Below are 57671 nucleotides of genomic sequence, written 5' to 3'. Positions count from 1 at the left end.
CCTTGTAGGAATACAGATGATCGATGCGTGCCGCTACGCGGCATGCATCGCCAATTCGCAAAGCAATTACAGCGCACGATCGTTCATACGCATTGCGCATCGGAATGCGGGTTTTCGGCCGCTGAAATCCTCCTTTGACCGGATAGCTTTATCGCGGCATCTATGCCAGATTAGATTTCACGCATTTCGAGCGCAGCGCAGGGGTCGCGAAGCGATGCGCCATGATTCCACGGGGGACAGCATGCACGTTGACTTATCTCCCCTTCATGCCGTCACGCACATCATGTACGCGAGAGTGCATTCGCGAGCGCACGCGTCATGAATGCCGCCAGCATCGTCGTGCTCGGCGCGGGGCCGGCGGGCGCAGCTGTTGCGCGCTCGCTCGCGGGCCTCGGTTATCGCGTGCAGGTGGTGAGCGACTGGCGCCGCTTCGACGCTGCCGAAGCCTTATCGGCACGCGCGATCGAAGCGCTGCGACGCGCGGGCTTGCATCGCGCAGCCAGTTGCGGCGAAGGGCCGTGCGTGCGCACCACGCTCTGGAACGGCGCGCTGCAAACGCTCGACGCGGAATTTCTCGTCGACCGGCGCGTGTTCGATGCGGCCCTGCGCGAGGACCTGTGCAGCGCGGGCGTGGACATGATCGAGGCGAACGTGCGCTCGCTGCATTCCTCATCCGCGGGTCACGATCTCATGATCGAAACCGCTGATGGACCGCTCACGTTACGCGCGGACTTTCTGGTCGAAGCACGCGGGCGCCTCGCGCCGCTGCTGCGCGACGCCACGCGCGGCCCGCAAACCGTGAGCCTGCTGAACGTGTGGAAGGGCCGCGCGGGCGCAGCAGCCACTGCGGTGGAAAGCCTGCCTGGCGGATGGGCATGGATGGCGCGTCTGGGCGACGGCCGCTGCTACTGGCAATTGACGCTGGACGTCACGAACCCCGAACTGCCGCAGCGCGATGAACTACTCGCGTTTTGCGAGCGCACGCGGCATTCGCCGCTTGCCAGCGACTTCTTCGCGGGCGACGCCGCGAACGATGCACGCCTCTATGCGCGCAGCAGCACCGCAACGCTGTGCGGGCGTACCGGCGGCCACAACTGGTTGCGCGTGGGCGATGCCGCCATGGCCGTCGACCCGCTCGCGGGCAACGGCGTATTCCAGTCGCTCACCTCCGCGTTGCAGGCGCCAGCGGTGATCCACACGCTGCTCGCACTGCCCGAGCGCGCGCCCCTCGCGCTGCGCTTTCACCAGCAGCGCATCGAGCAGTTGTTCATGCGCTTCGCACGCACCGGGCGCGATGTCTATGCGCTCGAACAGCGCTGGACGACGCGGCCATTCTGGCAAACGCGTGTCGCATGGCCCGACGACCGGCCCGCTCACGTTAGCGCCGATTTCAACGAACTGAATGTGGGACGCGCGCCCGTGATCGATGGCGGCATGATTGCCGAAGCGGACGTGGTCGCGAGCCCGGATCAGCCGCTTGGGATATGGCATCTGTGCGATGCCGCGCTTGCGCCTGTGGTTGAAGCGCTGCGGCGCGAGCCCGCTGAGCAGGTGCTCAAGTCGCTCGATGCCGAGCAGGCAAGGATGATTCGGCATTGGCTTGCCATGCAGGATTTTCCTTAGCCTTTTTGTTTCCTTTGGCCAAAGCAGAACGAGAAACCATCGCACTCCTGATCACAATATCACCCAACCGCCTGCGCAACCATCTCAAGCAAAGCCCCGCCGCCGCTGAACCTCGTCCATCTGCGCAACATGACGACGGTGACCGAGGCCCGCGCCGTGGTGTTCGCGCCGGTGCTCGCGCTCGACGCGAAGCCGCCGAGCCTGCCGGACTTGATGATCATTCGGTGAGCCGCGCGCTCGACCGGTTGGGACTCGATACAGAACGCATCGAGGCCTGGCGCGACACGTGAAGCCGTCGCGGCACGCGGCGAAGAATCAGGGAACGAGCATCGCGGTATTAAGTTTCGGCGTAAAATGCGCGTTCGCCGCGCGTCATAAGCGAAATCGTGACGCGTCAGCCGGTTTCGCTGCTTGCCTTCGATCTCGACCACTTCAAGACCATCAACGATCGCTACGGCCACAGGACCGGTGACGAAGTCCTCAAGACGTTCGCGGACGTTGCCCGCAGCGCCATGGGACACGAGGCGATCCTCGCGCGCATAGGCGGTGAAGAGTTCGCCGCCTTGCTGCCAGGCCACGACCGCGTGCGCGCCAAAGCGGTAGGCGAAGCGATCGCAACGCGTTTCGCTCAAACCGCCATGAACAAGGTCGATGGCGTCGTCATACGCGCCACGGTGAGCGTCGGCCTTGCGCAGCATGGTCACGAAGCGTCCACGCTCTCCGACCTGCTGGCCGCCGCGGACGCCGCGCTCTACAGCGCGAAAGCGCTGGGCGGCAACCGGCTGGAAACGCTGGTCCTTTAACGCCTCACGCCACGTCCGGCATTCCCGCCCGTCAGCCATTTGTAGGCTACGCGCATTCTTTTTGCTAGCCCTCTTGGGCCCGCCCTATCCGGTCGCGGGCGCAATCGCGTCAAGCGGTAAGGGGGCACAATGGCAACGATCGACACGCGGATCCGGGCGGCAATTTCCGCCGGACTGATTTTCCTCCTCGTGGCTTGCGGCGGCGGTGGCGGTGGCGGCGGAGGCGGTGGCTCGGGTACCGGCACGAGCACGCCGCCGGGCGGCGTCAAACTGCAGGTCGTCTCGTTCGGCGACAGCCTTTCCGACGTCGGAACCTACGCGCCGCTTGCAAGCGCCGTGGGGGGCGGGCGTTTCACGACGAACCCGGGTCAGGTCTGGTCCCAGGACGTCGCGCAATATTATGGGGACACCCTGAACGCCGCATACACGGTCGGTCTCGATCACAAGCTGAGCGCGCAAGGCGGCTTCGGCTACGCAGAGGGCGGCTCGACGGTCGCCACGCCGGCCAACCAGTACGACTTCCTCTCGGACGTGATCGGCAACATCGAAATGCCGGTCAATCAGCAGGTGTCGAGCTACATCTCCGCTCACGGCACCTTCAACTCCGGTCAGCTCGTGCTGGTCTGGGCAGGCGCAAACGACGTGCTGCGCGCCGGCAACCCGCCAACGGCCAACACGGTCGTGCAGACTGCCGCCACGACGCTCGCACAGGTCGTCGGGCAGATCGTGCAGGCCGGCGCCACTCATGTCGTGGTAATCAACGTGCCGAACATCGGCCTCTCACCCAAGGGCATCACCTCGGCCGACGGCGGCGCGAACCTGACCCAGCTCTCGCAGCTCTTCAACTCGACGTTGAATGGCGCGTTGCAGACGGATGGCCTGCAGGGCAAAGTCATCGAAGTCAACTCCTACACCTGGATCACGCAGCTCGTCGCGAACTTCCAGACCAACGGATTTACCGTGTCGAATACGGCCCAGGCGTGCGACCCTTCGAGAACGCCGGATAACACATCGCTGCTCTGCTCGCCCGCCACCTACATCTCGGCCCATGCCGACCAGACCTATATGTTCGCCGATGACCTCCACCCGACCACGCGCATGCATTCGCTGTTCGCGCAGTACGTCGAGCAGCAGATCGCGGCGAGCGGTCTGGGGCATTGAGTGCTCAATTCAAGCGACCGCGCGGGTATGGGCGCGGTCGCTTGTGAAGTCCTCAAGATTCCTGATGATCCGCGGCGCCCGGGATAGCACTTTCGACGCGCTATAGTTGCTCGACGCGAGCAGCACTTCGTAACCCGCACGCGTTTGGCGGCGCGATCCTGGGGGAACTGCGGAGGGGACAAGAGCGCCCCGCCCCGATTGTCGCGCCCAGTTGAACGCAGCATCGCGTTCCAGCCACTTTATCCACGCACGCGCCGACCGCATACTTCGTGACGTAGCCTCCACCGACCCGTCAACGCCATGCTAAACAGGGACGCCATTCGCTCCGGTGCGTTTCTCGAGAGTTTCAGCCATCTGCCGCCGGAAATTCTCTGGACGCAGGCCCAGATCGCCCAGTCGCTCGCCGATACGATGGCGAAGCGCCCCGCCGGCGAAGAGGTGTGGGTGTTCGGCTACGGTTCGCTCATGTGGAATCCGCTCTCGCATTTCGACCGGCGCGCGTACGCGACGCTGCACGGCTGGCGCCGGAGCTTTTGCATTCGCCTGTTCGGCGGGCGCGGCACGCCGCAGCGCCCCGGCCGCATGCTCGCGCTGGAGCGCGGCGGCCATACGCAAGGCGTGGTGCTGCGGCTCGACGCCGCCACGCTCGACGAAGAACTGCACATTCTCTGGACCCGCGAGATGCTGACGGGCGCCTACACGCCGGCCTGGACCACCGTGACGCTCGCCACGGGCGAGACGCGGCACGCCCTCGCCTTCGTGGCGAACACCTGCCCGCGACAATACGAGGCCGATTCGAGCCCCGCGACTGCCGCGCGTGCGATCGCCCAGGCGCACGGGCCGCTCGGCAGCAACGCGGAATATGTGTTCCAGCTCAGGCAGGCGCTTGCGGACTCCGCGATGACGGACGCCTACATCGAGGAAGTAGCGCAAGCCCTCGAACGCTTCGAAACGACGTCTTAAGCGAGCCTCGCGAGACCGGTCACCATCTGAACGACGCCGAACGCGGCAATCGCAACGGCGGAAAACATGGAGACGCCGCGCGTGAACGCGAGCGGCAGTTTCTTACGCAACGCGGACGTCACGCCGCTCAGGAACAACCACCACACAGCCGAACCCGCGAACACGCCCGTCACCATAGTCGCCATCAGCGCCACCGAAAAGCCTCCCGGCGCGCCGTGCTCGCCTGGCATGGCCGGCAGGGGCCCGAGCGCGGCAAACGCAGCGATGAACGAAAAAATGGTCAGGGGGTTCGAGAGCGTCAGCGCAAACGTCGTGAGGAAATCCCGCGTGACAGGGCTGCGCTGGGTCTCCTGTACGGCGGCCGGCGCGCTGGGCGACTCGCGCGCGATGGTCCACGCCATCCACACCAGAAACGCCCCGCCCGCCGCCTTCAACACCACCGTCAGCATCGGCAGCGCCGTCACGATGCCGGCTACGCCGAGCGCGCCGAGCAAGCCGTAAAACGCATCCGCGCAGGCCGCGCCAATGCCCGTCGCGAAGCCGGAGTAAAAACCGCGGCTCAGGCTGCGCTGGATGCACAGCATGCCGATGGCCCCGACCGGTGCGGCGATGCAAAAGCCCATCGCCACGGCTTTGACGAACAACATGTCCCCTCTCCCCGCAATGCATGTCCTATAGGGGACTATCGTAGACGGCGCAGATTATCCGCAGAAGGTGAGATTTAAGGGAAAATCGGCTTTTCACCTTAAATAATCGCCATGATGGACGACCTGGACTGGAAAGTACTGGCGCTACTGCAGGACAACGGCCGCATGACCTACACCGAGCTTGCGCGCCGGGTGCATCTCTCCGTGCCGGCGGTTACGGAGCGCGTGAGACGTCTCGAAGAGGCAGGCGTGATCGAAGGCTACACGGCGCGCGTGAATCCGGCCGCCGCGGGCTATCCGATCTCGGCCCTGATCGGCATTACGGTGCCCCAATCCGCAAAGGCGAAGTTTCTGAAGCTGCTCGCCACGATTGCCGAAGTGCTCGAATGCCATCACGTGACTGGCGCTGACTCCTATGTCATTCGCCTCGTCGCGACGAGCGTGGCCGACCTGGAGCGCCTGATCCAGCGCATCAACCTCTACGGCGAGACGCGCACGTCCATCGTCATGTCCACGCCGCTCGCCGCACGTGCGCTCGCGCGGCCCCAGGGCAATCCGGTGAGCGCGACCGGGCCGCGCGGCAACGCCTAGCCGCGACGCCCCAGGGTCCTTAGAGCGAACGCTCGATCGCCTGCCCCAGCAGTTCCACGCCGAGGTCGATCTCCTGCTCGCTCACGGTCAGCGGCGGCGCGATGCGGAACACGCCGCCCATGCCCGGCAACTGCACGATGTTCATGCTGAGCCCGAGCTTCATGCACTCGCGCGTGATGTTCGCGCCAAGGCCGTCGGCGGGCTCCTTCGTGCGGCGGTCCTTGACGATCTCGAGACCGAGCAGCAGCCCGCGCCCGCGAATGTCGCCGATGCATTCGAAGCGCTCCATGAGGCCGAGCAGAGCGCGCCGCAAGCGCTCGCCCATGATGTTTGCGCGCGCAACGAGACCGTCGCGCTCCACGACGTCCAGCACCCGCAGGCCGACTGCAGCAGGAAGCGGATCGGACACATGCGTCGTGTAGAACAGGAAGCCCCGTTCGTGCGCGGCTTCCTCGATCCGCGCGGACGTGACCACGGCCGCGAGCGGCAAGCCGGCGCCCAGCGTTTTCGAGAGCGTGATGCAGTCTAGTCGGCGCTCTGGCTTTATAGAATCGAATAGTTCTTATGCAAGCTAGAAGAGAGACTAATATCGTGAGCCGTCCGCTGGAAATCGATCTGCTGCCTTCATTCGCGGTCATCGCCGAGGTGCGTTCGCTAAGCCGTGCCGCCGAACGCGTGGGCCGCACCTAGTCGGCGCTGAGTCAGCAGATCTAGCGGCTCGAGGAGATGGTCGATCAGCCGTTGTTTCAGCGCACCGTCCGCGGCGTTGCGCTGACGAGCCCCGGCGAGCGCCTGCTGGTGCACGCCCAGCGCATTCTGCGCCTGCACGACGAGGCCATGGCCGACCTGTGCGGCACAGGCTTGTCGGTCTATCAAGACTGACCGCGCACTCCGAAGTCACGAAGCGGTACGGGGCGCGCAAGGAAACGTTCGTGATTCGCTGAGGCGTGCGCCTCAAAGCTTGGGATGGCACTCGAAGCGGATGATGGAGGCCTGCTGCTGCAGCGCCTCGAGGCCTTCTGTGTGCTCCATGCCGAGGCTCGTTTGCATGCCGCGGCTCTCGCAGTACTCGTTGGCCTCGCTTACCGCGCGCTTGTGCGCGCGCGCCCACGCGAGGCGCCCGCCCGTGGCGGACGCCGAAACGATGTAGGTGCCCGGATTACCCGCCGTGGTGATGTCGCCAGCCGATGCGCAGCCCGCCAGCACCGCGCAGGCTGCGGCAAGCGATACGGCGAGCTTGTGCGAGGACCGGCTTGCCACGCCCGCAAGCCTGACGGCCCCCTTGAAAATGTGCTCCATGTGAATCCCTCTCACGATCGAGCGTCGCAATACGCTCGCATGAGTGTGGATTGTAGGGTCACCCTATCGAAAGTCTATGCCCATAGGTTGAATTCACTGTTACTGCCAGAAATACAATCGCGGCCAGGTTCAGGCCGGCACGCCCTCGATGTCGCGCCCGGAGCGTCCCCACGCCACCACGACGCCGAGACCGAGCACCGCGAGGCACACGATCGGTACGATCATCGGCCCGAACGCGGTGCCCGTGAGCTTGCCCGCCAGCGGCATGAGGTTCTGGCCGAAGAAGCCGCCGAGATTGCCGATCGAGTTGATCGCCGCGACGCTCGCCGCCGCCCGCGCGCCGGTGAAGTAGCGCGGCGGCATCGACCAGAAGCACGGATACAACAGCGGAATGCACGCGCCGCCGAACACGAGCGCGACGAAACGCAGCGGCGTGGAAGGCAGGAGTAGACTCAGCAGGAAACCCAGCGTGCCGAGCGCCGCGACGATCGCCATCGCACGCAGAATGCTATTCGCGCGGCGCAGCTTCGACGGCAGCCACAGCAGCAGCAGCACTGCCAGCGCCCACGGCAGCATGCTCAACAGCCCGTTCACGCTGCTCGACACGCCAAACGACTTCACGAGCGTGGGCAGCCAGTAGGTCACGCCGTAGAGCGACGTCGACATCAGCATATAGGTCGCCGCGAACAGCATCACGCGCGGATCGAGCAGCGCCTTCCAGGGCTGCGAGTGTTCGGCGTGCTGGGGCTTCTCGCGCTCGTGCGCGGCCGCCACGGTCTGCTTTTCGCGCGCGTTCAGAAAGCGCGCTTCCTGGTACGACGCCGGCAGCAGTCTGAACACGGCGATGCCGACCAGCACGGCAGGCAGGCCAGTGGCGATGAACACCCACTGCCAGCCGGCGAGGCCCCATACGCCATTGAGGCTCAGCAGCCAGCCGCCCACGAGCGAGCCCAGCATATTGGCGAGCGCGCTGCCAAGCGTGAAGATGCCGAGCACACGCGCACGATAGCTTTGCGGAAACCACAGCGTGAGGTAGTAGATCACGCCGGGATAGAAGCCGGCTTCCGCTATGCCCAGCGCGAGGCGCAGGCCGCAGAACACCTGCATCGACGTGGTGAAGCCCATCAGCACCGTGATCACGCCCCAGGTGAGCATGATGCGCGCGAGCCAGACACGCGCGCCGAAGCGGTGCAGCGCGAGCGTGCTGGGCACTTCGAACAGCAGGTAACCGATGAAGAACAGCGACGACGCAAGGCCGAACGCCGTTTCGGTCATGTCGAGGCTGTGCACCATTTGCAGCTTCGCGAAGCCGACGTTTTGCCGGTCGATGAACGAAATCAGAAACATCACGACGAGGATCGGCATGAGGCGGCGCGCGATCTTCGACATGACATCCCGCTCTTCGACGGATTGTTGATCGACGGTTGAGTCTGTATTCACTCTGTTCTCCTACGTTTATTTATGTCTATGCGTATGTCTACGACGGACGGAAATCCCCGAGCATCGCCACGAACATGTCGTTCCATGTACGCGGCTTCGCCTTGATAGTGCCCACCATGTACAGAAAGTCCACGTACTCCATCAACTGCTCGGGCCAGACCGAAAAGCGCGACTCCGGCGCAGAGAGCGTCTGCACTACGTGCTCGCGCGACGCGCCGAAGCCCGACGAATCGACATAGACCTGCGCCGCGGCCGCCTTGTCCTGCGCGATCATCCGGTTCGCCTCGTCGAGCGCGTGAAGGAATGCCTTTGCCAGCGCGGGCTCGGTGTCGACGAGGCGCTTGGGTGCGAACACCACGTCGAGCGTGAGCGGCCCGAGCACGTCGACCGAATTGACCACGCGGTGGATGCCCGGCTGCTGCAATTCGAGCGTCGAAAATGGCGGCGACGCGAAATGCGCGGTGATGCCGCCCTCGCGCCGGATCAGCGACCGCATGGCCTGCGGATGCGGCAGGCCGACGGTGATCGAATCGAGCTGGGCGAAGTGCTGCGGCCCCAGCAGCTTGCTCGCCACCATTTGCAGCACGACGGCCGAAAGCGAGGTGCGAATGCCCGGCACGGCAATGCGGTCGGCGCTCGTGAAGTCACGCAGCGTCGCGATCTGCTGCCGGTTCGTGTTGAGCGAGAGCGCCGTGGCCGAAAGACCGCTGATGCCGATCACCTCGACGTTCGGTATGCCGCGCGCCCGCGCCCACAGTTCGATGAAGCCGGGCGCGCCCACGGCGGCGAAGTCGAGCGTACCGGCCATCATGGCGTCGTCGACGGAATTGCCGCCGTCGAGCCTCACCCATTCCACGCTCACGTCCGCGAGCCCCTGGCGGGCCGCATGACGCTCGAAGAGCCGCGCCTTTTCCATCACGAGCAGCGGCAGATACAGCAGGCCATAGCCCTTCGAAATGCGCACCGTGCGCGGCGTGGCCCGGACCCAGGCAGGGGCGAGCCCCGCGGCAACGGCCGCCGCGCCAAGCCCGGCCGCAACGAGCGCGCGCCGACGCGGTGAAGGCCGCGGCGACTTCACGCGCATCTTGCCGTCTCCGTTGGTTCGTGTCGTAATCACGTCGCTCTACCTTCCATGGTTCGCGAGATTACCGGGCGAGTCTGAGAAAATGCTGAGAAACACACACAGTAGACCTCGGGGAAAACCCGCAATCGCACCCATGAAGATTTCGGCAGGAACGGCATCATGCGCATTCTGGTGGTAGAGGACGACGCCGAAATCGGCGCGGCGGTCCGCAGCCGCCTCACGCGCCTCGGTCACGCGGTGGACCTCGAAGCGAATGGCGCCACGGCGAACAGCCTGCTCGGCGTGGAGCGCTTCGATCTGGTCGTGCTCGACGTGATGCTTCCCGCCATGGACGGCTTCGAGATTCTGCGCCATTTGCGTGCGTCGGGCTCGACCACGCCGGTGCTGCTTCTCACCGCACGCTCGGCCATCGACGACCGCGTGAGCGGCCTCGGCCTCGGCGCCGACGACTACCTCGTCAAGCCGTTCGACTACCGCGAACTCGAAGCGCGCGTGCAGGCGCTCCTGCGCCGCAACAGCGGGCACGCGAACGATGTGGTGAGGCTGGGCGGTCTCGCCATCGACCGCAGCAGCCGGCTTGCCGAACTCGACGGCAAACCGCTTTCGCTCTCGCGCCAGGAATTCGCGCTGCTAGAAATCCTCGCCAGCCGTCCGCAACGCATCTTCCCGAAGGAAGAGCTGCTGAACCAGTTGTTCAGCTACGGCAACGAGCCGAGCGCGAACGCCGTCGAACAATACGTCACGCGCGTACGCAAGAAGCTGCAAGGCAGTTCAGTCGAAATCCGCACGGCGCGCGGCATGGGATATCAAATTGCCGCGCTTTGACTGGTTCCCGAAAACGCTGCTCGGGCGCACGCTGCTCTTCATCGCGCTCGTCGTGGCTTCGGGCGCGGCGGCGCTCGCGGGCATCGCACGCTATTACGCGGGCGTCGCGTCCGAGCGCGCCTACGATCAGCTGCTTGCGGGCGCGACCATCCAGGTCGCTGAAAACCTCTACGTGCAGGGCGGCGTGCTCGCGCTCAATCCGCCGGTGGCCGCGCTCTCCACGCTCTCGCGCTATGACGTCGTCTACTACAAAGTGGTCGACGCGCGCGGCCTGGTCGTCGCGGGCTATGGCGACCTTCCCGGTCCGGCCGATACGAAGAGCGCGATGAGCGCGCGCCAGGGTCCGACGTTCGCGAACGCCCGCTACCAGGGTGAGCGCGTGCGCACGGCGACCATCGGGCGCTACATGCCGGACGCACGGCCGCCCGGCTGGGCCCTCGTCACGGTCGCGCAGACCACGCATGCGCGCCAGCAACTCACGAACGACATGAGCCTCAAGGTCTGGACGCTCATTTTGCTGATGAGCGTGCTCGCCATCGGCGCGAGCGGCCTGGCGATCCGGCGCGGCCTGCGTCCGCTCGCGCAGATCGAGCAGATCATCGCCGCACGCGACCCGGCGGACCTGCGGCCCGTGGCGCACGACACGCCGAGCGAAATCAACGCGCTGATCGGCGCCATCAACGGGCTGATCGGCCGCCTCGCGGAACGCATGACGGCCATGCAGCGCTTTATCGCCGACGCCGCTCATCAGATGCGCACGCCGATCGCGCGGCTCGACGCGCAGATCGAATTGCTGAGCGCCGAGTCCGATCCCGCGCGCCACGCCGCGCGCCTTGAAGCCTTGCGCGCCACCTGCTCGGACGTGGGCCGGCTCACCGGCCAGTTGCTCAATCACGCGATGGTGATTCATCGCACCGAAATGGTCCCGCTGCAGCGCGTGGACCTCGCGAAGCTCGCGAGAGAGGTGCTGGGCCGCACCATTCCGCTCGCCGGCGAACGCGACGTGAGAGTGGCGTTCGAAAGCAGCGCGCCGCAGGTCTGGATCGCGGGCGACCCTGTGAGCCTGCAGGAAGCGCTGTCGAACGTGCTGCACAACGCGTTGCTGCACGGCAAGGCGGACGATATCGTCGTCAACGTGAGCGCCTCGCAGGAAGCCATCACGCTGACCGTGACCGACAACGGTCAAGGCATCGCGCGCGAACACTGGGACGCCGCGTTGCGCCCGTTCGAGCGCATCGGCCAGGAAGGCGCGGAGCGCACGACCGGCTCCGGCCTTGGGCTCGCGATCGTGCAAGCGGTCATGAAGGCACACGGCGGGCGCGTGAACTTTGCGTTTCCCGCCGAGCGCGGGTTCGCCGTGGTTCTGACGTTTCCTCCTACTGAAGGCGAAACGCCGACGGCCACGCAACTGTGAACGCCTCGCGAAAGCGTTGGAGCGCGAGTTCGTCGCCGCACGCGGTGCATCAGTGCCCTGCAGGATGCGCCCGCGCATACATGCGCAATGCGAGCCAGCATACTGCAGCCCCAAGACCACCCACCACGCCGCCGAAACTGCCGAGCCACGACACGCCGAAGTCATTGGCAATATGGTTGCCGAGCAGCGCGCCCGCGCCGATCCCCACGTTATAGAGACCGGAATAGATCGAGACCGCGAGGTCCGCGGCCTCGGGCGCGAGCTTGAGCACCCATGCCTGCATGGCAAGGCCGAAGGAAACGATCGCGCCGCCCCACACCAGCGTGTGAACGGACAACGTGACGATGCTCAGCACGGCGGGAAACTGCACGAGCAGGCACACGCACACGGCGATCACAGCCACTTGGAGGAACTGCGCCGGATCGCGCGGATAAAGGCGATTGAAGAATACTGCCGCGGGAATGCCGGCACTGCCGAACAGAATCAGGATATAGGTGATGCGTTGACTGCTTTCGTGGCCCACGGAGTGAATGAAGGGCTCGATATACGTATACGACGTGAAGTGCGCGGTAACGACGAGTATCGTGAGCAGATAAAGCGAAGCCAGCATCGGCTTTCTGAACAACACGGGCACGCTGCTGAACGAGCCCGTTTGCTGGCTCGGCAGCAAGGGCAGCATCACGCGCAGCATGAGCAACGCGAATGCCGCCGCGCCCGCAATGACGAAAAAAGTCTGCCGCCAGCCCAGCGTCTCGCCAATCACGCGCCCCAGCGGTATGCCCGCCACCATCGCGATCGAGGTGCCCATGCCGAGCGCGGCGAGCGCCCGGCTCTTGTTGCCGGGCGGCGCGAGCCTCACCACCAGCGAGACGGAAATCGACCAGAAGACCGCGTGCGCAAAGGCAATGCCGATCCGCCCCACCATCAGCACCGTGAAGTTCCACGCCACGCCGGTCACGATGTGGCTGACGACGAAGAGCGCGAATATCCACGTCAGCAGCTTGCGGCGTTCGACGTTGCGGGTCAGCAGCATCAGCGGCAGCGACGCCACGGCTACCGTCCACGCGTAGATCGTCAGCATGAGGCCGACGTCGGTCGGCTTCATGTTCAGACTGTCGCCGATGGCGCTAAGCAACGCAACCGGCACGAATTCGGTCGTGTTGAAAATGAAGGCCGAAAGCGCCAATACGAGCACGCCCCACCAGGATTGGCCGGAAGAGACCGGTTCAGGCGTCGACATACGAGAGAGACGGGAATCGATAAAGCGCGATTATCGCGTATCGCGCGGCATGCGATCCCTGAAGCGTACAGGGCCTCTTCTGGCCCCCGCCGCAAGCGGCGCGGGCCGAGTCCGCTCGGTTCACGGCTGCGGGTGCCGTCTTCGGGCATGCAGCCCGAACGCATACGCGAGCACAGCGGAAACGAGCAGCGTCGCGCTGACGAAATACAGCCCCAGCGAATAGTCGCCGCTCAAATCGCGCAGCCGGCCGATCACCATCGGCCCGATCGTGCCGCCGATGAGGCTGCCCATCGCGTTGATGATCGCAATGCCCGCGGCGGCAGCGGAACCAGAGAGAAACTGCGTAGGCATGCTCCAGAGCGGCGGCTTCGCCGCGTTGATGCCGAAGTTCGCGATCGAGAGCCCAATGATCAGCACAAAGGCGTTCGCGGCGTGTCCGGACATCAGCATGCCGATACCGGCCGCGAGACACGCAATCGCAACGTGCAGGCGGCGTTCGTTCGCGCGGTCCGAATTGCGCGCCCAGAGCACCATCGTCACCACCGCGAACAGATTCGGAATCGCGTTCACGAGACCCAGTTCGAAGTAGCTGAAGCCGAAGTGGTGGATGATCATCGGCGCCCAGATGCCGATGGCGTACAGCCCGGTCGACGTGCCCGCATAGACGAGCGCGAGCAGCAGCACGCGCGGGTCCTTCACGGCGCCCCACACGCTCGACTTGCTCTGTGCCGCCTTCGCTTCTCGCTCGCGCCGCATTTCGCCGCTCAGCCACTGCCGCTCGGCGGGCGCGAGCCATTGCGCGTCCTCGGGCCTGTCCGTCAGGTAGAAGTAGGAAACGATGCCGAGCAGCACAGTCGGCGCGCCTTCGACGAGGAAAAGCCACTGCCAGCCGTGCAGACGCGCCACGCCCTCGAGGCTCATGAGCGCACCCGAAATGGGCGAGCCGATCATGTTCGAGAGGGGCGCGGCGGTCATGAACATGGCCGTGACGAAGGCGCGATGGCGCGCGGGAAACCAGAAGCTCAGGTAGAGAATGATGCCGGGAAAGAAACCCGCTTCGGCGAGACCGAGCACGAAGCGCAGCGTATAGAAGCTGTACGGGCCCGTGACGAACGCCGTGGCCGCGGAAAGCAGACCCCATGCCACCATCAGCAATGCGATCCATCTACGTGCGCCGACGCGCTGCAACGCGAGGTTGGACGGCATGCCGGCCGCAATATAGCCAACGAAGAAAATCCCCGCGCCAACGCCGAACATGGCCTGCGTGAGCCCGATGTCATGATTCATCGTGAGCCCGGCGAAGCCGACGTTCACGCGATTCAGAAAGCTCAGGAAATACAGGATGATGATGAACGGGGTGATACGTCGTGAGACTTTGCGCACGACGCTGGGCTCCAGCGCGGCGGCGTCCTGCGGATGGACTGCGGCAATGTTCATGGGTGTCTCCGTATGGGCGCACTTGCCGCGCGTGGCAGCGAGTGCGCCCTTGTGCCGTTGCGTGCGTTGCACGAACGGTCTGGTTATGAATGAGGAGCTGACTGCGAAGTGATCAGCCGCGCTGCTGTTGCGCCGGAAGATCGATACGGCACCACGGTTGCGCGGCCCAGTGTTTCGCCTCGAATGCGTCGATCGCTTCCTGCTGGCGCAGCGTCATGCCGATCATGTCGAGCCCTTCCACGAGCATCTGCTTCTGGCGCGGCGGCAGCGAGAACGCGTAGCGCTTGCCCGAAGGCGCGATCACGACTTCGTTTTCGACATCGATCGACACGTGCTTGTCGTCGCCGCTCGCAATTTCTGCGACCAGCGCCTCGACCTGTTCCGGCGAAAGCGTGACGAGGAGCAGGCGGTTGTTCGTCGAATTGAAGTAGAAGATCTCGCCATAGCTCGGCGCGATCACGGCTTCGAAACCCGCCTGCTGCAGGCCCCACACGGCGTGTTCGCGGCTCGATCCGCAGCCGAAGTTCGAGCCGCCGATCAGCACCTTCGCGCCACGATATTCGGCGCGATTGAGCACGAACGTCTCACGCGCGCGGCTGTCGGCATCGAAACGCAGGTCGTACAGCAGCCCCCGCGCGAGTCCCGATTTGTCGATGCCGAGCAGAAACTGCTTGGGCATGATCTGGTCGGTATCGAGGTTGTTGACCGGCAGCGGCGCGGCAACGCCCGAGATCATGAACGGCTTAGCCATGTGCAAGCTCCTTGCGAATGTCGACGATGCGGCCCGCAATCGCGGCGGCAGCGGCCATCGCGGGGCTCATCAAATGTGTTTTGCTGTCGCGCCCCTGGCGCCCCTCGAAATTGCGGTTCGTCGTCGACGCGCAGCGCTCGCCCGGCGCGAGCACGTCATCGTTCATCGCGAGACACATCGAGCAGCCCGGCTGACGCCATTCGAACCCCGCGTCGATCAGCACTTGCGCAATGCCTTCGCGCTCGGCCTGGTCGCGCACCATGCCCGAGCCCGGCACGACCATCGCGCGCACCGTCGCGGCCACCTTGCGGCCGCGCACGACCTGGGCCACGGCGCGCAAATCCTCGATGCGCGCGTTCGTGCAGGAGCCGATGAACACGCGGTCGATGGGCGTGCCCTCGATCGGCGCGCCTGCGGCAAGGCCGATGTAATCGAGCGACTTGTGCAGCGTCGCGGCGTCGAGACCCGCGCCTTCGGCTGCCTCGGGAATGCGGCCGTCAACCGGCACCGCCTGGTCCGGGCTCGTCCCCCATGTCACGTAAGGGGCGACGCGCGCGGCGTCGAAGCGATGCTCGATATCGACATGCGCGTCGTCATCGGAGCGCAGTTGCGACCACGCGCTGCACGCTGCGTCGAGCGTCTTCGCGTTGAGGTCGCGGACCTTGCTGGCGACGTAATCGAGCGTCGTGCGGTCTGGCGCGATCAGCGCGGCGCGCGCGCCCGCCTCCACGGTCATGTTGCAAAGGGTCATGCGCGCCTCGGCGGACAGTCCGGCGATCGCTGCGCCCGCATATTCGACGGCGTAGCCGCGCGCGCCCTGCGCGCCAATCTTCGCAATGATGTGCAGCACGAGATCCTTCGATGTCGTTCCCGCGGGCAGCACGCCGTCCACCACGATGCGCATGTCCTTCGCGACGCGATACACGAGCGTCTGCGTCGCCAATACGTGCTCGACTTCCGAGGTGCCGATGCCGAAGCCGAGCGCGCCCAGTGCGCCGTAAGTCGTCGTGTGGCTGTCGCCGCACAGCACGACCATGCCGGGTCGAATCAGGCCGATCTCGGGCGCAACCACATGCTCGATGCCCTGCATGGGGTCGTGGATATCGAACAGATGAATTCCCTGCTCCACGCAGTTGCGCGTGAAATTTGCGGCCTGCTTCGCGGCATCGACGATCTCGATCGTGCGCGCGGCCACGGGCACCGGCTTGCTCGGAATTACGTGATCGACCACGCCCATCTGCTGGCGCGGACGGCGCACGCGCAGGCCCTTCTCACGCAGCCCCGCGAACGCTTGCGGGCTCGTGTACTCGTTCATGATGTGCAGATCGGCGTAGAGCAGAACGTGCTCGGCGTCGATGATCGATACGGTGTGCGAATCAACCAGTTTTTGGTAAAGCGTTTGTGAGGACATGATGAAGCCCGACTGAAAAATGACAAACGAACGGATCAGCGCTGGAGAAACGGCAGCACGCCCTCGAGGAGCAACTGGGGCGCTTCTTCCGCAAGGTAGTGGCCGCACGGCAGCGCCTCGCCACTCACGCCGGCGTTCCAGCTACGCCACTCGGCCAGCGGATCGAAGCACTGGCCAACCGTGCCGTGCGCGCCCCACAACGCGAGGAACGGGCACTCGATGCGCTTGCCAGCGGCCAGATCCGCGCGGTCGTGTTCGAGGTCGATGGTGATCGACGCCCGATAGTCCTCGCAGATGCCGTGTGCCGTCGCCGGGTCCGAGAGGCAGCGCAAATACTCCGCGTAGGCCTCCGACGCGAATGGCGCGAGCCCTGCGCTGCGCGCGCCCATGGTCTGCTTCAGATACAGATCGGGGTCGGCGCGGATCAGCGTTTCCGGAAACGGCGCCGGGCGCACGAGAAAGAACCAGTGCCAGTAAGCGCGCGCGAATTCGAACGACGTCTGCTCGTACATCGCAACGGTTGGGGCAACGTCGAGCGTGACGAGCTGCGTGACCGCGTCCGGATGATCGATCGCCATGCGCGCGGCGACGCGTCCGCCGCGGTCATGTCCCATGACCGCGAACGACGGGAAGCCGAGGCCGCGCATGAGCGCCACCTGGTCGAGCGCCATGCGGCGCTTCGCGTAGTTGGCGTGGTCGGGCGTGCCCTGCGGTTTGCCGCTGTCGCCGTAGCCGCGCAGGTCGGCGGCAATTACCGTGAAATTCTCCGCGAGCGTTGGCGCCACCTTGTGCCAGATGGCGTGCGTTTGCGGATGGCCGTGCAGGAGCAGCAGCGCGGGGCCGCGTCCGCCCTTGATTGCGTGAATGCGAACGCCTTCGATGTCTGCTGAAGCGTCTGTGAAACCGTCGAACATGCTTGTCTCCCGAGGTTGCATGCAGTCTAATTGATGCCTTCAGCGATTGGGTTTCCGCGAAAGCAATCCGGTCGTAACTTCCAGGAACGAATCACGCTAGGCAACGGGAGCGGGCAATGGACGCGTTTTCCGATCTGAATCTCTTCGCACTCGTGGCGCGCAACCGCAACCTGGCGGCGGCGGCACGCGAGCTGGGGGTCACGCCGCCCGCCGTGAGCAAGCGGCTCGCGCAACTGGAGCAGCGCCTTGGCGTGCGGCTCGTGAACCGCACCACGCGGCGTCTGTCTCTCACGCCGGAAGGCGAGCTTTATCTCGCGAACGGCTCGCGCATCCTCGACGAACTCTCGGAACTGGAGCAACTCGTCACGCGCAGCCGCGGCGAACCGGCCGGCTTGCTGCGCGTGAACGCGTCGTTTGGTTTTGGCCGCGCGCATGTCGCGCCCGCGGTGTCCGCTTACGTCGAGCGATTTCCGTCGATGAAAATTCAGCTGCAATTGACGGAGCGGCCACTCAGTCTTCAGGAAGAAGGCTTCGATCTCGGCATCCGCTTCGGCGAGGTGCCCGACGCGCGCATCAACGCGCGCTTGCTGCTGAAGAACCGGCGCATCGTGTGTGCGTCGCCGGCGTATTTGAAGCAGCACGGCAAGCCGTCGGCGCCGCACGATCTGACGCGCCACGCCTGCATCGTGCTGCGCGAAAACGACTCGGCATACGGAACCTGGCACTTCTCGCGCGGCAAGCGCACGGAAACCGTGAAGGTCGACGGCGCGCTGTCGAGCAACGACGGCAGCACCGTGCTGCGCTGGGCGCTCGACGGGCGCGGCATCGTCGTGCGTTCGCAGTGGGAAATCGGCGAGGCGATCGAGCGCGGCGCGCTAGTGCCGCTGCTTGCGGATTGGGCGCTGCCGAACGCCGATATCCACGCGATCTATCTCGAGCGCAACAAGCTCTCCGCGAAGCTGCGCAGTTTTGTCGATTTTCTCGGCGACTATCTGCGCGATGCGGTCGGCGCCGCGGTGGCTTAGCCGCGCGCGGCGGCGTTGAGACTCACAAGCCGTCTGCATACATCCGCAACGCCGGGCGGGTTTCAGGGCGCACAGCTTCGCGTCATCGCTCAGGCGTTCTCTCTATACTGACCCGCGTGCCGCCTGCCCCTTTCCGTGACGTGCAGGCACCGGCACGTTCCACCCGCATCGCCCATCCCTGGACGCCGCCACGCAGCGCCGCGCGAAGCGCGACCGCGCGCGCCGACGCGCCGGCGTCTGCCCGCTTTGTGATGCTGTAAAAGAAACTGGAGAGTTTCCATGAGCACCTTCACCACCCGCGATGGCACGTCGATCTATTACAAGGATTGGGGCAGCGGCAAGCCCGTCGTTTTCTCCCACGGCTGGCCGCTGACCGCCGACGCCTGGGACGCTCAAATGCTCTTTCTCGTGCAAAACGGCTTTCGCACCATCGCGCACGACCGCCGCGGCCACGGCCGCTCCGAACAGCCCGCCAAGGGCAACGACATGGACACCTGGGCCGACGACCTGGCCGAGCTGCTCGACAAGCTCGACGTGCAGGACGCCACGCTCGTTGGCCACTCCACGGGCGGCGGCGAAGTCGCGCGCTACATCGGCCGCCACGGCACGAAGCGCGTCTCGGGCGCGGTGCTGATCGGCGCGGTGCCGCCCATCATGATCAAGAGCGAGAAGAACCCGGGCGGCCTGCCCAAGGATGTGTTCGACGGCATCCGCAAGGGCGTGATCGACGACCGCTCGCAGTTCTTCAAGGACCTGGCCGTCCCGTTCTACGGCTACAACCGCAGCGGCGCGAAGGTCTCGCAGGGCGTGATCGACTCGTTCTGGCAGCAGGGCATGTGGGGTGGCATCCTCGCGCTGCATGACTGCGTGCACGAGTTCTCCGAAGTCGATTACACGGAAGACCTCGAGAAGTTCGACGTGCCCACGCTGATCCTGCACGGCGACGACGACCAGATCGTGCCGATCGACGACGCGGGCAAGCTCTCCGCGAAGATCGTCAAGGACGCGACGCTCAAGATCTATCCGGGCGGCCCGCACGGCATGTGCACGACCATGGCCGGTCAGGTCAACGCCGACTTGCTCGCGTTCCTCAACCGCAAGTAACGTGGCGGCGCGCGGCGTGAGCGTTCAGCGCGCGCACGCCGTGAGCGCCTCGACGTATTGCGCCTGCCACGCCGGGTCTTGCGCGAACGCCGCGAGATCCGCGTGCAGATCGTTGGCGTAGGCCGCCACGCACGCGTGGTTGTTCGCCTCCACGGCGCGCGGCATCACCAGAATCGCCGCCACCACGCCGCTTACCGCCAGCGCGGCGATTGCCACGCCGATGACCCAACGCGAGGCGTCTTCCGCCGTCCCTTTAAGCGCCGCTTCGTTCATCGTCCTTCTCCTTATTAATTAGCAAGACAATCATTCGAGTTTTAAAAAAGGCGCGGACGCCTTACGCGAGTCCCTTGCGTATCTTGCGCATGCCGCTAACCGTAGACTCGAAGAGGTCCGGCCCCACTTGCGCACGCAGGCGCCGCGCGACTTCGGCGCTCGCGCCGTTGATCGGACCGTCGAGCGCCGTGCCGCCCGCCGTGGGAAAGAGTCCCCATTCGCGGCCATCGGCCTCGCCCTGGCGGCGCTCGAGCAAGTCCTTCTCGCACAGGTTGTCGACGAGACGCGTCGCCGTGGGCCGAGCGATGCCGAGCGTTTGCGCGACGTCGCTCGCGAGGCACCCCGGCTTCGCCAGCACGACGCGCAGCACGAAGCCTTGCGCGGGCGTGAGGCCGAACGGCGCATAAGCGGCGCTCCATTCGCGCTCGACGAGCCGCGCGAGGGCCGACGAATTGAAGTAAAGGCAGTGATCGAACATGGCAGCAATGAAACCACGAATTGATTAGCAAGGCAACCATTACGAACGACTCTGGCAAGCCTCGGCGGACAAAATTCTTATATAAGACTCGACGATTCGCTTCTCTTTTTACAAGGGTCTTTACCAGCTTGACACCCTATCAAGGGTACAATCCACAAAACTGCGGAGCGATGCCAGAAACCTCGGCATCACCTCGGAAAGCCTTACAGAACGGGCCTTCGGCGCGGAAACGTTTTCGGCGCGCGGGCCGCCAATCAAGGCAAACGCGCCGACTTTCCGATCAATTAACATTGCGCAAACGCTTTCCACGATATGAAATATAGGCATTCTTGGCCCCCGGCCCGCTGAAAATTCAGGCAAAATCCAGGTGTTTCGCCGACTGCGCGCAGCCGGTGGTGTTATCACCCCGTTTTTGAACCCCGCCAAGAAGCCGATGAGTACCCAGCAACCCACCATCATCTATACCCTGACCGATGAAGCGCCGCTGCTCGCCACCAGCGCGTTTCTGCCGATCATCCGCACCTTCGCTGCGCCGGCCGGCGTGAACGTCGAGACCAGCGATATCTCTGTTGCGGGCCGTATCCTCGGCGAGTTCCCGGAATTCCTCACGGAAGAACAGCGCGTGCCGGACAACCTGGCCGAACTGGGCCGTCTCACGCAGTTGCCGGAAACGAACATCATCAAGCTGCCGAACATCAGCGCATCGGTGCCGCAGCTCGTCGCCGCGATCAAGGAACTCCAGGGCAAGGGCTACAAGGTCCCTGATTTCCCCGAAGATCCGAAGACGGACGAAGAAAAGGCGATCCAGAAGCGCTATTCGAAGTGCCTCGGTTCGGCTGTGAACCCGGTGCTGCGCGAAGGCAATTCGGACCGCCGCGCACCGCTCGCGGTCAAGAACTACGCGAAGAAGCACCCGCACAGCATGGGCGAGTGGAGCATGGCTTCGCGCACCCACGTCGCGCACATGAAGCACGGCGACTTCTACCACGGCGAAAAGTCGATCACGAATGACAAGGACCGCGAAGTCCGCATGGAGCTCGTGACGAAGGGCGGCGAAACCATCGTGCTCAAGCCGAAGGTCAAACTGCAAGCCGGCGAAATCGTCGACAGCATGTTCATGAGCAAGAAGCACCTGCTGGCCTTCTACGAAGACCAGATGGAAGACGCGCGCAAGACCGGCATCATGCTCTCGCTGCACGTGAAGGCGACCATGATGAAGGTTTCGCACCCCATCGTGTTCGGCCACGCCGTGCGCACGTTCTACAAGGACGCGTTCGCCAAGCACGCCAAGCTGTTCGAAGAACTCGGCGTGAACGTGAACAACGGCCTCGTCGATCTCTACACGAAGATCGAAAAGCTGCCGGAATCGCAGCGCGAAGAAGTCATCCGCGACATGCACGCGTGCCACGAGCACCGTCCGGCGCTCGCCATGGTCGACTCGGCCAAGGGCATCTCGAACCTGCACGCACCGAACGACGTGATCGTCGACGCTTCGATGCCCGCGATGATCCGCGCAGGCGGCAAGATGTGGGGCGCCGACGGCCGCCCGGCCGACACGAAGTGCCTGATTCCGGAAAGCACGTTCGCGCGCATCTACCAGGAAATCATCAACTTCTGCAAGACCAACGGCGCATTCGACCCGCGCACCATGGGCACGGTGCCGAACGTCGGCCTGATGGCGCAGAAGGCTGAAGAGTACGGTTCGCACGACAAGACGTTCGAAATCCCGCAGGACGGCACGGCGCGCATCGTCGACAACGCCACGGGCGAAGTGCTCGAAGCGCTCACGCAGCCCGTCGAGCAAGGCGACATCTGGCGTATGTGCCTCGTGAAGGACGAGCCGATCCGCGACTGGGTCAAGCTCGCCGTCACGCGCGCGAAAAACTCGAACACGCCGGCCGTGTTCTGGCTCGATCCGTACCGTCCGCACGAAAACGAAGTGATCAAGAAGGTCGAAACGTACCTGAAGGATTACGATCTGACCGGCCTCGACATCCAGATCATGTCGCAAGTCCGCGCGATGCGTTACACGCTCGAGCGCGTGATCCGCGGCCTGGACACGATCTCGGTCACGGGCAACATCCTGCGCGACTACCTCACCGACCTGTTCCCGATCATGGAGCTGGGCACCTCGGCAAAGATGCTCTCGATCGTTCCGCTGATGGCGGGCGGCGGCATGTACGAAACGGGCGCAGGCGGTTCGGCTCCGAAGCACGTGCAGCAGTTGGTTCAAGAAGACCACCTGCGCTGGGACTCGCTCGGCGAATTCCTTGCGCTGGCCGTTTCGCTGGAAGACCTCGGCATCAAGACGAACAACGCGCGCGCCAAGCTGCTCGCGAAGACGCTCGACGCCGCCACCGGCAAGCTGCTCGACAACAACAAGGGCCCGTCGCCGAAGACCGGCGAGCTGGACAACCGCGGCAGCCAGTTCTATCTATCGATGTACTGGGCGCAAGAGCTGGCCGCACAGAAGGATGACGCGGAACTCGCGGCACACTTCGCGCCGCTGGCGAAGGCATTGGCCGAGAACGAGCAGAAGATCGTGGGCGAGCTGGCCGCGGTGCAGGGCAAGCCGGTCGATATCGGCGGCTACTACAAGCCGGACTTCGCGAAGCTCGCTGAAGTCATGCGCCCGAGCGCGACGTTCAACGCCGTACTCGCAGCCGCTGCGAAGTAAGGGATGGAACCCGCCCCCGTGCGTCGCGCGGGGGACGTTCCACCAAACGAATCGAGCCTCTCACATCGCTGTGGGAGGCTCGATTTTATTTGCCCGGGTGATTGTGACGGCCGATATCAGGCGGCGAGTTTTTGCTCGAGCGGCCGATCGTCCCGCGTCGGATCGCTCTCTTCGAGGGCAATGCCCGGCTCCAGGTCACAACGATCTGTTGCCAGAGCTACAGCAAGATCCAGCAGTTGCTTGCTCGAATCTGGATGACCCAGATGAGGCGGCATGACCTCTTCAATCCGGTCCGTGTCGATGGCCCGAGGGATCTGCGTGAGTAAATCTGCAATCAGCGTCTGTCGTCTGCGGAATGCAGCACGCCGGTTCGACGGCACCTCGCTGACGTCGCGGTGACGCAGGTGAAGCGGCAGCACATACCGGCCATTGCGTTCGACGCCACCCAGTTCCTGCCAGAAGCCATCATAGTCCGCGTGTATCTGAGCCCGCCTGGAGTCGGAAACGTGCGTCTTCTTCGTCACGCTAGTCAGCACGTCCACCCCTGCCATCCTGCACAATTCGCAGACAGCCTCCATGACAGCAGCCTTGGGCCGCAACCCATGGCATTCGCGCGTGGCCTCGCGCACCCGCTCCCTGGCGGCGCCGGCTGGCCCTTGCAGGCCGCCGATAAGCGCCCCGATTTTCCTCGATTCGGCGTGCCGCTCGAAACTGATTGTCGCCCACGCAAGATCGACTCGATCGACCACGTCGCGCCAGGCGACGCTCAGCAACCCTTCGCGCCAACAACGTACCGGCTCGCTCACGACGATGGCGTACCTTCCGCTCGACGCCAACGTCACGTCTGCGGAATTCAGATAAAGACTGCGCACCAAATCGTCGCCGAAGCGTTCCCGCACGACCCGAAAATGTCCGCTCAGTAGCTCGGCACGCGCGTAGGCACGCATGTCCGCCTGGACGAAGCGGCGAAAGGGGCGTTCAAGATAGCGGCGGTTACGGACAACAATCTCGGCGAGCAGGGGGTTTGCCGCCAATGCACTCAGCCAGACGCGTGCCGCAAACGGGTGAAGCAGTGCGTACGTGAGCACACGCCCCCTCCGAAACAGGGCGCCAGGACTTCTCCCAGGAATAACCCTCGCCAGCAAGCGGAAAATCTCGGAAATCGATTTCATTGTCCGCGATCCGTTTTCATGAATGGCCTAAGTGCGAAGGCAACCGATGCAGCCGTGACGGCTTTGCGACTGGCACCCGATGACGATCCGAATGCCGGTGGGTGGAATTTGCTGCGCAAATGCATCGCAGTCCTTATAAAAAATTGCCTCACCCACCGATCTTCGATACACGGGATGTCACACAGCAGTCGTTCGGTCAGCCGGTACGCACGCTCTTACGAGCGTTTGACCAGCTGTCGAGGTCATGAAACATATCACAGTATTACGAAGCGTTACAGAATTTTTCAACTGAGGGCGCTATCGTTATTTTTTTGTAAACGTTATGAAACCTCCAAGCAACTGCGCGGTCCAGTCGAGGGCTTGGCCGATATCCTGCACCGCTGTCCAGTCTCCCGCGAATCCGTGATCCGCCGGCGAAAAAAAACCGCTCCGAGGAGCGGCTTCAGACTGCCGAACGCCGGGCGCGAAGCCCGTTGCAAATTCAATCTTCCAGCAGCGAGAGATCTCGCACGGCGCCCTTGTCCGCCGACATCACAAGCTTCGCGTAGGCCTTCAGCGCCGCCGACACCTTGCGCGGACGCGCCTTCACCGGTTTCCAGCCTTTCGCGTTCTGCTCTTCGCGGCGGCGCGCGAGTTCTTCGTCCGAGACAAGCACGTTGATCGTGCGGTTCGGAATGTCGATGCGGATCTTGTCGCCGTCGCGCACGAGGCCGATCGCGCCGCCCGCTGCCGCTTCCGGCGAGCAGTGGCCGATCGACAGGCCCGAAGTGCCGCCGGAGAAGCGGCCGTCCGTCAGCAGAGCGCACGCCTTGCCGAGACCCTTCGACTTGATGTAGCTCGTCGGGTACAGCATTTCCTGCATGCCGGGGCCGCCCTTGGGGCCTTCGTAGCGCACGATCACGACGTCGCCGGCCTTGACCTTGTCGGCGAGGATGTTTTCCACCGCTTCGTCCTGCGATTCGGTCACGTGAGCCGTGCCTTCGAATACGAGGATGCTGTCGTCCACGCCCGCGGTCTTCACCACGCAGCCGTCGAGCGCGATGTTGCCGGTCAGCACGGCGAGGCCGCCTTCCTTCGAGAACGCGTGCTCGTACGAGCGGATGCAGCCTTCGGCGCGGTCCGCGTCGAGGCTCGGCCAGCGCGTGTTCTGGCTGAACGCAACCTGCGACGGAACGCCGGCCGGGCCAGCCATGTAGAACGTCTTGACCGCTTCGTCCTGGGTGCGCGTGATATCCCATTGCGCGAGCGCGTCGCCGAGCGTCGGCGTATGCACGGTCGGCACGTCGGTGTGCAGCTTGCCGGCGCGCTCCAGTTCGCCCAGGATCGCCATGATGCCGCCGGCGCGGTGCACGTCTTCGATGTGGTACTTATTCGTGTTCGGCGCGACCTTGCACAACTGCGGGACGACGCGCGAAAGGCGGTCGATATCGGCCATGCCGAACTCGATGCCCGCTTCCTGCGCAATGGCCAGCAAGTGGAGGATGGTGTTGGTCGAGCCGCCCATGGCGATGTCGAGCGTCATGGCGTTTTCGAACGCCTTGAAGCCCACCGAGCGCGGCAGCACGCGCTCGTCTTCCTGCTCGTAATACTGGCGCGCGAGTTCGACGATGCGGCGGCCGGCGCGCTTGAAGAGCTGTTCGCGGTCCGCGTGCGTGGCGACCACGGTGCCGTTGCCCGGCAGCGAGAGGCCCAGCGCCTCGGTCAGGCAGTTCATCGAGTTGGCTGTGAACATGCCCGAGCACGAACCGCAGGTCGGGCAGGCGGAGCGCTCGACTTCGGCCACTTCGGCGTCGGAGTACTTGCTGTCGGCCGCGATCACCATGGCGTCGATCAGGTCCAGCTTCTTGACCTCGATGGCCTTGGTGACGGGGTTTGCGAGGCGCGTCTTGCCCGCTTCCATCGGACCGCCCGAGACGAAGATCACGGGGATGTTCAGGCGCATGGCGGCCATCAGCATGCCCGGGGTGATCTTGTCGCAGTTCGAGATGCAGACCATGGCGTCGGCGCAGTGCGCGTTGACCATGTATTCGACCGAATCCGCGATGATGTCGCGGCTCGGCAGCGAATACAGCATGCCGTCGTGGCCCATGGCGATGCCATCATCGACGGCGATCGTGTTGAATTCCTTGGCCACGCCGCCCGCGGCTTCGATTTCGCGCGCAACGAGCTGGCCGAGGTCTTTCAGGTGCACGTGGCCGGGCACGAACTGGGTGAACGAGTTGACGACCGCGATGATCGGCTTGGCAAAGTCTTCGTCTTTCATGCCGGTGGCGCGCCAGAGGGAGCGCGCACCTGCCATGTTGCGGCCGGCGGTGGAAGTTTTGGAACGGTATGCGGGCATTGTGGCTGTAGGAGAAAAATCGCAGAAAGGAAGCGGGCCACGGGATTAAAGGCCCCACGCACGCCCTTGCGAACAACCTCTTGAGCTGCGCTCTGGGCAGAACCCGTAATTATCCCACAGGGAGGGGCGCCCCGCTGGATCGGCCGGGGGCGCTCATGGGATACAGTCGGTACGCCCGAAGGTACACCCAAGGCATCGGCCGTTTTCTCAGGGTTGCCGAACCTTGCCGAATCCACCCGCCTGCACCACTATTCTTCGTCAAACCCGCGTGACGGAGAGACCCAATGTCCCTGCAGAACATCAAGCATGTCGTTGTCGTGATGTTCGAGAACCGCTCGTTCGACACGATGCTTGGCGGCTTGTACACGAACGGCAGCAGCCCCGCGCATTTCGTGCCCGCCGCCAGCGCGGAACGGCCATTCGACGGGCTCAAGGCGGGCCTGAGCAACCCGACGAAGGCAGGCGGAACCATCGCGGCAACCATGCCGGCCTCGACGGCCACGCTGCCCGACCCCGATCCGCAGGAGACGTTCGCGAACGTGCGCGTGCAACTGCTCGGCAACGCGGCGGGCGCGGCGCCCATGTCGGGCTTCGTGCAAGACTACGAAACCACCGCGACAACGGACGCAAGCCAGGTCATGCAGTGCCACAGCCCCGATCAGCTGAAGGTGCTCTCGACGCTCGCGCGCGAATACGCCGTCTGCGACGCGTGGTTCGCTCCCGTACCGAGCCAGACCTGGCCGAACCGCGCCTTCGCCCACGCTGGCACGTCCAACGGCCACGTCGACAACGGCACGCCGCCGGACCCGTTCGACTGGCAGGTGCGCACCATCTTCAACGTGCTGGGCGACATGGACGCGAGCTGGGCCGTGTACAGCGCAGCGCTCGTCGCGCCCTCGCTCACGCTCACGATGTTCCCGACGTTATGGGATGCGAAATATAAGGCCAACTTCCAGCGCTTCAGCAACTTCATCTCCGCCTGCCAGAACAACACGCTGCCGCAGTATTCGTTCGTCGAGCCGCGTTTCCTGCTCGATCCCAACGACCAGCACCCGCCACACGATGTCTATGCGGGGGAGAGCTTTCTCTACGACATCTGGCACGCGTTGAGCACGTCGCCCGGATGGTCCGAGACGCTGCTCGTGATCACCTACGACGAGCACGGCGGCACCTACGACCACGTGCTGCCGCCCGCCAACGCCGTGGCGCCCGATGCCGCGAGCAATCCCGGCGACCAGAACTTTGCCTTCGACAGCTTTGGCGTACGCGTGCCGGCGGTCGTGGTGTCGCCGTATATCGCGCCGGGCACCGTGTTCCGCTCACCCGGCGCCACGCCTTACGACCACACGTCGATTCTCGCCACACTGCGCGACTGGCTCGGCATCTCGCCCGCCGACATGCTCGCGAGTCAGCGCGTGGCGGCGGCGCCCACGCTGGCTCCGTTGCTCACGCTAGACGCGCCGCGCACCGACCTGCCGGCCATCGCCGCGCCGCCTGCTTCCGGATTCATCGCCACCAATCTCGCCCGCCCGCTCAACGACCTGCAAAAGAGTCTCGTGAGCGGCACGGCGCGGCGCTCGGGGCTCGACCCGGCAGCCACGCTCGGGTCCATGCCGACTCGCCAGCACGCGGTGGACTTCTTTCACAACCTGCTTTCGTCGGACCAACCCTGAGCAGGCGAAAGGTACAAAGGCCGCCTCAGGCTTGGCCCAGCCCTTCCTGTGAAATCAACGCGAACAGCACGTCCGAAAACGCGTTGGCGGCGAGCGTGCTCGATGCGCGCCGCCGCCTGAGCAGCGCGACGGTGCGCTGCGGCAGCGCCGGCGTGACCGGCAGCGTGACGAGCCCGCGATGCTCGCGCAGGACCGCCGAAGGCAGCAACGTGGCGAGCGTGCCGTCCTTCACGAGCTTGAGCACCGTGCCTACCGAATTGGCTTGCAGCATCACGCGCGGAATCAACTGGTGCGCGCGGAAATAGGCATCGGCGAAACGCCGCACCACGAAGTCGGGGCTCAATAGCGCAAGCGGCATCGTCCCCAGCTGCTCCGCCGTCACCTCCGCTCGGCGGCGTGCCAGCGGATGGCGCGTGGCCACGAGCAGCGCCATGTGCTCGGCAAAGAGCGGACGCACTTCGATTTCGTCGGAGCGCACATCCGTGAAGCCGATGCCGAGATCGAGTTCGTCACGCTCGAGTCCGCCTTCGATATCTTCGAGAGGGCGTTCGCTCACCTCGAGCGCGATGGCCGGGTGCGCTTCGCGAAAGCTGCGCAGCGCCGGGCCAATCAGATATTCCGCGAAGGTCGGGGTATAGGCGAGCCGCAGCAGCCCGCGCGTGAGGTCGCGCACTTCGTTCAGTGCGCGCTTGCCGGCGTCGAGATGCGCGAGCGCCTGGCGCGCGTGTTCGATGTACACGCGCCCGAATTCGGTGAGGCTGATGGCGCGGCCGCTGCGGTCGAACAGCGCGCCGCCGAGATCGTTTTCCAGCTGGCGGATCTGCTGTGAGAGCGCCGGCTGTGAGACGTGCAGCACTTCGGCTGCGCGCGTGAAATTCTTCAACTCCGCCACGGTGAGCACGTAGCGTATCGAGCGAAGCATCAAGATGGCTGCCTCCCGAATATCTCCGGTATTTTTCATAAGGCGCGCTTATCGTGGCGATCCGAATATCGTCTTGGACGTGGGCGCGCGCCCTGAGCAAAATGGTTTCCAATGGCGTCGATGCATTGCGCAGTGCGCGCGGCATCGCCAGCCGGACACCATTCTACCGGGGGACAAACGGATGCTGGAGTCGATCTCGATGAGCGTGGTAGCGGTGTTCGCAGGCTCTTGCCTGACGTTTCTGATCGCCATCCTGCTGCCCGAACCCGTCGTGGCCAAAGGCGCCCGGGGCGGCCTTTATGCCGGGCTCGGCAACGAAGATGAAAGCCTCGTGCGCACGGACCAGGCGCGCACGCGCCGCTTTCGCGCGCTGCAAACGTGGCGCGCAGGCGGCCGGCCGCCGGGCTGCACCGAAGCGGCGCCGCGCCCCTTCAATAGACGTCGCGCAGGTAGCGCTTGTCCCGCCCGAGCGCACTGACGTAGTCGTGCGCGGCCTCGGCGCTCATGCCGCCATGGCCAGCCACCACCTCCCGTAGCGCCGTATCCACGTCCTTCGCCATGCGGCTCGCATCGCCGCACACGTAAAGGTGCGCCCCTTCCTGCAGCCACGCCCATAGCTGCGCGCCCTGCTCGCGCATGCGGTCCTGCACGTAGACCTTCTCGCTCTGGTCGCGCGAAAACGCGAGGTCGAGCCGGTCGAGGTGGCCGTCCTTGCGCATCTGCTCCAGTTCGTCGCGGTAGTAGAAGTCGGTGGCTGCGTGCTGCTCGCCGAAGAAGAGCCAGTTGCGGCCCGTGTCGCCGCGCGCCTGCCGCTCGTGCAGGAAGGCGCGGAAGGGCGCGACGCCCGTGCCGGGGCCGACCATGATCATCGGCGCGTCGCCGTTGCGCGGCGGCCGGAAATGCGTGCTCTTCTGCACGAACACCGGGACGCTGCCCTCCTGCGCGCGGTCGGCGAGGAAGGTCGAGGCCACGCCCTTGCGCTCGCGGCGGCCGTTGTTGTAGCGCACGGCCGAAACGGTCAGATGCACTTCGCCCGCATGCGCCTTCGGGCTCGACGAAATCGAATAGAGCCGCGGCTGCAGGCGCTTGAGCATGCCGAGCAGTTCGGGCGCGCTCATGTCGACGGGATATTCGTGGAGCACGTCGGCGAGCTGCTGGCCCCAGAGCCAGTTGCGCAGATCGCCCTTGCGTGAATCGTCGAGCATCTCGGCAAGGCCTCGTGAGCGCGTGCGGGACGCAATGAACGAGAGCGCATCGGGGCTCGGGCGCGCGATCTCGTAGTGCTTGCCGAGCGCCTCGCCAAGGCGCATTTCGCCGTGGCCGCTCACGGCGACGGGCGTGTCGGCGGCGAGGCGCGTGAGGTCCAGCAACTCGTCGACGAGCGCGGGACAGTTGCTGGGCCACACGCCCAGCGCGTCGCCCGCTTCATAGTCGAGGCCCGCCTCGCCCGTTGCGAGCGAGAAGTAGCGCGTGTCCTTCGTCGCGCCCTTCATGTTCAGACGCACGTTCTTGAGCAGCTTCGAGGCGGCCGGACGCGCCTTCGTCGCCGCACAGCCGGGCAGCACCTCGGGAATGGAACCGTCGGCGGGCACCGCATGCAGCGCCGCGTCCTCCTGCTTGATGCGCACGACAATGCGCTCGAGCCAGGCGTCGGCGGCGCCCTGGTATTCGCTGTCGCAATCCACGCGCTCCATGAGGCGCGTCGCGCCCAGCGCTTCGAGCCGCGCGTCGAGCTTGCGCCCGTGGCCGCAGAACGCGTCGTAGTTGCGGTCGCCGAAGGCGAGCACGGAAAAGCGCAGCGAGCCGAGGCGCGGCGCGTTGTCTGCCGCGAGCGCGTTCCAGAACGCCGCGCCGTTGTCGGGCGCGTCGCCGTCGCCGAAGGTGCTCGTCATCAGGAGGACGTATTGCACCTTGGCGAGGCTCCCGAGCGGGTAATCGGCCATGCAGGCCGTGCGAATCTCGAAGCCCGATTCCATCAGTTGTGTCGCGTACTGCTCGACAAGCGATTCGACGTTGCCCGTCTGCGAGGCCCACAGCAGCACGACCTTGGGGCGCGTGTGGGCGATGCGCACGCCATGCGGCTTTTCCTCGGGCGCGCCCGGCACGGCGAGCGCAGCCGTGCGCGCGGCGGGCTCGGCGTGGCTGAACAGGCCCGCCAGCAGACCGTCCAGCCAGACGCGCGTGTCGGCGGGAAACGGCGCGTGCACGGGCAGCATAGGCACGCCAACGGGTTCGGCGGCTCGCAGCGAGCGCAGGCCGCCGACAAAGCCCGCGAGATACTGGCGTTGCATGTCGCCCAGCTGCGGCGCGGCGACGTCGTCGAGACCGAGTAGCGTCGAAAAGGCATCGATACGGGACATGTCGAGTTCCTGAGACGGGTTGACGGCTTGCGCCGTGCTGTCGTATTCGGCAGACGCAATGGCGGCATCGGCGGCTTCCGGCTTGCGCGTGGTCTCGCGCGGCACGGCTTGCGGCCCGACGCGCGAGAGCGCGACCGCGCAGAATTTCAATTCGGGCTGCTGGGAAATCGGATCGACCGCGTCGCTCGTGACCGCGTTCACGCAAAGCTCCTCGCCATACACGTCGCTCCAGTGCATGGGCGCGAAGCAGTTGCCGGGACGCACGCGCTCGGTCACCACGGCGGGCAGCACCACGCGTCCTCGGCGGGAGCGCACTTGCACGCGATCCTTCGCGGCAATGCCGAGCGCGGCGGCATCCTCGGGATGAATCTCGACGAAGGGGCCCGGGTTGAGCTTGTTGAGCATCGGCACCTTGCCGGTCTTCGTCATGGTGTGCCACTGGTGCTGCAGGCGGCCCGTGTTGAATACGACCGGGAACGTGCCATCGGGCAACTCGGCAGGGGCAACATGCGGACGCGCGAAGAACACGCCCTTGCCGTGCGGCGTGGCGAACGCGATGCGAGGGCGCGTGCCGTCGACGTTTTCCCTGAGCGTCTGGCTCACGCCGTCGTTCACATAGCGCAGCGGGTTGCGATCGCTCGCGGCCTCCGGCGCGATGGGCCATTGCAGCGGCGTTTCGCGCAGCTTCGCGTAGCTCGCGCCGCGCAGGTCGTAGCCCGTCTTCGGGTTCGCAAAGCGCGTGATTTCGTCGAACACGTCGGCGGCGCTTTCGTAGCTGAACGCCTGCGCAAAACCCATCTCGCAGGCCACTCGCGCGATGATCTGCCAGTCGGGCAGCGCCTCGCCCGGCGGCTCGACGGCCTGCTGCATGAGCGTCATGTTGCGCTCGGAGTTGATCATCACGCCCTCGGCCTCGGCCCAGAGCGCGCCGGGCAGCAGCACGTCGGCGTACTGATTCGTTTCGGTGTCTAGAAAAGCGTCCTGGGCGATCACGAGTTCGGCGGCCCTCAGGGCCGCCACCACCGTTTGCCGGTTCGCGACGCTCGCCACCGGGTTCGTGCAGATGATCCAGCAGGCCTTGATCTCGCCCGCGGCCATGCGCGAGAACATGTCGACGGTGCCGCCGCCCACTTTCGCGGGCAGCGTGCCGGGCGAGACGTCCCATGCCGCTTCGACGAACGCGCGGTCGTCTTCCGCGAGCACCGTGCGCTGACCGGGCAACCCGGGTCCCATGTAGCCCATCTCGCGCCCGCCCATGGCGTTGGGCTGCCCCGTGAGCGAGAACGGTCCGCTGCCGGGACGGCAAATCTTGCCCGTCGCGAGATGCAGATTGCAGATCGCGTTGGTGCTCCACGTGCCGTGCGTGCTCTGGTTCAGGCCCATGGTCCAGCAGCTCATCCACTCGGGCGCCTCGCCGATCATCTGCGCGGCGCGGCGAATGTCGTCGACGGCCAGACCCGTAGTTTCGGCGACCTTTTCCGGCGTGTAGTCGTCGAGGAACGCAGGCATCGCGTCCCATCCTTCGGTGTGCTGTGCAATGAAGTCCGCGTCGGTGTGGCCGCTCTTGTGCAGCAGGTGCAGCAGGCCATTGAGCAGCGCGAGATCGGTGCCCGGTGCGATCTGCAGGAACAGCGACGCCTTCTCGGCGGTCGCCGTGCGCCGCGGGTCCACGACGATGAGCTTCGCGCCCGCCTTCACGCGGTCCATCATGCGCAGGAACAGGATCGGATGACAGTCCGCCATGTTTGCGCCGATCACGAAGAAAAGGTCTGCGCGGTCGAAGTCCTGATAGGAACCCGGCGGGCCGTCCGCGCCGAGCGAGAGCTTGTAGCCGCTGCCCGCGCTTGCCATGCACAAGCGCGAGTTCGACTCGATGTTGTTGGTGCGCACGAAGCCCTTGGCGAGCTTGTTGACGAGGTACTGCGCCTCGATCGACATCTGCCCGGAAACGTAGAACGAGAGCGCGTCGGGGCCGTGCGCGTCGAGCGTCGCGCGAAGGCGGCGCGCCGTATCGGCGATTGCCTGCGTGAGCGGCAGCGGCACCGGGTCCTCGTCGCGCGCGCGGCGTACGAAGGCGCGCTCGAGGCGCCCTGATTTGCGCAGCGCCACGTGCGCCGACGAACCCTTCGTACAGAGACGGCCGAAGTTGGCCGGATGCTCGGGGTCGCCGGAGATCTTCGCGACCTGGCCGTCCTCGACGTGCAGGATCATCCCGCAGCCTACGCCGCAGTACGGGCAAACGCTCTTTACGCTCTCGCAGCTCATGCGGTCGATCGATATCAGCCTGAAACAGATTCGGGGCGCACGGCGCGTCCTGCGCGCCGCGCGTTTGTCATTTCATTCGGGCAATCAGGCGGCAATCCACACCTGGCCGTTTTCCACGCGTGCGGGGAACGCGTTGACCGAATGCTGGGGCGCCTCGATGCACTCGCCGGTGGATAGATCGAAGTGATGCTTGTAGATGGGCGAGGCCACCACGATGCGCTCGCCAAAGCTGCCCACGAGCCCGCGCGAGAGCACTGCCGCGTGCGAGTTCGGGTCGTAGTTGCCGATGGCGTACACGCGCGCGTCGCCGTCGTCGACGTGGAACACGGCGACCTGTTCGCCCTTCACGAGCGCGCACACACCGGTGTTCGGCACGATGTCGTTGAGCGTGCAGACGGGAACCCAGTTGCCTTGACTATGTTCGTTGCTCATTTTGTACTCCTCGGTTCGATGAAAGGAATCAGACGGTTTCGACGACGACGGGAATGCCGGACAGCGTTTCATGCCGCTTGAATTGCGGCGCCGCTTGCATAACTTGAGTGCGCTCCTCGGGCGTAGCCGGGCGAATCTGGCCGCGCTCTTCGATGAAGGTCACGTGTTGATCGCCCGCATCGCTATTGACGAAGTGGCGGAAGCGGCGGCGCGTTTCAGGATCGGTCACGGCCTTCTTCCACTCGCATTCGTAGGTGTCCACCACGAGCTGCATTTCCGCTTCGAGTTCGGCGCCGAGTCCCAGCTTGTCGTGCACGACCACGTCGATCAGGTAGTCGAGGCCGCCTTCGAGGTTGTCGCGCCACACGCTCGTACGCTGCAGGCGGTCGGCCGTGCGCACGTAGAACATGAGGAAGCGATCGACGTAGCGCACCAGCGTGGCCTGATCGAGATCGGCAGCGAGCAGTTCCGCATGGCGCGGCTTCATGCCGCCGTTGCCGCACACGTAGAGGTTCCAGCCCTTCTCTGTGGCGATGATGCCGACGTCCTTGCCTTGCGCCTCCGCGCATTCGCGCGTGCAGCCCGAGACGCCGAACTTGATCTTGTGCGGCGCGCGCAGTCCCTTGTAGCGGTTCTCGAGTTCGATCGCGAAGCCCACCGAATCGCCCACGCCGTAGCGGCACCACGTCGAGCCCACGCACGACTTCACGGTGCGCAGCGCCTTGCCGTATGCGTGCCCCGATTCGAAGCCGGCGGCGATCAGCTCTTCCCAGACGAAAGGCAGCTGCTCGACGCGCGCACCAAAGAGGTCCACGCGCTGGCCCCCCGTGATCTTCGTGTAAAGGCCGTACTTCTTCGCCACCTGTCCTACGGCGATGAGACCTTCCGGCGTGACCTCGCCGCCGGGCATACGCGGCACCACCGAATACGTGCCGTCGCGCTGAATGTTGGCGAGGTAGTAGTCGTTCGAATCCTGCAGGCTCGCGTGCTCCTTCTTCAGCACGAATTCGTTCCAGCAGGACGCGAGAATCCCGCCCACGGCGGGCTTGCAGATATCGCAGCCCAGCCCCTTGCCGTGCTTCGCGAGCAGTTCGCCGAAGGTCTTGATGCCCTCCACACGCACCATGTGATAAAGCTCCTGGCGCGAATAATGGAAGTGCTCGCAGAGATGATTATTGACGGCGAGGCCCTGGCGTTTCATCTCCGACTTCATGATCTGCGTGACGAGCGGCACGCAGCCGCCGCACGACGTGCCGGCGTTGCACGCCCCCTTCACCGCGGCGATGGTCGTCGCGCCTTCCTGCACCGCCGCGCAGATTTGCGCCTTCGAAACGTTGTTGCATGAGCAGATCTGTGCGGCGTCGGGCAGCGCTTCCACGCCGATCGCGGGCTTCGCCTTGCCGTCGGCCTGCGGCAGGATCATGAATTCGGGCGACTCGGGCAGCTCGATGCCGTTGAGCATCATCTGCAGCAGCGTGCCGTATTCGCTCGCGTCGCCGACCATCACCGCGCCGAGCAGCTTCTTGCCGCAATCGGACACGACGATCTTCTTGTAGACCTGGCGGCGCTCGTCTGCGTAGCGGTAGGAACGGCTGCCGGGAGTCTTGCCGTGCGCGTCGCCGATACTCGCCACGTCCACGCCCATCAGCTTGAGCTTGGTGCTCATGTCGGCGCCCGCGAAGCTCGACGCCTCGCCCGTCAGCGCCTTGGCGGCGATGCGCGCCATGTCGTAACCGGGGGCGACGAGGCCGAAGATCTGACCTTGCCAGAGCGCGCATTCGCCGATGGCGTAGATGTTCGCGTCGCTCGTGCGGCACTGGTCGTCGATCACGATGCCGCCGCGCGCGCCGATTTCGAGGCCGCAGGCGCGCGCGATTTCGTCGCGCGGGCGAATGCCGGCCGAGAACACGATCATGTCGGCGTCGAGGTGGGTGCCGTCGGCGAACTGCATGCGGTTGGCGGCCGTTGCGCCGTCCACCGTCTTACCGTCCACGATCGCCAGCGTATGCTTGTGCGTGTGCACGCTCACGCCGAGTTCTTCGATCTTGCCGCGCAGCATGCGGCCGCCGTCGTCGTCCACCTGCACCGCCATGAGGCGCGGCGCGAATTCCACCACGTGTGTCTCGAGGCCCAGGTCGCGCAGGGCCTTCGCGCATTCGAGACCGAGCAGGCCGCCGCCCACCACCACGCCAGAGTTCGCATGCGCGCCGCGCGCCTGCATCGCTTCGAGATCGTCGATGGTTCGGTAGACGAAGCAATCGGCGCGATCATTGCCCGCGATCGGCGGCACGAACGCCGATGAGCCGGTGGCCAGCACGAGTTTGTCATACGCAAGCGTCTCGCCGTTGGACACCTCGATGGTGCGCGCTTCGCGATCGATCGATACAGCCCTGGCGTTCAGCACGAGACGCACGTTCTCGCGATCGAAGAAGCCGGGCGCCACGAGCGAGAGATCATCCGCCGACTTGCCCGCGAAGAATTCGGAGAGGTGCACGCGGTCATAGGCGGGACGCGGCTCCTCGCACAGCACGGTCACGCGCGCATTAGGCGCGCCGTCCGCGAGGATGCACTCTAGAAATTTGTGGCCCACCATGCCATGGCCGACGACGACGATCTCCATCGCCGCCGAGCTGTTCACTTCGTTCGTTGCTTGCACCATGAGCCCCTGCCAATAAAAAAGGCGTCCCGCGATTCCAGCTTGCGCGAAGCCAGATTCGGGGGACGCCGTTGCCCTGAATACGAAACCCTTGTGCGCCGCGCTACTGCTTGCGGCCGAATCGCCATTGATTCGCTTGGCACTTGCTGCAAAGCAATACGCAAGCACTGTGCCAATCTGCGTGCATTCCGCGCAACGCCCCGCCCCGCGGTGTTCGGCTGCCGGCGAGCGGGGCGTGCGGCACACCGCCCGCGCGCGCATCGTGATGCAGGCCGGCACAAGGTTGGTGCCGTGCAGCACATTCGCTGTGCGCCTGAGCGTGCCGATTGCGGCGTGGTTAATGGGTGGCGGCCGGCTAGGTGCGGCCGGCCAGGTGCGGCCGGCCAGGTGCGGCCGGCTAGGTGCGGCCGCCTAGGTGCGGCCGGCGAAGTGTGGCCGCCGAGGTGTGGCCGGCGAGCAAGCGCATCGCGCGAGCGCGCGCAAGTTGGTCTGGAACTTGCGTGACGCTGAGGGCCCGGCAGCGTCGCCGGGCAGGCAAACTTGGGGCCGCGCTTCGCGCCTCGATTCGAACACAACCGGACAATGGCGTCCCCTCGTCGCAAGCGGCGAGCGGACGCCATTTGTTTTTATGGCGCTCCCCACGTGGGTGCGCGCGATACAAAGGACGACGACGATGATGACGGGCAACGAAGGCAAGGTCACGCTGGTGAGCGCAGGTCCGGGCGATCTCGACCTGCTCACCCTGAAGGCGGCGAAGGTGCTCGCGAGTGCCGATGTCGTGCTGCTCGACGATCTCGTGAATCCGGAAATCGTCACGCTCGCGCCGCAGGCACGGGTGATCCGCGTGGGCAAGCGAGGCGGCTGCCGTTCCACGCCGCAGGCCTTCATCGAGCGGCTGATGCAGCGCTACGCGCGCCGCGGCTTGCACGTGGTGCGCGTGAAAGGCGGCGACGCGCTGCTGTTCGGCCGCGCAGGGGAAGAACTCGCGGCGTTGCGCCGGGCAGGCGTGACGGTAGAGATCGTGAACGGCGTTTCTTCGGCGTTCGCGGCAGCGGCGGGACTCGGCGTGTCACTCACGCATCGCGACCATTGCCAGGGCGTGATCTTCGTGACCGCGCATCTGCGCGACCACAGCGAACCGGACTGGCAGGCGCTCGCCGCGACGGGCATGACGCTCGCCATCTATATGGGCATGAGCCGGATCGAGTCGCTTTGCGCAACGCTCGTGGACGCGCTCCCCACGGCCACGCCCGCCGCCGTCGTGCAGTGGGCCGGCAGCGCGAACGAGCGGCGCGTCACGGGCACGCTCGGCGCGATCGCGGCGCACGCACGTGCAGCAGGCCTTGGCAGCCCCGCCATCATCCTCGTGGGCAACGCGATCGGCGAGGCGGCTTCGTTCGCCATTTCGCCTGCATCGTTCGGCGTGCATTCGCGCGAAGCGAGTATCGAAGACCTGCGTCGACGCGCTTAAATGCGTTAGCGGCCCGTCGCGTGCGCGCGGGCCGCATCTCGCTATCTAGCTGGATATCAGTTGCTTGCGCTCGCCCGAGCGCCCTGCACGACAGCCGGCACCATCGCCGGCTCCTGGGGCAGCGCCCATTCGAGCCAGCGTGCGCGATGCAGCACCACGAGTGCGAATGCCGCCGCCGCGATCACGCCGAACGTCGCGAAGCCCATCTGGTAGCTGCCGGTGCTCTCCTTGGCAATGCCCATGATGACCGGCAGATAGAAGCCGCCGATCCCGCCAGCCGCGCCGATGATGCCCGACATCAGCCCGGTGCGGCCCTGCCAGCGGCGCGGGACGAGCTGGAACGTCGCGCCGTTGCCGAGACCGAAGCACACGTAGGTGAATGCGAGCAGCGCAATGCCGGCGGCGAACGGCGGCATCCACAGCGCGAACGCGAAGTCGCATACCGAGATCGCGGCAAGCAGCACCACGAGTGCGCGCACGCCCGAAATGCGATCCGCGATCAGGCCGCCGAGCGGGCGCACCATCGCGCCGGTGAGCGCGAGCAACGACATCACTACGCCAGCTTCGAGCTTAGGTACCTGGTAGAGCGAAATCAGCAGCGTCGAGACATAGGACGACATGCCCACGAAGCCGCCGAACGTGATGCTGTACACGAGCATCACGACCCACGTATCGCCTTCGGTGAGCACCGCTCGATAGTGGCGCGGCAACACGGCGATGGCGAGCAGTGCGCCCAGCACCGGCAGCAGCAGCACACCGGTCTTGCCCGCACCGAACAAGCCCCCATGCACGGCAAGCACGAGCGCGATCAAGCCGGCGAGCGTGATGCCGAACGAGCGCAATGCCTGCGGCGCACTGCCAGACTTCTGGCCGAGATCGCGGGCCCAGAAGATCACGGCCGTCGCGGCGAGTGCGAGCAGCGGCAGCGCCGCGCCGGTCGCTCGCGCCCATCCATAGTGGCTGGCGAGGCCCGGAAAGAGGAAGCCGTCGAGCACGGCGCCAATATTGCCAGCCGCCGCGAGACCGAGCACGAGGCCCTGCACCTTCGGCGGATAGTTGCTGCCCGCCATGGGCAGCGCCACGGCGAAGCTCGCGCCGCCCACGCCGAGCAGCACGCCGAGCACGAGCAGCAAGGTATAGGACGGCGTGCCCGGCATCATCAGCAGCACGGCAGCGGGGATGGCGGAAAGCGCGATGCCCATCAGGGCGACCCGGCGGCCGTCGCAGGCCTGATAGAGATTGCCGAGCGTCACGCGCAGAATCGCCGCGCCGAGCACGGGCACGGCCACGAGCAGGCCCAATTCGCCCGGCGTCATCGCGATGTCCTTCTGGATGAACGGTGCGAGCGGGCCGAACATTACCCACACCGTGAAGCCGGTGTCGAAGTACAGGAAGCACGCGATCAGCGCGCGCCAGTTACCGCTCTTGAGCGAACTTACCAGGTCTTTCACGAGGTTCTCTCCAGTAGTGGATCTCAACCCGCCAGGCGGGCATGCATCCGTTGATTTCGGAATCCAGAATGTCTTTCGGGCGTGCTGTTGCGCGCGTCGGGCTTGCCGACCACGCCCTGCACGAGCCTGTCCATTTCGCCTATCACGTGCGCCAGTTCCGCCGTGATCACCGCGAATTCGCGGCCGAACTGACCGGCGCGAGCGGCCGCCACCCGTGCATTGAGCGCGACGATGTTCGCGCGCAGCGAAATGGCGGAGAGTTCATCGACGATGCCGGCCTGACGCTTCGCTGCCGCCGCTTCCACGCTGCGCAATTCGTCCTGATACGCCTGGGTCAGCGCCTGCAGCAGTTCGAGCAGCGGCGTGGCGGCCGCGGTGAGGTCCGTCACGGCTGTCTCGCACGCGCTATCGGCCGCCGACGCCTGGACTGAGCGTTCGAGGCAGGCGCACGCATGCGCGGCGAGTTTCGTAAACGCACGGATGCGCTCGTCGGCCTTGCGTGCGCCGAAATAGAGTTCGCGCAACGCCGTCGAGAACACGCCGGGAAAATGATCGTCACCCTCCACCAACCGTGCGTGCGAAGCCGCAAAGGTGTCGAGGCATTCGCGCGCGACGACGAGCGCTGCCGCGTCGCCGCGCAAGCCGAGCAGCGCATGCAGGACCACGCGCTGCGAGAGCATGCGCTGGCGCCCGGCCAGATTGATGAGCTCGCCGACGATTTCCGCAGAGATATCAGGTGTCGTTTCCCGCATGGCCATCTTTAGTTGTGCAAATCGCGCCGCGAAAGTGTTGCCAGACGGGGCGCGTGCGCAACGCGCATAAAAAAGCGTCCCGAAGCGCACTCGCCACGCACGCTGTGCCGTGGAGTGCTGCTTCGGGACGCCGTTGCCCCGCACAATCGAATGATCCCGCTCACGGCGGGACGATGATGCAATTCATTGGAGCCTTCATTGGCCCCGGTAGCGACAAAGCAATAGGTATGCCACCCGGTCTGCAGGCGGCCCGCGCGCCTTGCGTAACGCCCGGCTGGCGCGGGTTTCACGGTTCAAGCAGCGCTCGTGGCACGCGAAGCGCAGACCGGCTGCGCGCCACCAATCGTGTGCTTCTGGTGGCTCCTGCTGGTGCACTGCAGCGATGCCCCGCACCATCGCCGCGCACCGTCTTGCCCTTCGGCGCGACGGCGCTACTCTGTAAACATGCCCTGCCAAGCGCTTTTCTGGCTGGTCCAAAGCGGGCCGCGCGTTCATTGTTCCTTTTCAGTGCGTGTAATAGACTCAATTCGACGACGCGCTCCGCACAACTCACAGGCGACTGCAAACATCGTAGAGCTGTGCTCCCTGTCACGGGGCCATGCCGGAAAGGAGCGCAACGTCGGCGGACAGTTTCTCGTACTACCTGGAGTTCCGGCGGTCCTCGCCGGAACGCGATAGGAGCCTGGGCGCGTCTGGATTGCACGCCCGGGTCAGCGAGGAGACACAGACGATGCTGCTGCCCACTAGATCAACGCCGAAGGCGCAATCCCGGGATTTGCTCGATGTTCTGATTCGCGCCGCGCTCATTGCCGTCCTGGCGATGTTCTGCTTTCGCATCTTCGCCCCGTTCCTCGACCTCATGGTCTGGTCCGTGATTCTCGCGGTCACGCTCTATCCGCTGCAAATGAAGCTGCAGCGCAGCTTCCCCCGCAAGGATGGACTCATCGCCACGCTCATCATCCTCGTGGCGTTCGCCGTGATCCTGGCGCCCACCTGGCTGCTCGGCGTCGCCGTGGCCGATTCGATCGAGCATGCCATGAGCGTCGCGAAGGGCGGCACGTTTCATATCCCGCCTCCCGCCGACTCTATCGCTCACTGGCCCATCGTCGGTCAGCGCGTATACGACTTCTGGATGCAGGCGTCGACGGATATTGCCGGTCTCGTGCAGCGGTTCGCACCGCAACTGAAGGCGGCCGGTCTCGCGCTGCTCGGCACGATCACCGGGCTTGGCGCCGCGCTGCTTGTTTTCTTCGTAGCCCTGATCGTTGCGGGCATTCTCATGGCCCACGGCGAGACGGGGTATCGCAGCACGGTGCAGATCGCCTCGCGCATTTCCGGCCCGGAGAACGGCCCGCAAATCGCCGACCTTTGCACCGCCACGATTCGCGCCGTCGCGCAGGGGGTGGTGGGCATCGCGTTCATCCAGATGGTGTTGATCGGCGTCGGCTTCATCGTGATGGGCATTCCCGGCGCAGGCCTGCTCGCGCTGGCCGTGCTGCTGATCGGCATCATGCAGCTGCCCGCGACGCTCGTCACCGTGCCCGTCATCATCTTCGTGATCATGACGCAGGGCGTGAGCACGGCGACCATCGTGTTCTCCGTCTACGAGTTCGTTGCCGGTCTCGCCGACAATGTGCTCAAGCCGCTGCTGCTCGGGCGCGGCGTGGCGGTGCCCATGCCCGTGGTGCTGATCGGCGCGATCGGCGGCATGGTCACGGGCGGCGTGATCGGCCTGTTCATCGGCCCGGTGATGCTCGCCGTTGGCTATCAACTGTTCTGGCGCTGGGTGAAAGACCAGCCGCAAACCGGGCACGCACGAGAAGAACAGCAGGCCTGAGCCGCGAGGCCGCCCTGTGATCCTCTGCGAGCGCCCTTACTGGCTCCCGCTCGGCGCCTGCTGCCTGAGCACGCTACTGGCCGCGTGCATGCGCGTGGGCCCCGACTTTCAGCCGCAACACGAGAGCTGGAGCGAGCACTGGAGCAGCGCGTCGATCGAGCAGGTCACGTCGATCGCGGCACAAGCCGACGAGCAACCCGACGCGCGGCAATGGTGGCGCGTATTCGGGGACGACAATCTCGAACAGCTGATTGCCGCGGCCGACGCGGACAACGGCGACCTGAAGATCGCCGCCTTGCGCGTGATCGAGGCGCGCGCCCAGCTCGGCATCGCGCTCGCGGGGCGTTACCCGCAGGTGCAGCAGGCCAACGCCGACGTGCTGGCCTCGGCGCGCAAGCGCCATGACGGTTTCGACCCGCGTTCGGGCGCGTACTTCCAATACGGTCTTGGCTTCAGCATCGGCTGGGAACTGGACTTCTGGGGACGCTTTAGCCGCGCGATCGAATCGGCCGACGCCTCGTTCTTCGCCGCCCAGGACAACCGCGAGGACGCGCTAGTGCTCGTTCACGCGCAGGTCGCGGACACCTATTACACGCTGCGCACGACCGAAGCGCGCCTGCGCATTGCGCGCGAAAACGCGCAGTTGCAAAAGCGCAGCTACGAGATCACGCAAAAGCTCTTCAAGAGCGGCGAAACCGACGAGCTCGATCTCCAGCAAGCAAAAACGCAGTATCTCGGCACGCTGAGCAGCATTCCCGTGTTCGAAAGCCAGATCGCGGTGGCGCGTCACGCGCTTAGCGTGTTGCTCGGGCGCCCGCCCGGCCCGCTGCCGGAACTCGACGTGCAGCCGGCCAAGGCGGGCTTCGTCCCGCTCATCGACCGCGCCGTGCTTCAGGATGTGCCCGCGAAGCTATTGCTGCGACGGCCGGACGTGCGCGCCGCGGAGCAGCAGATGGCCGCCCAGTCGGCCCTGATCGGCGTGGCGAAGGCCGATCTGTACCCATCCGTTTCGCTGGTCGGCTCGCTCGTGTGGAGCGCCAGCTCGCTCACCGGCGCGCCGAGCACGCTCGCCGTGGTGGGCGGCCCGAGCATCACATGGAACCTGTTCGATCACGGCCGCATCACGAACAACGTGCGCGTGCAGGATGCCCGCCTGCAGCAATTGATCGTTGCGTATCAGGACACCGTGCGCGACGCGGCGCGCGAGGCCGACGACGCGGCAACTGCGCTGAACGCGGCACTGCAGCGCGATACCATCCTGCACGATGCGCAAGGCGCGGCGCAGCGCTCGCTCACGCTCGCCAATACGATCTACCGCGAAGGGTACTCGGACTTCCAGCGCGTGCTCGACGCGCAGCGAGCACTCTCCGCGCAGCAGGACGCATTCGTCGTCAATCGCGGCAACGCCGTGAGCAGCCTCATTGCGCTGTACAAGGCCGTCGACGGCGGCTGGGACCTCGATCAGCCGCTCATCGATCCCGCTACCCGCGCCCAGATGCAGCGACGCACGGACTGGGGCGACCTGCTCGACGAACCGGCATCGCCCTCTGCCGCGCAAGCGCCTGGCGCTCAACCGGCCGGGCCGACACGATGAGCAGCGCGTCCGAACCTTCCAGCCCGCGCGAGGCGCCGCCGGCTTCCGACTCCTCGGGCAAGGCGCTCAAGTGGGTCGTCGTCCTGATCGCCATCAGCCTGGTCTGGTACCTGCTTGCCGATCGCTTCACGCCTTATACGCAGCAGGCGCGCATTGCGGCCTACGTCGTGCCCGTTGCGACGGAAGTGTCGGGACGCGTGACACGCGTGCTCGTGCACAACAACCAGGAAGTCAACGCGGGCGACGTGCTGTTCGAAATCGACAAAGAGCAATACCGCATTGCCGCCGACCGCGCGCGCGCCGACCTCGAATCCACGCGCCGTCAGATCGGCGCGAGCACCGCCGGGATCGATTCGGCGCAAGCCTCGTTGCGCGCGGCGCTCGCCAACGAGGTCAAGGCGCGCCAGGATAGCGACCGGCTGGAACGGCTGTACCGCGAAGACGAAGGCACGGTCTCGCTGCGGCGGCTCGAGGTGGCGCGCGCCACGCACGAGCAGGCGCAAAGCCAGGTCGAAGCGGCCCGGGCCGAAATCGAACGCGCGCGCGAACAGCAAGGCGGCAACGAGGCGGAGAACGCGCAGTTGCGCAGCGCCGCGGGCGCGCTCGAAAAGGCCGAACTCGATCTCGCCAATACGCGCATTCGCGCGCGCTCGGCCGGCGTCATCACCGACCTGCGCACTGAAGTCGGCCAGTTCGCGGCAGCGGGCAATCCGGTCATGACGCTCATCGCCATTCACGATGTCTGGGTCAGCGCGGACATGACGGAGAACAATCTAGGCCGCCTTCATGCGGGCACGCCCGTCGCCATCGCGCTCGACGCGCTGCCGGGCGAAGTGTTCGGCGGACGCATCCGCAGCATCGGCTATGGCGTGAGCGTCGGACAGAGCACGCCGCCCGGCACCTTGCCCACCGTGCAGAATAGCCGCGACTGGCTGCGCCCCGCGCAACGCTTTCCCGTGATCGTCGAGTTCGACAGCGACGAACGCGCACGGCTGCGCAACGTCCGCGTGGGCGGGCAGGCGGAAGTGATGGCGTTTCCGAGCGCCGGCAACCCGCTCAATCCGCTCGGCCGCGTGTTCCTGCGGGTGATGAGCTGGCTTTCCTACCTCTACTGAGCGGCGTCCATGCAAACGAGCCCATCGATTCCCGGCCGCCGCGCGCTACGCGTTGCCACCGGCACGGCGCTCACGCTTGCGATCAGCTTCGCGCTCGCCTTTCCGATTCCAGTGATCGCGCCGGTGCTCGCCGTCTTTCTGCTGGGGACGCAAAACCGGCCGCTTTCGCTCAAGGCGGCGCTCGCTCTCGCACTGGTCGTCGCGCTCACGACGGGCAGCGGCCTGCTGCTCGTCCCCGTGCTGCGCTATTACGCGTTCGCGGGCGTGCTGCTCGTCGGTCTCTGCCTCTTCCTCGCGTTTCGCGCCGGCCTGCGCGGCGGCAACAATCTCGTGGCGACGTTCCTCGCGGCGGGCCTCACGATGATTACCGCGGCCGGCGTGGCCGACCAGCAACTCGCCGCCACGGTGGTCGGCGCGCTCATCAAAGGACTGCTGCTCGCCGTGCTCGTCTCGATCGTGAGTCATGCGCTCTTTCCCGAGCCCGGCGCCGCGGTGGCGGACGCGAAACCGGCTGCGCGCGTCCTGCCGCAGGAGACGGCGTCGCGTATCGCCTTGCAGGCCGCGCTCGTGGTCATGCCGGCCTGGCTGCTGGCGATGAGCGACCCCGCGAGCTACATGCCGGTCATCATGAAGTCCGTGAGCCTCGGCAGGCAAAGCTGCACCACCTCGGCACGCGGCGCGGCGCGCGAACTGCTCGGTTCCACCGCGCTCGGCGGACTGCTCGCCGTCGCGTTCTGGTTTGCGCTCAGGCTCTTCGTGAACATCTGGATGTTCTATCTCTGGATGCTGCTGTTCGGCCTGCTCGTGGCGCGCAAGCTTTATCGCATTCGCCCCACGCGTTATTCGCCCGGCTTCTGGCTGAACAGTCTCGTCACGATGATCATTCTGCTGGGTCAGTCGGTCCAGGACAGCGTGGCGGGCAAGGACGTGTACCGCGCATTCGCCGTGCGCATGGCGCTCTTTCTTGCCGTCACCGCTTACGCGTGCCTGATGTTGCAGATAGTCGAGCGTTTCGCACAGCGTGGCGCAGCCGTGCCCAGGAGGAATACGCCATGAACAATGCGTCATCAAGCGCGGACCACGCCCCGAAAGCACGCGAAATCCTGCTGGAATCGGGCCGGACCATCTGGTATATGCGGCTGCTTTTGGCCGGGCTGCTACTGATATTCGTCATCCTGACGATCGGCATGTTCTATTTCGGGGGCGCCGTGGAGACGCTGAACCGCACCCCTTCGCCGATGGGCGAGACCGTGTACTTCTGCGCGATCACGGCGCTGACCATCGGTTACGGCGATGTGGTACCGACCACCGCGTTCGGCCGTATCGACGCGGTGCTGCTCGGACTGATAGGCCTCGTGTTTACCGGATTGATCGTGGCCGCCGCCGTACGCGGCGTGCAGGAGGCCTCACGCCATGCGCGCAATCGGGCATGAGAAGGCTCCAAGCAAGTTCGAGCAGGTGCAAACAAACCCCACGGGGCATCGGGAGCCGGCCGGATCGAACATGACGATCACCACCGTCCGTTGGCTGCAACTGCGCATCGCGCTAGTGAAGACTGGCGCGGCGTTGCTTGCCGCCGTGCTGCCGTGGCAAGCGCATGCGCAGAACGTACCGGGCCAGTTGTCGAACCAGACCGTGATAGGCGGCAACATCAAGCAGCATGCGGACGCTGTGCTGTCCATCATGACCTACACCACCGTGCCGGACGTCACCACCAGTTCGCTGTCGATCAACAACGGCACCACCGGCAACCCGGGCTTCGGACAGACACAGCTGGGCGGCGGCTTCACGCTGAGCCGTTCGTTTCCGTTGTACATGGAAGGCACGCTCGCCTATAGCCGCTACGACCCGACGTTCATCGCAACCGACGGCGCACAGACGCGGGCGGTGCCCACGAGGTGGAATACCTTCAGCGGCACGGTGGGACTTGGCTGGGACTTCCGCATCACCAACGAACTCGTGTTTCGCCCGATCATAAACGGCACGATCGGACGTGTTTCCAGCGATCTGCGGATCGGACAGACGTTGTTCAACCATGTCACGGACAGCAATCTCCAATTCCTCAATAACGGCTATCTGGACGCCTATGGCTACGGCGGCTCGCTCATGCTCGACTATGAGCACTACCGCGAAAACTACGAAATCGATGCGGAATTACGCGCGACCGATATCTACCTTCGCAGCTTCGGCGGGAGTTCGGAAGCCGTTCAGGGTTCCGCCATGGCGCAGCAAGTGAGCCTCTGGACGCGCTGGCGCGCGCCAACGGGCTGGCACGCGCTCGACAAGCCGGTGCGCTACGTGCTGGAGTTCGCCTACTCGCATTATTTCGGCGACAGCGCCGGGGTGCTCGGCTTCAACGAACTCACCTCGCTCGGCGTGGGCCTGGAACTGGACAGCAGCGCGTATCCCGTCATCATTACCCGTACGCGGGCGATGGTCCGCTATGTGTTTGGCCACAACGTGCACGGCGTTTCGTTCGGCCTTGCGGTCAGTTTTTAGGAATTCGAACGATGGTCGCGCGTGGGGGCAGTGCGATGAGAGCCTGCCAGGCAGGCGTTCATCCTGCTTAACGGCAGGTTCAGCAGACGGCGGCACCGTGAGCGCAACCGCCCTCGCTTACGCAATGTGCGCGGCAAACCCCGTGCTTTCGGGCGCAACGTCTTCACGCAGCGTGAGCGCCGGGATTTCATACGCACCGCCATTTTGCTTGCGGAACGCGATGGGTTCGGCCTGTGCCAGCACGTCGAGACGAGCGCCGAGCGCGTCGCGTGTTTGCGCATAGCGCACCTCGTCCATGCGCCCCGTGCGATACACGAGAAACGGCGGCAGCACGTCGTAGCCCGGGTAATAGAGCACGCCATGATGGATCGGGAAGAGAATGTCGTCGATCGGGCCGTTCACCCCCCGAGGCCCGTAATGCGACGCCCAGCCGCCCATCGTCACGACGAGCATCGCGCGCTTGCCAGCCAGCGTACCTTCTCCGTAGCGGTCCCCCCAGCGCACGTCGGAGTGCTCGCCCACGCCATAGGCGAAGCCGTACGCGAAAACACGCTCGACCCAGCCCTTGAGGATGGCAGGCATCGAGAACCACCAGAGCGGAAACTGCAGGATAAGCGTATCGGCCCACAAGAGCTTTGCCTGCTCCCGCGCGATGTCCCCGGTTTGTAGGCCGTTCTCGAAAGCGTGCTTCGAATCGAGCGCTGGATCAAACGGCGCGTTGCCCCGGCGCTCGACGCTGTCCTGCGCGTCGAGCGTCGCTTTCCAGTTCATGGCATAGAGGTCCGACATCTGAACGGCGTGACCCGCCGCTTCAAGACGCCGCACGGTGAAGTCTCTGAGCGCGCCATTGAGCGACTTCGGTTCGGGATGTGCATAGACGAGCAGGATATTCATAGGAGGGCTCCCTGATCTGGTACGAACCCAGCTTAGCTTCCCCGCTGCTATAGTGGAAATGAATAACGGGAATACCAGCCATTATGTCCGCTAATTTGCGCAGCCTCGATCTCAACCTGCTCGTCACGCTCGACGTGCTGCTCGCCGAGCACAACGTCACCCGCGCGGGGCGGCGCCTGAACTTCTCGCAACCCTCGGTTAGCGTGCATCTCGCGAAGCTGCGCGAGATATTGGGCGATCCACTGCTGCTGCCAGGCCCTCGCGGCATGCAGCCCACGGCTCGCGCGCTGGCCTTGCGCGAGCCCCTGCGCGAGGCGCTCGAGTCGCTCGAGCGCGCCATTGCGCCCGAGCGCCCGTTCGATCCAGCCAGCGCCCGCGATACCTGGTACGTGGCCGCGAGCGACTATGGCGAGTCCACCATCGCGTTGCCGGCGCTGCGTGGCTTGCGGGAGGCCGCGCCGCATACGCGCCTGGCCGTGGTGGAACTCGCGCCCGCGCGCTTCGCGAAGCAGGCGGCGCAGGGCGAAATCGATCTGGCGTTCCATACCACCAGCGGCGCACCCGATAACCTGCGCCGCCGCACGCTCTTCACCGAGCACTACGTGCTTGCGGGCCGCGCGGACCATCCGCGCCTCAAGCGCCGTCCGAGTGTCAAGCAGTTCTGCGCACTGGAGCACGTGATCGTCTCGCCCGAAGGCGGCGGATTTCGCGGCATCACCGACGAAACGCTTTCGCAAGCCGGACTCACACGGCGCGTCGTGCTCTCCGTCCCGCACTTCCTTTTTGTCATCTCGGTACTCGAACGCAGCGACCTGGTGGCGATGCTGCCCTTGCGGCTCGTGCGCGAGAGCGCGGCGCTGCGCGCGGTCGAACCGCCCGTCGAGGTACCCGGCTACGAAATGTGCATGCTCTGGCACGAGCGCTCGCATCGCGACCCCGCGCATCGCTGGCTGCGCGAGCAGATCGCGCGCGCCGTGTAGCTGCGGGCAACACACGGCATCGTCACGACGTGGCCCGTCAGCTGGCATGTCCCGTGCTGGGGCACTAGCGTTTGCGCAGCCCAGGCAGTGCGCTCAACCTCGATCGGTTCACATGGACGCTATTCGCAGCAAACCGCATGGGGCGCCTGCGCCCGCTGACGCTCGTACCGGCTTCGTGCGCGTGCGCGGCGCGCGCGAGCACAATCTGAAAAACGTCGACGTGCAGATTCCCCGCGATGCGCTCGTCGTGTTTACGGGGGTATCCGGTTCCGGCAAATCTTCGCTGGCGTTCGGCACGCTTTACGCGGAGGCGCAGCGACGCTACTTCGAATCGGTCGCGCCCTACGCGCGGCGCCTGATCGAGCAGGTCGGCGTGCCCGAAGTCGACGCCATCGAAGGGCTGCCGCCTGCGGTCGCCTTGCAACAGCAGCGTGGCGCTCCGAGCGCGCGTTCGTCGGTGGGCAGCGTGACCACACTGTCGAGCCTGGTGCGCATGCTGTACTCGCGAACCGGCGACTATCCGCGGAAACAACCGATGCTGTTTGCCGAGGACTTCTCGCCGAACACGGTGCAAGGCGCCTGTCCAACGTGTCATGGGCTCGGCCGCGTGTATGAGGTCACCGAAAACTCCCTGGTGCCCGACGACTCACTGACCATCCGCGAGCGCGCGATCGCCGCGTGGCCGCCAGCCTGGCACGGACAGAATCTGCGCGATATCCTGGTGACGCTCGGCTATGACGTCGACACGCCATGGCGTGATCTACCCAAGAAAGATCGCGACTGGATCCTCTTCACCGATGAACAGCCGAGCGTGCCAGTCTACGCCGGCCTCACGCCGAAAGAAACCCGCGCCGCGCTCAGACGCAAGGACGAGCCGAGCTATCAGGGCACGTTCACGGGCGCGCGCCGCTATGTGCTGCACACCTTTGCGAACACCCAGAGCGCGCTGATGAAAAAGCGCGTCTCGCGTTATATGCTCAGCAGCGTCTGCCCGGCGTGCCACGGCAAACGGCTCAAGAAAGAAGCCCTCTCGGTGAAATTCGCCGGGCTCGATATTGGCGAGCTTTCCCAGTTGCCGCTCGCAGGGCTCGCCGCGGTTCTGGAGCCCATCGCGCGCGGCGAGTGGCCGCAGCCGGGTACGGCGACCGTCCAGGGCGGCGTGCTCAGCAAAGGAGCGATGCGCGAAGCCGTGGACAAACGGGTCGCTGCCGGCGGCTCCGCGCACAAAGCATCGCCCGATGTCCGGCGCACGCCGAACCTGTCCAGCGAGAAGCTTGTCGCCGCGCAGCGCATCGCCGCTGAACTGCTCGAACGGCTGGCGACGCTCATCGATCTGGGCCTGGGCTATCTCGCGCTCGAACGCAGCACACCCACGCTATCGTCGGGCGAATTGCAGCGCCTGCGGCTGGCGACGCAACTCTCGTCGCAACTGTTCGGCGTCGTGTACGTGCTCGACGAACCATCGGCCGGTTTGCATCCGGCCGATGGCGAAGCGCTCTACAACGCACTGCAGGAACTGAAGGCGGCGGGCAACTCGCTGTTCGTCGTCGAGCACGACCTGCAGATGATGCGGCGCGCCGACTGGCTGGTCGACGTCGGTCCGGCTGCGGGGGAAGCAGGCGGCCACGTGGTCTATAGCGGCCCGCCCGCGGGACTCGCGGCGGTCGAAGCCTCGCAGACGCGCCGGCATCTGTTCGCCCAGCCCGCACCTGTCGATCGCACGCCGCGCCATGCTCAGCGCTGGCTGCGGCTCGCCAAAATCACCCGCAACAATCTCCACGGGCTGAACGTCGCGTTGCCGCTCGGCTGCATGACGACCGTGACGGGCGTGTCCGGTTCAGGAAAATCGAGCCTCGTGAGCCAGGCGCTGCCCGAACTGGTCGCGAGCCGGTTGGGACGGAGCATGGAGAGCCCGGACGATGACGATCAGGACCCCCTGCTCATCACCGCGGCGGTGCCAACGAGCGGCCATATCGCCGAAGGCATGGAGGCGGTCCGGCGGCTTGTCTGCGTCGACCAGAAGCCGATAGGGCGCACACCGCGTTCCAACCTCGCCACTTACACGGGTCTTTTCGACCACGTGCGCAAACTGTTCGCCGACACGCCCGTCGCCCGCCGGCGTCGCTACAGCGCCGGGCGCTTCTCGTTCAATGTCGCGCAAGGCCGCTGCCCGACCTGCGAAGGCGAAGGTTTCGTCAGTGTCGAGCTGTTATTTCTGCCGAGCGTATACGCACCGTGCTCGACCTGTCACGGTACCCGTTACAACGCCTCGACTCTCGAGATCACGTGGCGCGATAAAAACATCGCCGAGGTACTGGATCTGACTGTCGACGCCGCGTGCACTTTCTTCGCCGGGGAAGCGGGTGTGATGCGCGCGCTAGGTGTACTCCGCGACATCGGCCTCGGCTATCTACGGCTCGGGCAGCCGGCGACAGAGCTATCGGGCGGCGAAGCGCAGCGTATCAAGCTAGCCACCGAACTACAACGCGCGCAGCGCGGCGACACGCTGTACATCCTCGACGAGCCGACTACCGGCCTCCATCCCGCGGACGTCGACCGGCTGATGTTGCAGTTGCAGGGTCTCGTCGACGCGGGCAATACAGTGGTGATGGTCGAGCACGATATGCGCGTGGCCGCGCAAAGTGACTGGGTCATCGACGTCGGCCCAGGCGCCGGCGACGCCGGCGGGACGATCGTGGCGAGCGGCACGCCAGCCGAAGTCGCGCGCGACAAAGGTAGCCGCACCGCCTCGTATCTGCGGCAACAAATCGGCACCTGATTCTGCCGCCCTGCTACACGCCGCGCGTCGTCGCCCGTACCGGTCCGAACACGCTATTGCGAGCCGGGCTCGCCCGTGCCGTCTTGCTCTTCCGCATTAATTTCTGCCTCTGCCCTATGCCAGTACTCGTCGGTGTGAGCGTCGGGAGATCCGGCTTGCTCCCACAACTCGTACGCACGCTGCCGGATGCGCTCTTCCCGGGCACTGTCCACTGGTGTCTTTTCTATCCTCGTCGCACCGCCAATCGCCGGCGGATCGCTGGCCGGAAAGGTCCCCTCGACAGCTTTATCGATTTGGCTTTCCGACTGTTGAGCCGCGCTTTCTTGTTCCGTCGCCTTCGTTGCCATGTGAGCCTCCGTTGCAGTCATCAGCCGTAGCGCAAAGGGCGTTCCGCCACGCGGATTGCCGGGTACGGACGTTGCGGCACCGCAGCACGAAGATGCCGCACCCGCAACTGCGTCGAATCGCAAATCAGCGACGACGAACCGCAAAGGAGTCGACCATGGCCGAAAGCATCATCGTGTTACCCCACTCCGCATCTGGCGAAGAATCCGCGCAGACGCCCTGGCTCACAGCCGAAATGAGCGAGCTCGTGCAGATCTGTGTGGGAACGGCGCAGCGCATCGCCGAACTCAACAGCCGCGCGATCGATACGACGATCGACGAACAACGGGCGGTCGCCCTCGAAGCAGCCGACGAGCGATCGCCGTTCGCCGCATGGCGCCTGCAGGCGAGCTTGGCGCTCGCAGGCACTGCGAAAGCCGCCGCGTACTGGCGCCACGTCAACGAGATCATGGTGGACGCTGTCATCGAAGCAGTGAACGAGACCGAGGGCCGCCTGAACCGCAATTTCGTGGCGCTGAGCGCTGCGCTAGGGGATGCGGCAACCGATGTCAGCTCAATAGTCCCGGCGAGCGGCCCGCCGGCCGATTCGGGCGCAAAGGAAAATGAAGTCCGAATCGTCGACCCGCGCGGGGATGCCCTGGCGCCGCGCCGTTCCGAATAAGTCGTTAAGAACGCGGTCCATGCTGGCCGGAGGAGCACCGAGACTCTTCGCGCTTCGGCCACCAGGACAATACGTGTGGCCAGACATTCGCGCGAGCGCGCCGGCACGCTGCCAGCCTCGCCCTGCAAGGCTGTCTTCGTCGGCCGGCCACTGGCCGTCCACGGGGCGTCCACGGCGCCGCCACGCGCGGCGCCTGACTTCTTCGCGATGAAAAGAATGCGATGCGGTCCCCTCTCGGTCCTCCATGCAATCGACGGGCGTTAGCACTTCGCCCTTAGTGTTCCCAGGTTGCCCGTCCTCCCACGGTCCGCGGCGTTCGCGCGTGCGGCACGTTTCGTGCTGTGTCGCTCTGAACCGCCTGCCGCTGCGCGGCATCGCATGCAGGCTTACGACCAAAACGAGGGTTAGCCATGGACGAAATCGATCGACTCGGAAGTGACGTCGCGGCGGCGCGCGCCGCAGAGCCGCCCTACGGACGCCCACGCTCCGCCGTTTCCTGGAGTGCTGTCGTGGCGGGAGCCGTGGGCATGGCGGCCTTCGCCCTCATTCTTCTCATGCTCGGCACGGGCCTCGGGCTTTCGTCGCTTTCGCCCTGGCCTGGAAGCGGCGCGCAGGCAAAGACGTTCGGCGTGGCGGCCGTCATCTGGATTTGCGTGACGCAGGTGATGTCTGCCGGTCTAGGCGGCTATCTCGCGGGGCGATTGCGTCGGCACTGGCCCGGTATCGGTACAGACGAAACCCACTTCCGCGACACCGTACATGGCTTTCTCGCCTGGGCGCTTGCCACGCTCCTTTCCGCCCTCTTGTTCGCCGCGGCCATGTCCGGGCTGGCCCGCGAGGGCGTGAGTGCAGGCACTCAGAACGCAGCGCACGCCGCGAGCGGAGTTGCGGCCCTCAATCGCGGCAACGCCCCGGCCGCATACCGCACCTGGCCCATGGGCTATCTGATCGACGGCATGCTGCGTCCGGTGACGGGCGCCACCGCATCCGCTGCCGGGAGTACCTCGGGTGCTTCGAGTTCGCCGAATACCTTGCCTGCCGAACAGGTCTTCGAGACCGCGCAGCAGAAGCAGGAGATCGCGCGAATTTTCCTCAATAGTCTGCCTGCGGGCGGGGCGCTTTCAGCCGAGGACACCGAGTACGTAGCGCGCATCGTGGCCGAGAAAACCGGGCTCGCACCGGCAGATGCGCGCGCGCGCGTCACGACTACCTGGTCGCGCTTGCAGGAAAAGGTCAATGCGGAGGAGCGCGCCGCGCGCGCAGCCGTAGAAGCGGTCCGCAGGGCCACCGTCCGCGTCACATTGTGGCTCTTCATTTCGCTGCTCATGGGAGCCTTCTCCGCCAGTCTGATGGCGACGATCGGCGGCCGGATGCGCGAATTTTGACGCCTCGGCAATCCCACTACTTTTCGATCTGAGAGGAGGCAAACATGCGCTCAATTCTTCTTTTTCTGCTTGGCGTTCCGATTCCGATCATTATTCTCATCGCGCTGCTTTGGCATTGATCTGAACATGCACGCCTAGCCGGGCGTGGCTTCTCGTCGATCCACCCGGCACCCACGCGCGGCGATGGAGCGCCCGGTACGGCTGCAAGAGTCCGGGGCGGGCGCATGTCGCCGCCCAGGATGCCGCGCATCGCCGCTCCGCGCTCGCAGCAGTGGCGCGAGTACCCCGCTGCGCCGCTCGCATCGGTCGAAGAAACCGCGCGTCGGCCGCCCCACGGCGCGCTCATGACAATCGAGAGCAACCCGCATACGGCCGACTATGCCGAGCCCACACGTCCGCCTTCGCGATCACCCGTTTCTCAAGGCCGACGCCGACCGCGCAAAGCAAGGGGGCCATTCGAAGGGTAAGCAGGGAGAGCATCATGGACATTCTCGTTGCGCTGTTCGGCGCCGGAAAGGAACTCGATTCGCTGCAGATGGCATTGCGCTCAGTTGTTGCGTTCGTTTGCACGCTTGCACTCATCCGCATATCCGGCAGACGCTCGTTTGGCCAGCGTTCGCCTTTTGACTACGTGGTCGCGATTCTGCTAGGCGCGACGCTCAGCCGCTTCATCGTCGGCGCCTCGCCGGCGGTAGCGACGTTTGTGGCGTCGCTGGTCCTCGTGCTGATGCATCGGGCGCTCGCATGGCTGTGCATTCGATACCGATGGCTGGAAACGCTGGTGGTCGGTGTGGAGCGGGAGGTCTACCGCGACGGCAAGTTCAACCGTGCCCAGATGTCCGCTGCTCTCGTCACGCGCGCGGATGTGCTTGAGACGGTCCGACAGGAACTCCATGCGACGCAACTAGAAGACGTCGAGGCAGCCATCCTCGAGCGTAACGGAGAGATCAGCCTGATTCGCAGGCGTTCTCCGAGCCCGTAACCGCAAAACACCGCCGCTATCGCGCCACGCCTGAGTGCTCGCGGCACCCGCAGCCCACGCCTCCGAGACCGCTTCGAGGGCCTGCTGCCCGTGAAAAATAGGCAACACGGAATTCCTGCGCGCCGACTCGGGAGCCGTGGCGAAAAAATGGGCATCGGCCAATGAAAGCCGATGCCCAAGAGTGGCCGTACAGAATATTGTTTTTCAGAAGGCCAAGAACTTCAAAAACTCACTGCCTTCAGACGTCCACCGGATTGTTCACTCCGGGATCCCGTCCCGGAAGGTCCCCGGTCCCTAGCCAGTACGGGCGGCGGTTGTAGTAGTCATGCAACTGCGTGCCCCACGTGGAGTCCGCCATTGATGGCCAGTGATCCTTATCGAAGCCGGGATCGTCCTTTATACGCTGGGCCGGAATGTCGACACGAAAGCACTTCTCGTTGGTGTCCAACGTCAATGCGCTCCAGGGGATCGCGTGAAGGGTGTTGCCCATGCCGAGAAATCCACCCTCCGCCAGAACTGCGTACGCGACGCGGCCACTACGCACGTCGAGCATGATGTCGGAGATCTTGCCGACATGTTCGCCGTCAGCGGAAATCACCTTGTTGCCGTCAAGCGTGGCCGCGGCCATGATCTCCGGGCCTGGACCTTCGCCGATGCCCCCGCCGACGATCTGTGCACCGGTGCCTCCTGATTGGGGATGAAGAATAGTCATGCTGCGCTCCTTTCGGTTGAGAGTTGCGATGACGTCCAGCGCATGCCGCGTGCCACGCCTGGAAACGATTGTCGTGTCTTGTTTGGAGAACGGTTGCTCCGCCCGCAAGAAAACGCGACGCCTCGTCCGCGCCCGGCTCGCCCTTGAGCACCGCAAATGAACGTACGGGCTTTCGCGCGCGCACAGAGCGATGCCGTGATCGAAGCGACTAACCACATTACCGCCTTGCTCCCGTTGCAGCCCGGGCCGTCCGGGACACCGACGGCCATTCAACGCCGCCTGTAGCCGTATAGCAAACTGACGAGGAACAACACGAGGAAGATCACGAAGAGGATCTTGGCAATGCTCGCCGCGCCTGCCGCGATGCCCCCGAACCCAAAAAATGCCGCGACTATCGCTATGACCAGGAAAACGACCGCATAGTAAAGCATGGTAACTCTCCTTTATTTGCACTCTCTCCCGTTACGCGATCCTGAAGAGCGGGAGAAGTGTCCGCGATGGGAGGTACGAGAGGAGCAACCCGCGTGCCTTGCATCCGCGTGCCTGGCCGAGCCTGAAAAGAATGCACCGGTGGCTCGGTCAGCGCGAGCGCGCAACCGGTCAAGCGAGAACGGCTGGTTGGCAAGCGAAGTCGATCTGCGCCAGCATCTGCCTCAGCGATGCGGCACAAGACTTGCGGAAATGGCTCACGCCGCGCTGCGGCCTCGAGAAGGAGAGCCGCCCCGTGTCAAACGATCAGCAGAATCTCGAGCCTGAGACCGCGGTCACTGACCGCACGGAACGCTCATGGATGTCGCGCCTCGGTCCCGGCCTCGTGACCGGCGCGGCGGACGACGACCCCAGCGGCATCGGCACGTACTCCCAGGCAGGTGCGCAGTTCGGCTTTACGCTGCTGTGGACGCTCCTGCTGTCCTACCCGCTCATGGTCGCCATCCAGATGACCAGCGCGCGGATCGGCCGCGTCACGGGCAAGGGGCTCGCCTCGAACATGCGCGCGTTCGGCCCGAAATGGCTCGTCGTGCTGCTGGTGCTGCTGCTGGCTGTGGCCAACACCATCAACATCGCCGCGGATCTCGCCGCGATGGGCGCAGCGATCCATCTTCTCGTTCCGGGCCCCGAGCATCTCTACGTCGTTGCCATCGGCGTATTCTCAGCCATCCTGCAGATTTCGCTGCCCTACGAAAGCTATGCGCGCTTTCTCAAATGGCTCACCCTGGTGATGCTCGCCTATGT

At 65.2% G+C, this 57671-nt stretch carries 47 protein-coding genes and 3 pseudogenes; 26 read left to right on the top strand and 24 right to left on the bottom strand.

The annotated features are described in order from the left end of the window. Window positions 1-318: 318 nt before the first annotated feature. The 4 genes and pseudogenes from M3I53_RS25285 to M3I53_RS25270 all read left to right on the top strand — a co-directional run bounded on the left by M3I53_RS25285 (window position 319) and on the right by M3I53_RS25270 (window position 4550). Window positions 319-1623, top strand: a complete 1305-nt coding sequence (locus tag M3I53_RS25285; RefSeq protein WP_254318569.1) for an NAD(P)/FAD-dependent oxidoreductase — start codon at window positions 319-321, stop codon at window positions 1621-1623. Window positions 1624-1991: 368 nt separating this feature from the next. After that, a pseudogene (locus tag M3I53_RS25280) lies at window positions 1992-2426 on the top strand (GGDEF domain-containing protein); the annotation flags it as partial. A 129-nt stretch (window positions 2427-2555) separates the two neighbouring features. Further along, complete coding sequence (locus M3I53_RS25275) at window positions 2556-3587, top strand: SGNH/GDSL hydrolase family protein (protein ID WP_254318568.1); 1032 nt, start codon at window positions 2556-2558, stop codon at window positions 3585-3587. 300 nt (window positions 3588-3887) lie between these two features. Next, entirely contained in the window at window positions 3888-4550 is a 663-nt protein-coding gene (locus M3I53_RS25270) for a gamma-glutamylcyclotransferase (protein WP_254318567.1), read from the top strand. Here the strand turns inward: M3I53_RS25270 and M3I53_RS25265 are convergent. Then, entirely contained in the window at window positions 4547-5197 is a 651-nt protein-coding gene (locus M3I53_RS25265) for a LysE family translocator (protein WP_254318566.1), read from the bottom strand. The genes M3I53_RS25270 and M3I53_RS25265 overlap by 4 nt on opposite strands. Window positions 5198-5311: 114 nt before the next feature. Between M3I53_RS25265 and M3I53_RS25260 the strand changes: the two genes are divergently transcribed. Beyond that, complete coding sequence (locus M3I53_RS25260; protein WP_254318622.1) at window positions 5312-5788, top strand: Lrp/AsnC family transcriptional regulator; 477 nt, start codon at window positions 5312-5314, stop codon at window positions 5786-5788. A gap of 19 nt (window positions 5789-5807) precedes the next feature. Here the strand turns inward: M3I53_RS25260 and M3I53_RS25255 are convergent. Beyond that, window positions 5808-6314: pseudogene (locus M3I53_RS25255) on the bottom strand (aminotransferase class III-fold pyridoxal phosphate-dependent enzyme); the annotation flags it as partial. Between the two features lie 65 nt (window positions 6315-6379). On the opposite strand from M3I53_RS25255, the pseudogene M3I53_RS25250 reads away from it, so the two are divergent. After that, window positions 6380-6655 (top strand): annotated as a pseudogene (locus M3I53_RS25250) (LysR family transcriptional regulator); the annotation flags it as partial. A gap of 87 nt (window positions 6656-6742) precedes the next feature. Here M3I53_RS25250 and M3I53_RS25245 read toward each other — a convergent pair. The 3 genes from M3I53_RS25245 to M3I53_RS25235 all read right to left on the bottom strand — a co-directional run bounded on the left by M3I53_RS25245 (window position 6743) and on the right by M3I53_RS25235 (window position 9611). Beyond that, a complete protein-coding gene (locus tag M3I53_RS25245; RefSeq protein WP_254318565.1) occupies window positions 6743-7087 on the bottom strand; it encodes a hypothetical protein in 345 nt (114 codons plus the stop codon). A gap of 129 nt (window positions 7088-7216) precedes the next feature. Then, on the bottom strand, window positions 7217-8476 hold the full coding sequence (locus tag M3I53_RS25240; protein ID WP_302057842.1) for an MFS transporter: 1260 nt from the start codon (window positions 8474-8476) through the stop codon (window positions 7217-7219). 88 nt (window positions 8477-8564) lie between these two features. Then, window positions 8565-9611 (bottom strand): ABC transporter substrate-binding protein, encoded by a 1047-nt coding sequence (locus M3I53_RS25235; RefSeq protein ID WP_254318621.1) that lies wholly within the window; start codon window positions 9609-9611, stop codon window positions 8565-8567. 159 nt (window positions 9612-9770) lie between these two features. Between M3I53_RS25235 and M3I53_RS25230 the strand changes: the two genes are divergently transcribed. Both M3I53_RS25230 and M3I53_RS25225 read left to right on the top strand, forming a co-directional pair. Beyond that, on the top strand, window positions 9771-10436 hold the full coding sequence (locus tag M3I53_RS25230; protein ID WP_254318563.1) for a response regulator transcription factor: 666 nt from the start codon (window positions 9771-9773) through the stop codon (window positions 10434-10436). Next, entirely contained in the window at window positions 10423-11850 is a 1428-nt protein-coding gene (locus tag M3I53_RS25225; RefSeq protein WP_254318562.1) for a sensor histidine kinase, read from the top strand. Before M3I53_RS25230 ends, M3I53_RS25225 begins: the two co-directional genes overlap by 14 nt. Before the next feature lie 49 nt (window positions 11851-11899). Here the strand turns inward: M3I53_RS25225 and M3I53_RS25220 are convergent, their stop codons facing one another. From M3I53_RS25220 to M3I53_RS25200, 5 genes are all read right to left on the bottom strand, one after another. Then, window positions 11900-13090, bottom strand: coding sequence for a sugar transporter (locus tag M3I53_RS25220; protein ID WP_254318561.1), 1191 nt, complete (start codon window positions 13088-13090; stop codon window positions 11900-11902). Between the two features lie 120 nt (window positions 13091-13210). Next, window positions 13211-14527 (bottom strand): MFS transporter, encoded by a 1317-nt coding sequence (locus M3I53_RS25215; RefSeq protein ID WP_254318560.1) that lies wholly within the window; start codon window positions 14525-14527, stop codon window positions 13211-13213. A gap of 112 nt (window positions 14528-14639) precedes the next feature. Further along, entirely contained in the window at window positions 14640-15278 is a 639-nt protein-coding gene (gene leuD / locus M3I53_RS25210) for a 3-isopropylmalate dehydratase small subunit (protein WP_254318559.1), read from the bottom strand. Next, window positions 15271-16689, bottom strand: a complete 1419-nt coding sequence (gene leuC / locus M3I53_RS25205; protein ID WP_254318558.1) for a 3-isopropylmalate dehydratase large subunit — start codon at window positions 16687-16689, stop codon at window positions 15271-15273. Before leuC ends, leuD begins: the two co-directional genes overlap by 8 nt. 35 nt (window positions 16690-16724) lie before the next feature. After that, window positions 16725-17603 (bottom strand): alpha/beta fold hydrolase, encoded by an 879-nt coding sequence (locus tag M3I53_RS25200; RefSeq protein WP_254318557.1) that lies wholly within the window; start codon window positions 17601-17603, stop codon window positions 16725-16727. A 116-nt stretch (window positions 17604-17719) separates the two neighbouring features. On the opposite strand from M3I53_RS25200, the gene M3I53_RS25195 reads away from it, so the two are divergent. Then, window positions 17720-18628, top strand: a complete 909-nt coding sequence (locus M3I53_RS25195) for a LysR family transcriptional regulator (RefSeq protein ID WP_254318556.1) — start codon at window positions 17720-17722, stop codon at window positions 18626-18628. A gap of 279 nt (window positions 18629-18907) precedes the next feature. Then, window positions 18908-19732: an alpha/beta fold hydrolase gene (locus M3I53_RS25190; RefSeq protein ID WP_254318555.1), complete on the top strand. Its 825-nt coding sequence runs from the start codon at window positions 18908-18910 to the stop codon at window positions 19730-19732. Between the two features lie 24 nt (window positions 19733-19756). Here the strand turns inward: M3I53_RS25190 and M3I53_RS25185 are convergent, their stop codons facing one another. Next, window positions 19757-20005 carry a hypothetical protein gene (locus M3I53_RS25185; RefSeq protein ID WP_254318554.1) on the bottom strand — a complete coding sequence of 83 codons (249 nt, stop codon included), beginning with the start codon at window positions 20003-20005 and terminating at the stop codon, window positions 19757-19759. Between the two features lie 61 nt (window positions 20006-20066). After that, the gene (locus M3I53_RS25180; protein ID WP_254318553.1) at window positions 20067-20483 is read right to left on the bottom strand and encodes a MarR family winged helix-turn-helix transcriptional regulator; all 417 of its coding nucleotides are present in this window, start codon (window positions 20481-20483) and stop codon (window positions 20067-20069) included. 433 nt (window positions 20484-20916) lie between these two features. On the opposite strand from M3I53_RS25180, the gene M3I53_RS25175 reads away from it, so the two are divergent. Further along, entirely contained in the window at window positions 20917-23160 is a 2244-nt protein-coding gene (locus M3I53_RS25175; protein ID WP_254318552.1) for an NADP-dependent isocitrate dehydrogenase, read from the top strand. 116 nt (window positions 23161-23276) lie between these two features. On the opposite strand, the gene M3I53_RS25170 is transcribed toward M3I53_RS25175, so the two are convergent. Both M3I53_RS25170 and ilvD read right to left on the bottom strand, forming a co-directional pair. After that, window positions 23277-24248, bottom strand: a complete 972-nt coding sequence (locus tag M3I53_RS25170; RefSeq protein ID WP_254318551.1) for a DUF535 family protein — start codon at window positions 24246-24248, stop codon at window positions 23277-23279. A gap of 565 nt (window positions 24249-24813) precedes the next feature. Then, a complete protein-coding gene (gene ilvD / locus M3I53_RS25165; protein WP_254318550.1) occupies window positions 24814-26673 on the bottom strand; it encodes a dihydroxy-acid dehydratase in 1860 nt (619 codons plus the stop codon). Window positions 26674-26957: 284 nt separating this feature from the next. Between ilvD and M3I53_RS25160 the strand changes: the two genes are divergently transcribed. Next, window positions 26958-28346, top strand: coding sequence for an alkaline phosphatase family protein (locus tag M3I53_RS25160; protein WP_254318549.1), 1389 nt, complete (start codon window positions 26958-26960; stop codon window positions 28344-28346). 25 nt (window positions 28347-28371) lie between these two features. Here the strand turns inward: M3I53_RS25160 and cynR are convergent, their stop codons facing one another. Beyond that, the gene (gene cynR, locus M3I53_RS25155) at window positions 28372-29268 is read right to left on the bottom strand and encodes a transcriptional regulator CynR (RefSeq protein WP_254318548.1); all 897 of its coding nucleotides are present in this window, start codon (window positions 29266-29268) and stop codon (window positions 28372-28374) included. A 4-nt stretch (window positions 29269-29272) separates the two neighbouring features. Between cynR and M3I53_RS25150 the strand changes: the two genes are divergently transcribed. Next, a complete protein-coding gene (locus M3I53_RS25150) occupies window positions 29273-29746 on the top strand; it encodes a hypothetical protein (protein ID WP_254318547.1) in 474 nt (157 codons plus the stop codon). Here the strand turns inward: M3I53_RS25150 and M3I53_RS25145 are convergent. The 3 genes from M3I53_RS25145 to nirB form a co-directional block, all read right to left on the bottom strand. Then, window positions 29700-33893 carry a bifunctional nitrate reductase/sulfite reductase flavoprotein subunit alpha gene (locus tag M3I53_RS25145; RefSeq protein WP_254318546.1) on the bottom strand — a complete coding sequence of 1398 codons (4194 nt, stop codon included), beginning with the start codon at window positions 33891-33893 and terminating at the stop codon, window positions 29700-29702. The genes M3I53_RS25150 and M3I53_RS25145 overlap by 47 nt on opposite strands. 84 nt (window positions 33894-33977) lie before the next feature. After that, a complete protein-coding gene (gene nirD, locus M3I53_RS25140; protein ID WP_133186372.1) occupies window positions 33978-34325 on the bottom strand; it encodes a nitrite reductase small subunit NirD in 348 nt (115 codons plus the stop codon). A 28-nt stretch (window positions 34326-34353) separates the two neighbouring features. Further along, window positions 34354-36945 (bottom strand): nitrite reductase large subunit NirB, encoded by a 2592-nt coding sequence (gene nirB / locus M3I53_RS25135; RefSeq protein WP_254318620.1) that lies wholly within the window; start codon window positions 36943-36945, stop codon window positions 34354-34356. 712 nt (window positions 36946-37657) lie between these two features. Here nirB and cobA point away from each other — a divergent pair. Then, window positions 37658-38452 (top strand): uroporphyrinogen-III C-methyltransferase, encoded by a 795-nt coding sequence (cobA, locus tag M3I53_RS25130; RefSeq protein ID WP_254318619.1) that lies wholly within the window; start codon window positions 37658-37660, stop codon window positions 38450-38452. Window positions 38453-38508: 56 nt separating this feature from the next. On the opposite strand, the gene M3I53_RS25125 is transcribed toward cobA, so the two are convergent. Next, window positions 38509-39903, bottom strand: a complete 1395-nt coding sequence (locus M3I53_RS25125) for an MFS transporter (RefSeq protein ID WP_254318545.1) — start codon at window positions 39901-39903, stop codon at window positions 38509-38511. Between the two features lie 23 nt (window positions 39904-39926). Then, entirely contained in the window at window positions 39927-40655 is a 729-nt protein-coding gene (locus M3I53_RS25120) for a type IV pili methyl-accepting chemotaxis transducer N-terminal domain-containing protein (protein WP_254318544.1), read from the bottom strand. 730 nt (window positions 40656-41385) lie between these two features. Between M3I53_RS25120 and M3I53_RS25115 the strand changes: the two genes are divergently transcribed. The 6 genes from M3I53_RS25115 (at window position 41386) to M3I53_RS25090 (ending at window position 47700) form a co-directional block, all read left to right on the top strand. After that, window positions 41386-42492, top strand: coding sequence for an AI-2E family transporter (locus tag M3I53_RS25115; RefSeq protein ID WP_254318543.1), 1107 nt, complete (start codon window positions 41386-41388; stop codon window positions 42490-42492). 16 nt (window positions 42493-42508) lie between these two features. Continuing rightward, window positions 42509-44086 (top strand): TolC family protein, encoded by a 1578-nt coding sequence (locus M3I53_RS25110; RefSeq protein ID WP_375542577.1) that lies wholly within the window; start codon window positions 42509-42511, stop codon window positions 44084-44086. Further along, on the top strand, window positions 44083-45201 hold the full coding sequence (locus tag M3I53_RS25105) for an HlyD family secretion protein (RefSeq protein ID WP_254318542.1): 1119 nt from the start codon (window positions 44083-44085) through the stop codon (window positions 45199-45201). The genes M3I53_RS25110 and M3I53_RS25105 overlap by 4 nt, the downstream gene beginning before the upstream one ends. Window positions 45202-45210: 9 nt before the next feature. Beyond that, complete coding sequence (locus M3I53_RS25100) at window positions 45211-46257, top strand: DUF2955 domain-containing protein (RefSeq protein ID WP_254318541.1); 1047 nt, start codon at window positions 45211-45213, stop codon at window positions 46255-46257. After that, on the top strand, window positions 46254-46634 hold the full coding sequence (locus tag M3I53_RS25095) for a potassium channel family protein (protein ID WP_254318540.1): 381 nt from the start codon (window positions 46254-46256) through the stop codon (window positions 46632-46634). The genes M3I53_RS25100 and M3I53_RS25095 overlap by 4 nt, the downstream gene beginning before the upstream one ends. Window positions 46635-46704: 70 nt before the next feature. Next, on the top strand, window positions 46705-47700 hold the full coding sequence (locus M3I53_RS25090; RefSeq protein ID WP_254318539.1) for a hypothetical protein: 996 nt from the start codon (window positions 46705-46707) through the stop codon (window positions 47698-47700). Window positions 47701-47817: 117 nt separating this feature from the next. Here M3I53_RS25090 and M3I53_RS25085 read toward each other — a convergent pair whose 3' ends face one another. Continuing rightward, the gene (locus M3I53_RS25085; RefSeq protein WP_254318538.1) at window positions 47818-48594 is read right to left on the bottom strand and encodes an NAD(P)H-dependent oxidoreductase; all 777 of its coding nucleotides are present in this window, start codon (window positions 48592-48594) and stop codon (window positions 47818-47820) included. 83 nt (window positions 48595-48677) lie between these two features. Here M3I53_RS25085 and M3I53_RS25080 point away from each other — a divergent pair, with 83 nt between their 5' ends. Continuing rightward, the gene (locus M3I53_RS25080; protein WP_254318537.1) at window positions 48678-49574 is read left to right on the top strand and encodes a LysR family transcriptional regulator; all 897 of its coding nucleotides are present in this window, start codon (window positions 48678-48680) and stop codon (window positions 49572-49574) included. 112 nt (window positions 49575-49686) lie between these two features. Beyond that, window positions 49687-52353 (top strand): excinuclease ABC subunit UvrA, encoded by a 2667-nt coding sequence (locus tag M3I53_RS25075; protein WP_254318536.1) that lies wholly within the window; start codon window positions 49687-49689, stop codon window positions 52351-52353. Between the two features lie 53 nt (window positions 52354-52406). Here M3I53_RS25075 and M3I53_RS25070 read toward each other — a convergent pair whose 3' ends face one another. Beyond that, window positions 52407-52700 (bottom strand): DUF2934 domain-containing protein, encoded by a 294-nt coding sequence (locus tag M3I53_RS25070; protein ID WP_254318535.1) that lies wholly within the window; start codon window positions 52698-52700, stop codon window positions 52407-52409. A gap of 155 nt (window positions 52701-52855) precedes the next feature. Here M3I53_RS25070 and phaP point away from each other — a divergent pair, with 155 nt between their 5' ends. The 3 genes from phaP to M3I53_RS25055 all read left to right on the top strand — a co-directional run bounded on the left by phaP (window position 52856) and on the right by M3I53_RS25055 (window position 55726). Beyond that, entirely contained in the window at window positions 52856-53359 is a 504-nt protein-coding gene (gene phaP / locus M3I53_RS25065; RefSeq protein WP_254318534.1) for a phasin family protein, read from the top strand. Between the two features lie 410 nt (window positions 53360-53769). Then, window positions 53770-54744, top strand: coding sequence for a hypothetical protein (locus M3I53_RS25060; RefSeq protein WP_254318533.1), 975 nt, complete (start codon window positions 53770-53772; stop codon window positions 54742-54744). Between the two features lie 481 nt (window positions 54745-55225). Continuing rightward, window positions 55226-55726 carry a DUF421 domain-containing protein gene (locus M3I53_RS25055; protein ID WP_254318532.1) on the top strand — a complete coding sequence of 167 codons (501 nt, stop codon included), beginning with the start codon at window positions 55226-55228 and terminating at the stop codon, window positions 55724-55726. Window positions 55727-55964: 238 nt separating this feature from the next. Here M3I53_RS25055 and M3I53_RS25050 read toward each other — a convergent pair whose 3' ends face one another. Together M3I53_RS25050 and M3I53_RS25045 are read right to left on the bottom strand one after the other, a co-directional pair. Then, the gene (locus tag M3I53_RS25050) at window positions 55965-56438 is read right to left on the bottom strand and encodes a PRC-barrel domain-containing protein (RefSeq protein WP_254318531.1); all 474 of its coding nucleotides are present in this window, start codon (window positions 56436-56438) and stop codon (window positions 55965-55967) included. A gap of 269 nt (window positions 56439-56707) precedes the next feature. Next, entirely contained in the window at window positions 56708-56869 is a 162-nt protein-coding gene (locus M3I53_RS25045) for a DUF1328 family protein (protein WP_254318530.1), read from the bottom strand. 359 nt (window positions 56870-57228) lie between these two features. On the opposite strand from M3I53_RS25045, the gene M3I53_RS25040 reads away from it, so the two are divergent. Further along, window positions 57229-57671: divalent metal cation transporter (locus tag M3I53_RS25040; RefSeq protein WP_254318617.1), on the top strand; the 443-nt coding region annotated here is incomplete at its 3' end.

This window comes from Paraburkholderia sp. CNPSo 3272, from assembly GCF_024206495.1.
In the GTDB taxonomy this organism is placed as follows: Bacteria; Pseudomonadota; Gammaproteobacteria; order Burkholderiales; family Burkholderiaceae; genus Paraburkholderia.
Note: the sequence above shows the minus strand (reverse complement) of the source record. Positions and strands in the feature narration are given on the sequence as shown.

Excerpts from the sequence above, each read along its gene's own strand:
- M3I53_RS25120 (WP_254318544.1), bottom strand. The coding sequence starts at position 40,655 with ATGCGGGAAACGACACCTGATATCTCTGCGGAAATCGTCGGCGAGCTC.
- M3I53_RS25080 (WP_254318537.1), top strand. The coding sequence starts at position 48,678 with ATGTCCGCTAATTTGCGCAGCCTCGATCTCAACCTGCTCGTCACGCTC.
- leuD (WP_254318559.1), bottom strand. The coding sequence starts at position 15,278 with ATGGCTAAGCCGTTCATGATCTCGGGCGTTGCCGCGCCGCTGCCGGTC.
- M3I53_RS25060 (WP_254318533.1), top strand. The coding sequence starts at position 53,770 with ATGGACGAAATCGATCGACTCGGAAGTGACGTCGCGGCGGCGCGCGCC.
- M3I53_RS25085 (WP_254318538.1), bottom strand. The coding sequence starts at position 48,594 with ATGAATATCCTGCTCGTCTATGCACATCCCGAACCGAAGTCGCTCAAT.
- M3I53_RS25180 (WP_254318553.1), bottom strand. The coding sequence starts at position 20,483 with ATGTTCGATCACTGCCTTTACTTCAATTCGTCGGCCCTCGCGCGGCTC.
- M3I53_RS25185 (WP_254318554.1), bottom strand. The coding sequence starts at position 20,005 with ATGAACGAAGCGGCGCTTAAAGGGACGGCGGAAGACGCCTCGCGTTGG.
- M3I53_RS25100 (WP_254318541.1), top strand. The coding sequence starts at position 45,211 with ATGCAAACGAGCCCATCGATTCCCGGCCGCCGCGCGCTACGCGTTGCC.
- M3I53_RS25215 (WP_254318560.1), bottom strand. The coding sequence starts at position 14,527 with ATGAACATTGCCGCAGTCCATCCGCAGGACGCCGCCGCGCTGGAGCCC.
- M3I53_RS25075 (WP_254318536.1), top strand. The coding sequence starts at position 49,687 with ATGGACGCTATTCGCAGCAAACCGCATGGGGCGCCTGCGCCCGCTGAC.
- M3I53_RS25045 (WP_254318530.1), bottom strand. The coding sequence starts at position 56,869 with ATGCTTTACTATGCGGTCGTTTTCCTGGTCATAGCGATAGTCGCGGCA.
- nirD (WP_133186372.1), bottom strand. The coding sequence starts at position 34,325 with ATGAGCAACGAACATAGTCAAGGCAACTGGGTTCCCGTCTGCACGCTC.
- M3I53_RS25070 (WP_254318535.1), bottom strand. The coding sequence starts at position 52,700 with ATGGCAACGAAGGCGACGGAACAAGAAAGCGCGGCTCAACAGTCGGAA.
- M3I53_RS25150 (WP_254318547.1), top strand. The coding sequence starts at position 29,273 with ATGGCTGCCTCCCGAATATCTCCGGTATTTTTCATAAGGCGCGCTTAT.
- M3I53_RS25200 (WP_254318557.1), bottom strand. The coding sequence starts at position 17,603 with ATGTTCGACGGTTTCACAGACGCTTCAGCAGACATCGAAGGCGTTCGC.
- M3I53_RS25260 (WP_254318622.1), top strand. The coding sequence starts at position 5,312 with ATGGACGACCTGGACTGGAAAGTACTGGCGCTACTGCAGGACAACGGC.
- M3I53_RS25050 (WP_254318531.1), bottom strand. The coding sequence starts at position 56,438 with ATGACTATTCTTCATCCCCAATCAGGAGGCACCGGTGCACAGATCGTC.
- M3I53_RS25090 (WP_254318539.1), top strand. The coding sequence starts at position 46,705 with ATGACGATCACCACCGTCCGTTGGCTGCAACTGCGCATCGCGCTAGTG.
- M3I53_RS25285 (WP_254318569.1), top strand. The coding sequence starts at position 319 with ATGAATGCCGCCAGCATCGTCGTGCTCGGCGCGGGGCCGGCGGGCGCA.
- M3I53_RS25195 (WP_254318556.1), top strand. The coding sequence starts at position 17,720 with ATGGACGCGTTTTCCGATCTGAATCTCTTCGCACTCGTGGCGCGCAAC.
- phaP (WP_254318534.1), top strand. The coding sequence starts at position 52,856 with ATGGCCGAAAGCATCATCGTGTTACCCCACTCCGCATCTGGCGAAGAA.
- M3I53_RS25220 (WP_254318561.1), bottom strand. The coding sequence starts at position 13,090 with ATGTCGACGCCTGAACCGGTCTCTTCCGGCCAATCCTGGTGGGGCGTG.
- nirB (WP_254318620.1), bottom strand. The coding sequence starts at position 36,945 with ATGGAGATCGTCGTCGTCGGCCATGGCATGGTGGGCCACAAATTTCTA.
- M3I53_RS25095 (WP_254318540.1), top strand. The coding sequence starts at position 46,254 with ATGAACAATGCGTCATCAAGCGCGGACCACGCCCCGAAAGCACGCGAA.
- cynR (WP_254318548.1), bottom strand. The coding sequence starts at position 29,268 with ATGCTTCGCTCGATACGCTACGTGCTCACCGTGGCGGAGTTGAAGAAT.
- M3I53_RS25265 (WP_254318566.1), bottom strand. The coding sequence starts at position 5,197 with ATGTTGTTCGTCAAAGCCGTGGCGATGGGCTTTTGCATCGCCGCACCG.
- ilvD (WP_254318550.1), bottom strand. The coding sequence starts at position 26,673 with ATGCCCGCATACCGTTCCAAAACTTCCACCGCCGGCCGCAACATGGCA.
- M3I53_RS25235 (WP_254318621.1), bottom strand. The coding sequence starts at position 9,611 with ATGCGCGTGAAGTCGCCGCGGCCTTCACCGCGTCGGCGCGCGCTCGTT.
- M3I53_RS25230 (WP_254318563.1), top strand. The coding sequence starts at position 9,771 with ATGCGCATTCTGGTGGTAGAGGACGACGCCGAAATCGGCGCGGCGGTC.
- M3I53_RS25240 (WP_302057842.1), bottom strand. The coding sequence starts at position 8,476 with ATGTCGAAGATCGCGCGCCGCCTCATGCCGATCCTCGTCGTGATGTTT.
- M3I53_RS25275 (WP_254318568.1), top strand. The coding sequence starts at position 2,556 with ATGGCAACGATCGACACGCGGATCCGGGCGGCAATTTCCGCCGGACTG.
- M3I53_RS25055 (WP_254318532.1), top strand. The coding sequence starts at position 55,226 with ATGGACATTCTCGTTGCGCTGTTCGGCGCCGGAAAGGAACTCGATTCG.
- M3I53_RS25245 (WP_254318565.1), bottom strand. The coding sequence starts at position 7,087 with ATGGAGCACATTTTCAAGGGGGCCGTCAGGCTTGCGGGCGTGGCAAGC.
- M3I53_RS25145 (WP_254318546.1), bottom strand. The coding sequence starts at position 33,893 with ATGAGCTGCGAGAGCGTAAAGAGCGTTTGCCCGTACTGCGGCGTAGGC.
- M3I53_RS25175 (WP_254318552.1), top strand. The coding sequence starts at position 20,917 with ATGAGTACCCAGCAACCCACCATCATCTATACCCTGACCGATGAAGCG.
- M3I53_RS25115 (WP_254318543.1), top strand. The coding sequence starts at position 41,386 with ATGCTGCTGCCCACTAGATCAACGCCGAAGGCGCAATCCCGGGATTTG.
- cobA (WP_254318619.1), top strand. The coding sequence starts at position 37,658 with ATGACGGGCAACGAAGGCAAGGTCACGCTGGTGAGCGCAGGTCCGGGC.
- M3I53_RS25105 (WP_254318542.1), top strand. The coding sequence starts at position 44,083 with ATGAGCAGCGCGTCCGAACCTTCCAGCCCGCGCGAGGCGCCGCCGGCT.
- leuC (WP_254318558.1), bottom strand. The coding sequence starts at position 16,689 with ATGTCCTCACAAACGCTTTACCAAAAACTGGTTGATTCGCACACCGTA.
- M3I53_RS25160 (WP_254318549.1), top strand. The coding sequence starts at position 26,958 with ATGTCCCTGCAGAACATCAAGCATGTCGTTGTCGTGATGTTCGAGAAC.
- M3I53_RS25270 (WP_254318567.1), top strand. The coding sequence starts at position 3,888 with ATGCTAAACAGGGACGCCATTCGCTCCGGTGCGTTTCTCGAGAGTTTC.
- M3I53_RS25190 (WP_254318555.1), top strand. The coding sequence starts at position 18,908 with ATGAGCACCTTCACCACCCGCGATGGCACGTCGATCTATTACAAGGAT.